Origin of the sequence: Gracilibacillus sp. D59 (assembly GCF_052246695.1) — a bacterium.
Lineage (GTDB): Bacteria > Bacillota > Bacilli > Bacillales > Amphibacillaceae > Gracilibacillus.
Genome location: NZ_JBQQCK010000004.1, coordinates 288,358 through 333,600 on the forward strand (window position 1 = coordinate 288,358; position 45,243 = coordinate 333,600).

38 protein-coding genes, 9 tRNA genes, 2 rRNA genes and 1 pseudogene (1 of these 50 only partly in view) are annotated in these 45,243 nt (G+C 36.3%); 6 read left to right on the top strand and 44 right to left on the bottom strand.

Annotation, left to right across the window (positions count from 1 at the left end; all coding sequences use genetic code 11):
• The 10 genes from ACTWP4_RS09735 to ACTWP4_RS09780 all read right to left on the bottom strand — a co-directional run.
• A protein-coding gene (locus ACTWP4_RS09735) for a FecCD family ABC transporter permease (protein ID WP_443128572.1) crosses the window boundary here: on the bottom strand, window positions 1-77 show its 5' end (the start). 961 nt of this gene lie to the left of the window's left edge; 77 of the gene's 1,038 nt are visible here — the first part of the coding sequence; its start codon is at window positions 75-77; its stop codon lies off the left edge, out of view.
• The gene (locus ACTWP4_RS09740) at window positions 74-1,129 is read right to left on the bottom strand and encodes a FecCD family ABC transporter permease (RefSeq protein WP_443128573.1); all 1,056 of its coding nucleotides are present in this window, start codon (window positions 1,127-1,129) and stop codon (window positions 74-76) included. Before ACTWP4_RS09740 ends, ACTWP4_RS09735 begins: the two co-directional genes overlap by 4 nt.
• A gap of 44 nt (window positions 1,130-1,173) precedes the next feature.
• Window positions 1,174-1,983, bottom strand: coding sequence for an ABC transporter ATP-binding protein (locus ACTWP4_RS09745; protein WP_443128574.1), 810 nt, complete (start codon window positions 1,981-1,983; stop codon window positions 1,174-1,176).
• A gap of 36 nt (window positions 1,984-2,019) precedes the next feature.
• Entirely contained in the window at window positions 2,020-2,982 is a 963-nt protein-coding gene (locus tag ACTWP4_RS09750) for an iron-hydroxamate ABC transporter substrate-binding protein (RefSeq protein ID WP_443128575.1), read from the bottom strand.
• Between the two features lie 599 nt (window positions 2,983-3,581).
• Window positions 3,582-4,664 carry an N-acetylmuramoyl-L-alanine amidase gene (locus tag ACTWP4_RS09755; RefSeq protein ID WP_443128576.1) on the bottom strand — a complete coding sequence of 361 codons (1,083 nt, stop codon included), beginning with the start codon at window positions 4,662-4,664 and terminating at the stop codon, window positions 3,582-3,584.
• Between the two features lie 254 nt (window positions 4,665-4,918).
• Window positions 4,919-5,887: an LCP family glycopolymer transferase gene (locus tag ACTWP4_RS09760; RefSeq protein ID WP_443128577.1), complete on the bottom strand. Its 969-nt coding sequence runs from the start codon at window positions 5,885-5,887 to the stop codon at window positions 4,919-4,921.
• Window positions 5,888-5,929: 42 nt separating this feature from the next.
• Entirely contained in the window at window positions 5,930-7,294 is a 1,365-nt protein-coding gene (locus ACTWP4_RS09765) for a glycosyltransferase family 2 protein (RefSeq protein ID WP_443128578.1), read from the bottom strand.
• A gap of 1,268 nt (window positions 7,295-8,562) precedes the next feature.
• Window positions 8,563-8,985, bottom strand: coding sequence for a hypothetical protein (locus ACTWP4_RS09770; RefSeq protein WP_443128579.1), 423 nt, complete (start codon window positions 8,983-8,985; stop codon window positions 8,563-8,565).
• A 41-nt stretch (window positions 8,986-9,026) separates the two neighbouring features.
• Entirely contained in the window at window positions 9,027-9,524 is a 498-nt protein-coding gene (locus ACTWP4_RS09775) for a hypothetical protein (protein ID WP_443128580.1), read from the bottom strand.
• A 48-nt stretch (window positions 9,525-9,572) separates the two neighbouring features.
• Window positions 9,573-10,049 carry a DUF2975 domain-containing protein gene (locus ACTWP4_RS09780; protein ID WP_443128581.1) on the bottom strand — a complete coding sequence of 159 codons (477 nt, stop codon included), beginning with the start codon at window positions 10,047-10,049 and terminating at the stop codon, window positions 9,573-9,575.
• 146 nt (window positions 10,050-10,195) lie between these two features.
• Between ACTWP4_RS09780 and ACTWP4_RS09785 the strand changes: the two genes are divergently transcribed.
• Complete coding sequence (locus ACTWP4_RS09785; protein ID WP_443128582.1) at window positions 10,196-10,756, top strand: DUF1697 domain-containing protein; 561 nt, start codon at window positions 10,196-10,198, stop codon at window positions 10,754-10,756.
• Between the two features lie 211 nt (window positions 10,757-10,967).
• Here the strand turns inward: ACTWP4_RS09785 and ACTWP4_RS09790 are convergent, their stop codons facing one another.
• Window positions 10,968-11,771 carry a peptidoglycan-binding protein gene (locus tag ACTWP4_RS09790; RefSeq protein ID WP_443128583.1) on the bottom strand — a complete coding sequence of 268 codons (804 nt, stop codon included), beginning with the start codon at window positions 11,769-11,771 and terminating at the stop codon, window positions 10,968-10,970.
• A gap of 461 nt (window positions 11,772-12,232) precedes the next feature.
• On the opposite strand from ACTWP4_RS09790, the gene ACTWP4_RS09795 reads away from it, so the two are divergent.
• Window positions 12,233-12,931 (top strand): GTP pyrophosphokinase, encoded by a 699-nt coding sequence (locus ACTWP4_RS09795; RefSeq protein WP_443128613.1) that lies wholly within the window; start codon window positions 12,233-12,235, stop codon window positions 12,929-12,931.
• 226 nt (window positions 12,932-13,157) lie between these two features.
• On the opposite strand, the gene ACTWP4_RS09800 is transcribed toward ACTWP4_RS09795, so the two are convergent.
• The 6 genes from ACTWP4_RS09800 to ACTWP4_RS09825 form a co-directional block, all read right to left on the bottom strand.
• Window positions 13,158-14,417 (bottom strand): erythromycin esterase family protein, encoded by a 1,260-nt coding sequence (locus ACTWP4_RS09800; RefSeq protein ID WP_443128584.1) that lies wholly within the window; start codon window positions 14,415-14,417, stop codon window positions 13,158-13,160.
• Between the two features lie 20 nt (window positions 14,418-14,437).
• Window positions 14,438-15,166 (bottom strand): ABC transporter permease, encoded by a 729-nt coding sequence (locus ACTWP4_RS09805; protein ID WP_443128585.1) that lies wholly within the window; start codon window positions 15,164-15,166, stop codon window positions 14,438-14,440.
• Between the two features lies 1 nt (window position 15,167).
• Complete coding sequence (locus tag ACTWP4_RS09810) at window positions 15,168-15,875, bottom strand: ABC transporter permease (RefSeq protein WP_443128586.1); 708 nt, start codon at window positions 15,873-15,875, stop codon at window positions 15,168-15,170.
• Window positions 15,872-16,783, bottom strand: coding sequence for an ABC transporter ATP-binding protein (locus ACTWP4_RS09815; RefSeq protein ID WP_443128587.1), 912 nt, complete (start codon window positions 16,781-16,783; stop codon window positions 15,872-15,874). The genes ACTWP4_RS09810 and ACTWP4_RS09815 overlap by 4 nt, the downstream gene beginning before the upstream one ends.
• Window positions 16,784-16,972: 189 nt before the next feature.
• Window positions 16,973-18,331, bottom strand: a complete 1,359-nt coding sequence (locus tag ACTWP4_RS09820; RefSeq protein ID WP_443128588.1) for a sensor histidine kinase — start codon at window positions 18,329-18,331, stop codon at window positions 16,973-16,975.
• The gene (locus ACTWP4_RS09825; RefSeq protein ID WP_443128589.1) at window positions 18,328-18,996 is read right to left on the bottom strand and encodes a response regulator transcription factor; all 669 of its coding nucleotides are present in this window, start codon (window positions 18,994-18,996) and stop codon (window positions 18,328-18,330) included. Before ACTWP4_RS09825 ends, ACTWP4_RS09820 begins: the two co-directional genes overlap by 4 nt.
• 195 nt (window positions 18,997-19,191) lie before the next feature.
• Here ACTWP4_RS09825 and ACTWP4_RS09830 point away from each other — a divergent pair, with 195 nt between their 5' ends.
• Window positions 19,192-19,635, top strand: a complete 444-nt coding sequence (locus ACTWP4_RS09830; RefSeq protein ID WP_443128590.1) for a hypothetical protein — start codon at window positions 19,192-19,194, stop codon at window positions 19,633-19,635.
• A gap of 110 nt (window positions 19,636-19,745) precedes the next feature.
• Here the strand turns inward: ACTWP4_RS09830 and ACTWP4_RS09835 are convergent, their stop codons facing one another.
• Window positions 19,746-20,162 carry a VOC family protein gene (locus ACTWP4_RS09835; RefSeq protein ID WP_443128591.1) on the bottom strand — a complete coding sequence of 139 codons (417 nt, stop codon included), beginning with the start codon at window positions 20,160-20,162 and terminating at the stop codon, window positions 19,746-19,748.
• A 60-nt stretch (window positions 20,163-20,222) separates the two neighbouring features.
• Entirely contained in the window at window positions 20,223-20,627 is a 405-nt protein-coding gene (locus ACTWP4_RS09840) for a DUF6157 family protein (RefSeq protein WP_443128592.1), read from the bottom strand.
• Between the two features lie 329 nt (window positions 20,628-20,956).
• Here ACTWP4_RS09840 and ACTWP4_RS09845 point away from each other — a divergent pair, with 329 nt between their 5' ends.
• Complete coding sequence (locus ACTWP4_RS09845; protein WP_443128593.1) at window positions 20,957-22,033, top strand: glycoside hydrolase family 11 protein; 1,077 nt, start codon at window positions 20,957-20,959, stop codon at window positions 22,031-22,033.
• Between the two features lie 159 nt (window positions 22,034-22,192).
• Here ACTWP4_RS09845 and ACTWP4_RS09850 read toward each other — a convergent pair whose 3' ends face one another.
• The 8 genes from ACTWP4_RS09850 to ACTWP4_RS09885 form a co-directional block, all read right to left on the bottom strand.
• Window positions 22,193-22,426 carry a helix-turn-helix domain-containing protein gene (locus ACTWP4_RS09850; RefSeq protein ID WP_443128594.1) on the bottom strand — a complete coding sequence of 78 codons (234 nt, stop codon included), beginning with the start codon at window positions 22,424-22,426 and terminating at the stop codon, window positions 22,193-22,195.
• Between the two features lie 9 nt (window positions 22,427-22,435).
• Entirely contained in the window at window positions 22,436-22,918 is a 483-nt protein-coding gene (locus ACTWP4_RS09855; RefSeq protein ID WP_443128595.1) for a DUF2975 domain-containing protein, read from the bottom strand.
• A 618-nt stretch (window positions 22,919-23,536) separates the two neighbouring features.
• A complete protein-coding gene (locus tag ACTWP4_RS09860) occupies window positions 23,537-27,418 on the bottom strand; it encodes a glycosyl hydrolase 115 family protein (RefSeq protein ID WP_443128596.1) in 3,882 nt (1,293 codons plus the stop codon).
• A gap of 454 nt (window positions 27,419-27,872) precedes the next feature.
• Window positions 27,873-28,439, bottom strand: coding sequence for an SDR family NAD(P)-dependent oxidoreductase (locus ACTWP4_RS09865; RefSeq protein ID WP_443128597.1), 567 nt, complete (start codon window positions 28,437-28,439; stop codon window positions 27,873-27,875).
• A 51-nt stretch (window positions 28,440-28,490) separates the two neighbouring features.
• A complete protein-coding gene (locus ACTWP4_RS09870) occupies window positions 28,491-29,771 on the bottom strand; it encodes a TRAP transporter large permease (protein WP_443128598.1) in 1,281 nt (426 codons plus the stop codon).
• 27 nt (window positions 29,772-29,798) lie between these two features.
• Window positions 29,799-30,266 (bottom strand): TRAP transporter small permease, encoded by a 468-nt coding sequence (locus tag ACTWP4_RS09875; protein ID WP_443128599.1) that lies wholly within the window; start codon window positions 30,264-30,266, stop codon window positions 29,799-29,801.
• 18 nt (window positions 30,267-30,284) lie between these two features.
• Window positions 30,285-31,310, bottom strand: coding sequence for a C4-dicarboxylate TRAP transporter substrate-binding protein (locus tag ACTWP4_RS09880; protein WP_443128600.1), 1,026 nt, complete (start codon window positions 31,308-31,310; stop codon window positions 30,285-30,287).
• A gap of 791 nt (window positions 31,311-32,101) precedes the next feature.
• Window positions 32,102-32,791 (bottom strand): GntR family transcriptional regulator, encoded by a 690-nt coding sequence (locus tag ACTWP4_RS09885; RefSeq protein WP_443128601.1) that lies wholly within the window; start codon window positions 32,789-32,791, stop codon window positions 32,102-32,104.
• A gap of 1,139 nt (window positions 32,792-33,930) precedes the next feature.
• Here ACTWP4_RS09885 and ACTWP4_RS09890 point away from each other — a divergent pair.
• A pseudogene (locus ACTWP4_RS09890) lies at window positions 33,931-34,065 on the top strand (integrase); the annotation flags it as partial.
• Window positions 34,066-34,391: 326 nt separating this feature from the next.
• A complete protein-coding gene (locus ACTWP4_RS09895; RefSeq protein WP_443128602.1) occupies window positions 34,392-34,964 on the top strand; it encodes a LysM peptidoglycan-binding domain-containing protein in 573 nt (190 codons plus the stop codon).
• Between the two features lie 1,233 nt (window positions 34,965-36,197).
• Here the strand turns inward: ACTWP4_RS09895 and glmS are convergent.
• From glmS to ACTWP4_RS09980, 17 genes are all read right to left on the bottom strand, one after another.
• On the bottom strand, window positions 36,198-38,000 hold the full coding sequence (gene glmS, locus ACTWP4_RS09900) for a glutamine--fructose-6-phosphate transaminase (isomerizing) (protein WP_443128603.1): 1,803 nt from the start codon (window positions 37,998-38,000) through the stop codon (window positions 36,198-36,200).
• Between the two features lie 446 nt (window positions 38,001-38,446).
• Window positions 38,447-39,802 (bottom strand): phosphoglucosamine mutase, encoded by a 1,356-nt coding sequence (gene glmM, locus ACTWP4_RS09905; RefSeq protein ID WP_443128604.1) that lies wholly within the window; start codon window positions 39,800-39,802, stop codon window positions 38,447-38,449.
• Window positions 39,803-39,846: 44 nt separating this feature from the next.
• Window positions 39,847-41,106 (bottom strand): CdaR family protein, encoded by a 1,260-nt coding sequence (locus ACTWP4_RS09910; protein WP_443128605.1) that lies wholly within the window; start codon window positions 41,104-41,106, stop codon window positions 39,847-39,849.
• Window positions 41,099-41,920 carry a diadenylate cyclase CdaA gene (cdaA, locus tag ACTWP4_RS09915; RefSeq protein WP_443128606.1) on the bottom strand — a complete coding sequence of 274 codons (822 nt, stop codon included), beginning with the start codon at window positions 41,918-41,920 and terminating at the stop codon, window positions 41,099-41,101. The genes ACTWP4_RS09910 and cdaA overlap by 8 nt, the downstream gene beginning before the upstream one ends.
• A gap of 541 nt (window positions 41,921-42,461) precedes the next feature.
• The gene (locus tag ACTWP4_RS09920) at window positions 42,462-43,073 is read right to left on the bottom strand and encodes an anti-sigma factor family protein (RefSeq protein ID WP_443128607.1); all 612 of its coding nucleotides are present in this window, start codon (window positions 43,071-43,073) and stop codon (window positions 42,462-42,464) included.
• 14 nt (window positions 43,074-43,087) lie between these two features.
• Window positions 43,088-43,651 carry an RNA polymerase sigma factor SigW gene (gene sigW, locus ACTWP4_RS09925; protein ID WP_443128614.1) on the bottom strand — a complete coding sequence of 188 codons (564 nt, stop codon included), beginning with the start codon at window positions 43,649-43,651 and terminating at the stop codon, window positions 43,088-43,090.
• A gap of 386 nt (window positions 43,652-44,037) precedes the next feature.
• A tRNA-Ala gene (locus ACTWP4_RS09930) sits at window positions 44,038-44,113 on the bottom strand.
• A gap of 7 nt (window positions 44,114-44,120) precedes the next feature.
• Window positions 44,121-44,196, bottom strand: a tRNA-Lys gene (locus tag ACTWP4_RS09935).
• 36 nt (window positions 44,197-44,232) lie between these two features.
• Window positions 44,233-44,307, bottom strand: a tRNA-Gln gene (locus ACTWP4_RS09940).
• 58 nt (window positions 44,308-44,365) lie between these two features.
• Window positions 44,366-44,451 (bottom strand) — tRNA-Tyr (locus ACTWP4_RS09945).
• Window positions 44,452-44,475: 24 nt separating this feature from the next.
• Window positions 44,476-44,551: transfer RNA gene (locus ACTWP4_RS09950), tRNA-Thr, on the bottom strand.
• A gap of 6 nt (window positions 44,552-44,557) precedes the next feature.
• Window positions 44,558-44,633: transfer RNA gene (locus tag ACTWP4_RS09955), tRNA-Val, on the bottom strand.
• A 3-nt stretch (window positions 44,634-44,636) separates the two neighbouring features.
• A tRNA-Glu gene (locus ACTWP4_RS09960) sits at window positions 44,637-44,711 on the bottom strand.
• A gap of 28 nt (window positions 44,712-44,739) precedes the next feature.
• Window positions 44,740-44,812 (bottom strand) — tRNA-Thr (locus tag ACTWP4_RS09965).
• A 3-nt stretch (window positions 44,813-44,815) separates the two neighbouring features.
• A tRNA-Asn gene (locus ACTWP4_RS09970) sits at window positions 44,816-44,890 on the bottom strand.
• 40 nt (window positions 44,891-44,930) lie between these two features.
• Window positions 44,931-45,047 (bottom strand): 5S ribosomal RNA (gene rrf / locus ACTWP4_RS09975).
• 71 nt (window positions 45,048-45,118) lie between these two features.
• A 23S ribosomal RNA gene (locus tag ACTWP4_RS09980) occupies window positions 45,119-45,243 on the bottom strand; the annotation flags it as partial.

A 45,243-nucleotide genomic window follows, 5' to 3' on the forward strand; every position in this document is an offset into this window, starting at 1 on the left:
AAGACGATTAATCCACTTAATTTCACCTGTCTTTCCTTTTTCAACTGACTGTTTGTTTTCCATTGTTTACTTGTCATACTTGGCCTCCCCCTTTTCTCGCTAAATACAAGAAGAAGGGTACACCTAACAGCGCGATTAACGCTCCGATTGGTGTTTCATAAGGAGGATTAATAATACGTGCTGCTAAATCAGCTAGAACAACTAGTAATGCTCCAAGCATTGCAGAAGCCGGTATAATCCACCGGTAATCATGCCCTACTAATCGACGAGCTAGGTGTGGCACAATCAAGCCGACAAAACTAACGGCCCCGACCACCGAAACAGCCGCTCCTGCTAAAATAAGGATGATAATGGCACTTAATAATTTCACTCGACCCATTTTCTCACCAAGTCCGATTGCTACCTCTTCACCTAGACTCAATATCGTAATCGACCGTGACAAGGCGATCGCACCTAGAATAGCTATACATAACCAAGGTGTCACTATTTTCAATTGTCCCCAGGTCGTACCTGAAACACCACCGGCATACCAGAAGGCTAAATCCTGCCCAATTTCATAATAAAGAGCAATCCCTTCACTTAACGCACCTAATAAAGCACTAACGGCTGCTCCTGCCAGCACTAAACGTATCGGTGTTAAGCCATTTTCTGATAAAGAGCCAACACCATATACAATCCCTGCTCCCAAGGCCGCACCTATAAAGGAGAATAAGATGACATATGTATAGGATAAGCCGGGGAAAAAGGCGAAACATAATGCCAACATAAAAGCTGCTCCTGCATTTAGTCCAAGCAAACCGGAGTCAGCTAAAGGATTTCGTGTCATCCCTTGCATTAGTGCACCTGATACCGCAAAGCAACAGCCCACAATAGCTGCTCCAATCACACGAGGTATTCTTAGTTCCCAGATTATTTGATGGTCTACTAAGTCAGGATTGAAATGAAATATTGTCCCCCATACTGTTTTTAAATCGATATCTGCTGCTCCAAGAGATATAGACAGCGCTAAGGAAAACAAGAGTAGCAAAGTGCCACCAGCTAGTATCAATATTCCTATGGTCGGGCGCGCCGATTCTTTCACTTTCCTTAATTGTTCTTTTTCATCCATTTGTTCCTTCGACCATTCCATTTATAGATAGTTCCTTTCTTTACTACAAAGAGAAATTAATGTTGCTACGTAACTTTACACCCAGCACTATGCTCACATAACTGATAAGATAAGCAGACTGGATTTGCACTGTGCGGGCATGAAATTAATTCCGCATCAATCTGAAAAACTCTTCTTAAATAATTACAGGTCATGACTTCGTTTGGTTTTCCTTTTGTTACGATCGCTCCATCTCGCATAGCAATCATATAATCAGAAAAACGGGATGCATGATTTAAATCGTGCAGAACCATTATAATGGTACGCCCTTCCTCTTTATTTAGGCGTTGCAGTAATAATAAAATATCTAATTGATGAGCCAAATCTAAATAAGTGGTCGGTTCATCAAGCACAAGAATGTCTGTCCCTTGGGCCAACGCCATTGCTATCCACACTCTTTGTCTTTGACCTCCCGATAGTGCATTAGCAGGTTGATCTCGCAAATCATTCAAACCGGTTACATCAAGTGCCCAATGAATATATTCATAGTCTTGCTTCGATAATCTACCCATCCGCTTACGATGAGGAAAACGGCCATAAGACACTAATTCAAATACGGTTAATCCGCTAGGTGCTTGTGCGGTTTGAGGTAGAACAGCCATGCGTTTGGCAACCTCTTTTGTATCCAATGAATGGATCGCTTTTCCCTCTAGGAAAACGGCTCCCTCTTTAGCTTGCAAGACACGCACAATTGTTTTTAACAGGGTAGATTTCCCACATCCATTCGGTCCGACAATAGTGGTGATTTTATGTTTTGGTATAGAGACACTTAAGTCTTTAATAATGAGGTCATTTGAGTAACCTACACTTATGTTGTTAACATCTAAAGCATCCATTTTAAATCTCCTCCCTTTACACATCGTCCGTCTTTATCACTTTTCGCTAGATTGAAAGAAATCCACAAGTAAATCTAATTGATAGTCAAGCGCTATCACATCTTGAAAGTAAAAAGATTCAAGGTCATATTCATAAACCTTTCCTTCCTTAACAGCAGGTAATTCTGTCCACAATTTGCTAGATTGGATTTCAGCTTTTCTGTCTGATCCCTTTTCTCGCACACCCATCAAAATATAATCCGCTTCTCCTAAATATTCTGGTATGGTTTCTAAAGAGATACTTGCCCAACCCTCAGCTTCTGTCACTTCTTCTACCTTCTGCGGTGCTTCTAAACCTAGTTGGTTATATAAAATTTCCCCACCGCGACCGTATGTTTTTCCAAATACATATAAATCTTTATCTGTCACTTCAATGATCGCTACCTTCGCATCTTGATCCAATGTCTCTGATAGCTTTTCTTTCTGATCCTTTACTTTCTCTTGAAATTGCTCTAATCGTTGCTGGGCTTCTTGTTCCTTATTCAATATTTTACCGAATTCAAGTAGACGTTCTTCATAATCGAGGGATCCATATGGAATCAAAACTGTTGGAGCGATTTTGGACAATTGTTCGTATGAATCTTCTGCATATGTAACAATCAGATCAGGATTTAGAGTTGTTATCTTTTCTAAAGATATTGCCGTATCTGCTCCCACACTCTCTACACCTTCTAACTGATCCTGATAATAAGGCGCATCAAAAACCATTGTTTCCGATACTCCAACAGGTTGGACCCCCGTAGCCAATACATCGCCAACATAGTCTCTGACCGCCACTACAACCCTTGATGGCTCTACTGGTAATTCAACTGTTCCCTTTTCACTTTCGTAAGATCTAACACTTCCATTCTCTGCTTCGGCTTGCGAGGAATTTGCAGCATTCGTACTACATGCACCTAAAAGGGTAATAAGCATTAACAGGAAAAAGCTTACAAGACCGAAATTATTTCGTTTATTCACAGTTTTTCCTCCAAACTCATATTAATTAATACTGATAATCATTATCAATTAATGAGTATATACTAATCTCTTTCTAAATACAACCCTTTATTGGCATTAAATGTCTTAGCAATTACTTGGTACTGAAAAATAAATATTTGTAGCAGGAGAAGTGAGAAGTACTTTATGGTGAATATTATATTCTTCAAGAAAAACCAGAAAAGCCCGCTCGTTCTGCTTATCCTAAATTGATAGATATAGCTATAGAGAGTAATAGATTTGTTCTTCCTTGTTGTTTTTGTAGATTATTCTACAAATCTTTAGTCTTCCTTATTAGTTTTGTCGTTTATCGTGGTTTATTCTACAAATCTTTGCTCTTCCTTATGGGATTTGTCGTTTATCCTAGTTTATTCTACAAATCTTTTCTCTTCCTTATGGGTTTTGTCGATTATCCTGGTTTATTCTACAAATCTTTGCTCTTCCTTATTGGATTTGTCGTTTATTCTAGGTTATTCAATCCCCATTTTGCTTTATTACAGAAATGTTTTCTTGTCTTATAAAGAAAAAATGGGTTGAATACCTATTCAACCCATTTCTCCTGATTTTATTAAACTGTAAACTTATTCGAAATAATTGATTAATCCATTTGTAATTCCGGTTGCCACTTTGTTTTGGTAGCTTTCTGCTTGTATGATAGACATGTCATAAGGATTTGATAGAAAACCTAACTCTAGTAAAACAGAAGGAGCTAATGTATTTACTAGCACTTTATAATTAGCTTGTTTTACTCCTCGATCATTAAGATTAACTTGAGATAATATGGATGAATGTATTGATTGACCTAATTTTTTGTCACCTATACCAGCAATATATGTAGTAACCCCATTTGCTGACATATTTAAGTTAGCATTATAATGCAGACTAATAAAAGCATCGGTATAATAGCTATTACTGATTCTGGCACGATCATTTAAATACACATAATAATCTCCCGATCTAGTAACAATGACATTAGCTCCGGCATCACGTAAATGTTCAATAACTTTCGCAGAAGTGGGTAATATAATATCTTTTTCTTGTATTCCATTGAGACCAATTGCTCCAGGATCTTTACCACCATGCCCCGGGTCGACCACAATATTATATCCTTCTAAGCTGTTTAAGTTAGAGGGAACAGAATTAGTTTGAGAGGTTTGCGAGACTTGAGAAGTTAGGTCAGTTAACCAAGATGCTATCCAGCCTGTCTCCGCTCCATTTAATTTTACTTGATACCAGTCACCAGACTCATCTGTCACTTCAAAACTATCTCCAGATACAGCAGAACTAACCGTTTCATAATTAGTACCTGGACCAGAACGAACAAAAATGCTGTCAGATGTAATGGTAACCATTTTATGATTACTACTCATTTCTGTATTAGAAGAATCTTTTTGAATTAAATGATGTTTGGCTACCCATACTTCTTCTCCACCGTAGTAAGTTTGAACCCATCCGTATTTTTCCTGAAAAATCACTAACTCGTCCCCTTTCCCGAGTTGCGCAACTATTTCACTATCAGAAGAAGCCTCACTTCGAACATTAAGAATCGATGAACTAACTTCATAGGTCCCTAGATTACTAGCTTGTACCGGTTGTAAGAAAGTGAATGAAAGAAACAATAATAAAAAAATAATTATAAGTCGAGAAATTGATCTGTGATTCATGGAAATCCTCCTTTTTCCCTGCAGGATAATTGCTATAAAATTCCTCTTCTTCATATGAATAGATTACCCAAAATCATAAGTATCTAAGCTTTCATGTTAAAAATCAATCATATTTACCTATTAATTTCAAAAAGGACAGGATTATATTACTGAATTTCAGAATAATTATAGAAAAGGGGAAATAAGAGCACCTATAGCTAGTACTCTTATTTCCCTTTACATCTTAATCTAAGATCTCTTAAACGTTCGTATTGCTATTCTTCTAACTGTTTATTTAATTTCTTAGAAAGTTCCTGAACCTTTTCTTCATCCGGCATATAGTAATATGTCTCATTAATTTCTCCATCTTTTCCAGGTATCTCGTGTTCTACTATATTGTTTAATGCGTTACGATAGTTATTCTGTATATCCCACATAGATTCCAGATCCATGTTGGTTCGGAAATTATCTTCTATTGCAGTTAGTATTTCTCTAAAATTAGAAATAGATGAAGTTAAACCTGTCATTGATGTTCCTTTCTCAAGGATTGCCTTAATGACCAACCGTTGCCTCTCCTGACGGCCAAAGTCCCCTCGTGGATCACCTTTTCTCATACGTACATATTCTTTTGCTTGTTCTCCATTTAAGTGAATAGGACCTTTTTTAAAATTATTTCCATGATACTTAAATGCAAAACTGTTGTTTACTTCAACGCCATCAACTGCGTCTACAATATCTTCAAGCCCTCCCAAATCCACTTTCACAAAATAATCCACTCTCGCATCAAGGAAATTTTCCACCGATTGGACAGTCATATTAGTACCACCAAAAGCATAAGAATGGGTGATTTTATCTTTTGCGCCTTCTAAAGCAGCAGAATCTGGAATCTTGTCATTTCTAATATTTCCAACCATTTCTGTGTAAGTATCACGCGGAATACTCACCATGTGAGTTGTTTCTGTCTTTGGATTTAAAGTAACATAAATGAGTGTGTCTGAACGTTGATTGGAGTCACCGTTTGACCCAGGTTTATCCACTCCAATTAATAAAAGACTTATAGGTTCACCTGCCTCTAAATCAAGTTTTTCCAGACGTATTTGACTTTTCTTATCATCAATCTCTTCCTGAATAGTCGTAATGGTTGATGTAAATGTATGCCATGCATAACCGCCTGTAGTAATGAGGAGCACACCGAAAGCAGTTATGATTATTAGAATTATCTTTTTAAATTTGTCTTTGTTCATATTGTCCTCACCTATATCCTTAAATGATCATGCGTTTATAAGCTATGAAGCCATATCTGTTTCGTAATTTCTTCCAGTTCGTTTAACCTTTTTCCAGTCTCTATTAAAGAAATAAGCGATACTTCCATACAAAATAAAATACATGATAATGAACCGATGAATAAAAACATCATAAAGAATCGTGCTGAATAGTCGTAAACCTTGCTTTTTCTGAAAAGTAAAGCCATAACGTCTTACCTGTAATATCGCCAAAATGTCATATACTAAATTAAATACAATAATATATACTAAATAAAGCAATACAAAACTAGCTAATGACAGAGAAAAATTAACGATTGCATTATACATGAAGACCCCTACTGTTACATAGGCAGCTAGAATTGCAACAATAAGTGATTCCACAACGTAGAAAAAGGAAACAGATCTTGTCAATACGGTTTTTAATAGAAAAGGTATAAAATGAACTAGACAATCAACATACCCCTTTTGCCAGCGTATTCGCTGCTTAAATAAATCTCTCCATGTTTCAGGTAATTCCGTATAACTTATAGCATCAGTAATTAGTGCAATTTTTTTGTTTTTCATGTTATTTTTCTTTTTCGAGATATATCGCTGAATTTTGAGAGTTATATCAATATCTTCCCCTACAGACGACCTGTATCCGCCAACCTTGACCAGTAAATCTTTTTTGAAAATACCGAAAGCACCCGATATGATTGCCAATCCTTGAAAACGTGCCAGTGATATCTTCGTCACATAAAAAGCTTTAAGAAAATCAAGCATCTGCACACCAAGGAGGAAATTAGTTTTAGCTAGCGTAAGCTTGTTCAATGGATTTGACGTCTTTGTTTGCAAGACATGTACCATACCACCTGCAGCAACGACATCCTCATCATCAAATTTATTATTGATAGAATGGAGTGCTGATTCTGTTAATATGGTATCCGCATCCAATGTTACGACTAATTCATTTGACGAATATTCGATGCCAGCATTCAATGCATCTGCTTTGCCGCCATTCACTTTATTCACCACAAAGATATTAGGACATAATTTAGACTGATAGACACTTTTAATTTCCTGATGTGGCAAACGATTAAGTGGTGTCTTCCAGCACTGTTCCAGCTCTAAATCTTCATGTAAAAGTGTATATGTATCATCTGACGATCCATCATTAACATAAATCACCTCAAAGTTTTGATAGTCGAGTGATTTCATGCTATTTACCGACGTTTTGATAATTCCTGCTTCATTGTAACAAGGAATTAATATACTTAATCCTTTCTCTGACTTGGGGTTTCTTCTATCATTCTCTCCCTGTACACGAAACCAAGGTAAACAATGGAGTAGATGAAGTATTGGAAAAAATATACAAATGTAGAACAGAATAAAAAGAAATGTTTCCAAGAACAGAATCCCCTTTCTTTAGAGTGACATGTTGCAACATACTACAACATATTTTGCCAACAATAGCCTCCCTTTTACAATAGTTATTACAAAAAACTAAACCTATTACCTACTAATTGTTAAATAAATCACTTACCTGACAGCAATTCTAGAATAATGGGTTATTTTTCCTGACTCGGTATGTTTAATTTAAAATTATTAAGAGTTTAGAAAGATAGTAATAGAAAGAAATTACGCTAATATTGGTTTTTTATTCCTTTTGCTATTATGACTATTTTTCGTTTCGCACATCCCCACAATTTGAGTTTTTTCAAGTTTGAAGGAACCTTACAATACAAACAATTTAAGGAAAAAAGAGCAAAAGGACAAAAGCTTAATGTATCTTATTAGGGGAATTTTCTGATTTAATGTGTGGTTTTTAAAAAAATGTGGTATAATATAAATAGAATTGACATAGCATATTAAAAACCGTAGACGGTGCAACGTCTACGGTTACAATAGACCGATCCCCGATAAGAGGGGCGGCACTCAAGAGAATAATAATCCCTCAGAGCCTGGCAAAGCATATGAGGGGTTATTTTTTATTGTTTTTATCGGACATGATAAACGCAACTAACATCCCAAAAGAGATCATTAGTGTTAATACGTTCTCGATATCCATAGGCGTCACCTCCTTTCTTGACTAAGCATTCAAGAAAGGGAAATCGGTACGCCACCCCTCATATGAAGTCGATCTATCGATAAGCCTATTATAACATGTATGTATTTTAAATAGAGTATTTCGACATAGTTTTTAATTTGTTATCAAGAAATTATTCTATCTGTTAAAGCTGCCTTTTCGAAAAATAACTATTAGTTGCTTTAAAAATTTGTGAAAGGTATACCAAATAGGAAGGCAATGTTTTCAACCTTCCTATTTGGTATAATTCAGGCCCATCTAAATCCTGTTTCCTTTTAATTAATTTTAAGTGTTTTTTATATTCAATGTGTTCATAATTTTTCACAAAATCATAAAAGGGTCATAATCATCATTTACTGCCGCTGTATCTAACACTTCATAATAACGAAAGCGTTTGTCCTGTTCGACGGTTAGCCAAGACACGAAGCTAATATTTCAGTGTTTATTCAGCAATTCACGTCACATTCTCGAATACTCGGTTTCTTTAATTTAGATATAGGCGGAAATCCTCAAATAATATTCCTAATACAGCCTACTATGTATCAGTCTAAATCATAGTCATTGATAAAACCATCATAAAAACTTGATTTTAACCTGCTGTATTTATAATTTTCCTTAATTTTTGTGTTCCCTCTGAACTGACAGAGAAAGTCAGTTTTTCATGACCAATATACAAAAGTTTACTTTCATCATCTTCTTCTCCCAGAATGAGATGAAGCCCCTGCGTACTACCATCTTCATATCGAACTAATATATCATAATCTGGGTTTTCCGCGTTGACTCCGTTAACCTCTCTTTTTGTTGATCTCATAACTTCTTCAAAAATGGATATTACTTTTCTCTTATGTAAAATGGCAAAGTAATTTTCATTTAATCCTCCATACCCCTCAGAATTTGAAATTGAAATTTCGGTTATATTATCCAATGGGGACATTTTTTCTTTTGGTGATTGACAACCAATTATCGTAAAACTACAAAAAATAAACGATATTATCAAACATATTTTTTTCATTTTTACTTCCCCTCCATCCAGCTAAAAGACACACATTTGCTTTAATTGTTCTCTAGTACAATGATTCCGTTGACTTGATCTCCACTCATTCCGAATTCAATATTAATCTTATGTACTTTATCGATATAACCAATTATATTTGCTCCAGTTTCTTCTCTTTCATAATAATTCTTTCCGTATGCTTGAAGCACGTCCTGTTTACTATCGCCTTTTCCAATCCCCTTACTTGTAGTAAACTCACTACTTAATATAGAATATCTTTTAACTTCTCCATTTGCTAAGCGGAACCCCACATGATATTCTGTCTTATCTTTTCCGTATATGTAATAGCGGGACTTTGGCCTTTGAATCGTTTCTATAAAGTTTGGCTTGCCGAATACTTCAATGACCTTATTTTCGTCTGAATTTATGGACACAGATTTAATAGCTTCTTCAGCTAAATCAACACTTGGTGTTTGATCATAGAATTCCGTCATTTCTTTAGAGGTTAGGTCACAACCTACTAAAAAAATTAGAAAGAATAAAAATAAAAATCTCAACTTATACAACCTGATCTACCTCTCCCTCTATGCTAACCTCATTTTCATCTAGACTGTTAAATCATTTTCTGTTTTGATCTCCAAAATACTTTGAAGTAGTACTTTGAGTACATCTGTAAACAGTGCAAAAACAAAGGATGCAGTCATAATGATAACCCCCATTATCAATATACCTGGGTGTAAAGCATCTTGGGAGAAAAGAAACATCATACCTAACACATATAGTATTCCAATGGAAATTGCACAGTATTTTATATACTTTATTGCTCTTACAGAAAAATCTGAGAAGGCAATTTTATTTTCAATATAAATTAAGAGCCTAAATGACTGATATAGAGCAAAGTAAAAACGTATCGCCGAAACGTACAAACCAATTAAAACAGGATATTGCAAATAAGCAAACTCTGTAAATCTTTGAGCAGTTTCATTTGCTAACCGAGGTAAAATAAAAAATAGTAGGAATAAAACGCTTATTCCGATAAGAAATACAGTTATCTTCAAAAAAAGAAAAGCTCTCCGGTTCACAAGAACACCTCACTTGGTTTACTTTTTATTTAGTTTAATACATATTTTATCGTTTATCAATAAAAAATTATCAAAAATCATAACATCGATATACCTTCCAATCCGTTAATTAAAATTGTATAATTTGGAATATAGGAGATGGTTACATGACGATTTATATTGCACTGTTGCGAGGTATTAACGTAGGCGGAAAGAATAAGATCAAAATGGCCGAATTGAGGAACGCTCTTGAAACAATGGGCCTTAACAAAGTGCAAACTTACATTCAAAGTGGAAATGTCTTGTTTGAATCGAATCAAAGTGAAGAACTATTGAAGGAACAAATAGAGAAAAAGATTGAAGAGGAATTCGGCTTTTCGGTCAGTGTTATTTTGAGAACATCTACAGAGTTGAATCAGATTACTGGAAATTGCCCGTTCACAGAGAAACCCGTGTCGGATGCAGAAGCTTCATCAGAAGTCGAAAGTCTATACGTGGCTTTATTGCCAAAAATTCCTTCTCAAAAAGACATTGAACGTTTAAATGGTTACAAAACCGAGCATGAAAACTTCCAAGTTAAAGGTCGAGACATCTATCTTTTATTCCATCGTAGTATTCGAAGTTCCAAGTTAGCAAATAACCTTCAGAAATTAGGAGTCCCTGTAACAGTACGTAACTGGAAAACATTAAATAAGCTAACCACAATGGTAAACAAAGGAGACTCCTAGTTTTAAACACTCATTCTTTGTTTATAGACTCTCGGGAGGTCGCCCAATAATGCGTTTAAAGTCTATTACCGCAAAGGAATATGCAAAATACGTATTCCTTTTATTTTGATTTTTTAAAGCTTCTAAAAACGCCGCTTAACCTAGCTAAGGATTCCATTTATAAAAAAAGCTGACCCAGTACAAAAAAATGGAGTGGGTCAGCTGTTGCAAACTATTCAATTATTTCTACACGTACGTTTTTACGTCCCCATTGGAGGGCATCGTTACGGTTAGGAATGAAAACATCGATTGAATTTCCATTGATACCACCGCCTATATCCGCTGCAATGGCGACTCCATAACCTTCTACTTTAACAATAGATCCTAGAGGAATGACACTAGGGTCAACAGCGATCACCTTCGCATCAGGATATTTCGTTAAATCAAGCCCCATCTTTGTCACGCCTGAACAACCATCACAATCTGCCGTATAAGCTGTGCTTTCCACAGTTAATGTCTTTCCAGCAGCTGAACCACGCTTACTTAAACTGTCCAACGCTGATCTTGTATTCGGCCCTGCAATTCCGTCGACTGCTAGACCTTGTTGTTTTTGAAAACTCTTGACTGCACTCACTGTGCCAGAACCATAAATACCATCTATACTTGAATTGTAGTGACCTGTCTCCTTCAACTGGTATTGAATATGAATAACTTGTTTCCCTATGTTGCCATACCGTAACACTTGGACTGCATGATTCGTTTGCGGACCAGCAATCCCATCAACTTTCAAATTGCGTTTACGCTGAAAATCCCTGACTGCTTCTTCCGTAATGTCACCATAGTATCCTGTCGACGTATGGTACGGAAACACTCCTTTTGTCATCAAGTAATCTTGTAATTCGGAAACATCTGATCCTGATAATCCATTAGCTAGTGTACGATCCCCCATCGCAGCTTCTGTAAATGTAGGAGCTATAATCATCATTAAGACTCCTACTACAAAAACTAGAAACATGTTTCTCATTCTTTTTAACATAAAATAATCCTCCCCGTTTTTTCTTTACATAAAAGAATTCGAGAGAAACTATTATTTCTTGTATGTAAAATGAACAATCACAACATTCGACCCTCTATCAGCCATTATTTTGAAATAATGCATTCTATATGGTCTGCGTGAAAATAGAGGTTATTTTATAATACATGCTTCAAATTCAGTAGCTATTGATTCATTAGTTGTGGGGAATGTTACCAGTAAGGACCCCTCAACTGGGGATTAAGGACAATTTATAACTGTGATTTTAATACCGCCCCCCAACTATCCACACCACAGTTTTTTCACACTTTTTCCTCATTCTTTTCTTTGACTTGAACTGAATACTTGATGATAATAGAAATAGATTTAGTTAAACTATTAATAATACTTTAAATAGATATGTTGGTGAATCAGAAGGGAGATTTCACAACTTGGAACACACTTCAATAGAGCTAAAAAATGTCATGCATTGGAAAACTGAAATGGTACGATTTATGATGGCCTATAAGTTCGCAGTAGAAGAGGTAAGTACAAAGATTAGTATATTACAACAAGAATTTCAACAAATTCATGATTACAACCCAATTGAACATGTGAAATCACGTGTCAAATCACCTGAAAGTATCTTCAAAAAAGTTCAAAAAAAAGATTTACCTTTAAACCTTCCGGTAATCCGAGAGAAGATCCGTGACATTGCCGGAATTCGGATAAATTGTTCATTTGTAACAGATATATACAGAGTTGCTGATATGCTGACTGAACAGAAAGATATTACATTAATTGAAAAAAAGGATTATATAAAGAATCCGAAGCCAAATGGCTACAAAAGTCTTCACCTTATCGTACAGATACCCATTTTTATGTCAGACCGGGTAGAAAACGTTTATGCTGAAATCCAAATTAGAACGATCGCAATGGACTTCTGGGCAAGCTTAGAGCACAAAATCTACTATAAGTATAATAAATCGATCCCAAAAGAATTGCGAGATGATTTAACAGATGCTGCTGAAACTGCAAATGAATTAGATGAACGAATGGAGAGAATCCACAAGGAAGTAAATCAACTCAAAGAAGCCGATCACCTTCATGGTAATGAGGAAAAACCAGTTATCTTTCCTCCCGAATTTTTATCATTGTTAGCTGAAAATGAGGATAAATCATAATACGATTTTAGAGACTGGGACAAAAGTGTTTTATAATTAGTAAAAACCAAACGATTAATCGAATAGTGTTCGATATCGTTTGGTTTTTTCATTCATGCATAAGAGGTGAATAATGTGTATGAACTGATTTTTTATCAAGTGGTAATATTGACATGTCTTTACTGCTAAAAAACCACTCCGGCTGCCCACTTCAACTCCTACGGGATGATTGAATCTGCATATTTTATCATTCTTTGACTTCGGTTGGTGTTGCCTCTTTTACGATAATAATGCCATCATATGCTTCGTTTGGAGTCATTTTAATCGTATAGAACATACTAGCAAATTTATACCAAAAGTTAAATTGGTCGCCAATATTAGCCATTCGTTGCTCAGTTGATAATATGGTCTGTAATTCTTCTGACTGACTTGCTTGTTCAAAATCGACAAAGAACATATTCTGATTTACTTCGCTAAATGCATCTACTAATTCATTGTGATTAGTAACTTTAAATACTTCACGTTCCTTTGCATTCCCTTTTTTTGACTGAAATTCGCTGGTGATAAAGTCTGTTCCAATTGCGTAATATTGTGAACCATACTGTTTGTCCAGATAGCTTCCCATCGACCGGTAGCCAGCTGATGAAGCAGATGTTTTCTCTATATGACCATTATGTCCAGATATAAGCACTTTATCATGTCCTCGAGCATCTTCAAAATTGACAATCCATTCAAGGTTTTCTGCTAGATACTGATCACGAAGGTCAAGATATTGGTCTTCGTTTAAAAAGAGTTCCGTTCGTTGCTTTATCACTTGTGCATATTGTAAAGCAAATGCATACTCTTCATCAGAGGATAAGTTGACATATTGTGTCTCATTCTTTTGTAAATTCACTATAATTTGGTCGATATGTTCGCTTATCTCTATCAGTTCTTGCTCTGATAATTCACGCATCTTATCATTAGACGCTTGTTCCAGTAGCTTTCTATATTTCTCTCCCAGCCCCGCATCTACTATCTCATAATAATCTAGCAAGCCTTCCTTACTATAATCATACCTCTGCATATCATTTCCGTAGAAAAATATCTTCTCATCTTCACTCGCGGATGCATTATAGTCATGCATCCATTGAACAAATTCAACCATCTGATCTGTTTTATAAATATCATAATCAAGTGCATGGACTGCTTCTTTGGCGGTGCCACTACTTTCTAATATGAATTGATTAATTTGCTGGCCACCACCAAAATCCGCTTCAAGTACAAAGATACGAACATTATTATTTTGCATCAACGCTTCCAATACATCTTGCTTCATTTCTTGAAATTCAACATTACCATGTGTTGCCTCGCCTAACCCGATTATTTGCACATCATCTGGTACTTCTATATGTTTCACAGACTCAATGTATTGTGATGCTTGTTCTAATGGCTCACCCTTACTGCAAGCTGATAAGAAAATGAGAATAAAAGCAAGCAGTAGATATTTTTTATTACATAATCGCATTATTTAACCTCACTTAATTATTAAATTGGTTTTCTCTGAAAATAAATGTAGCCACACAGAAAAAAGACAAGAAAACTTCCGCCCACTACTGTTAATAATTGATCCCACGGAATGAAGAAGACATCGTCTGTACTTCCACCAACATACATCATTGAAAATGGTTGTGCCCATGGGTAATACGGTCCGAAACGCTCTGAATTCACCACTAATATAGTCGGTAATGTAAAAATAACATTCACAGCAAAAGGAGCGGCAAAACTTCTAAATAAGATGGATAGCCATAACTGTAAAGCTACTAACGGCATTGTCGCTACCCAGCCGCCTATGATACTCTTCCACACGATTGTAAATGGAAATGGATCTGTATAACCTTCAATCATCCCAGCTATATAAATCGCCCCTAAGTAGAGTAGTTGAATAAATAAGATTAATAGAAGAAGCAGTACATATTTTGTGAGAAACACTTTCCCTCTCGTTACCGGTAAGGCTAATAATTGTTTCCAACCACCCTCTTGGTGCTCATATCGACATATAACACTTGCTAATACTCCTGTTATCAAAGGCAAAAACAATATAGCATAAGTGAAATTCATTAAAAATAAGGGGGTGTACCACTGATTCATTTGCTCGCCAACATCTATATTCCCTGTTAATCCACTAAACAGGCCAACGAGTGGTCCAACAAAAAGAATAGCAATAATTTTTGATTTACGTAGCTTAAACCATTCTGATTGTAAAATTGCTAACATATTATTTGACATCCCTTCTGGTAAAATCAAACATTCCAACAATATATAGCAAACTCCCAAAACTTAGTCCTAACCATACATTGATTATCGGTGCATCCCATTCGTTCATTAATGATGGCCATTTCCAAATCATCCAATCTGGTAAAACGAAAGCGGAATAGGCAAATATAACACCTAACACTCCAAGAGTAATGGGAATTCCCTGATTTTTACTTACTGTAGCAACCCATAACTGTAAAGCTAGAACTGGTAATGCTGCAAGCAATGGATAGAAGCTATATTTAAGTACTTCTAGCATTGGAATTTCTTGATCAAAGTTTAGAAACATTCCATATGCAAGTGTAAATATCATCAGTAAACAAGATGATAGCAAGAACATAATAGAAAGAACGGTAAATTTAGACAGATATACAGACATTTTTGAAATTGGCAATGCTACTAACTGTTTCCATGCATTTGTTTCATTTTCAATACTTGCCATGAATGAAGTTAGTATCGCGATTCCTAAAACAATAGCAAGTGGCGTAAAAGTACTAATATTCTTCAGGTAATATCCCCAATAATCGTTACTTTGTTGTAATAAATAATCTTTTCTGACACCATAGTTAACCATTTGTAATGAAACCACACCAACCGGTCCTAAAATCGTTAAGAACCACATACCTTTTCGCTTCATTTTCAATAGATCTACTTGTAGCAACTGCATCATCCAGCAAGCTCCTCCTTCGTCATTTGTAGGAAGATATCTTCTAAGGACTTTTTGTCATCTTCAACACGATATATGGAAATATCCTCTTGAACGAGTAATCGAATAGCGTCAGCTACATTTTGATCGGTACGGTCTGATAAAAGAATATTTCCTTCCTCTAACTCTGCCTTTATTCCATTAGCAAGTAAGACGCGCCATGCCTGTTCATGTTGGCTTACTCGCAATTTAATATGTTGCTGTGCAAACATACGCATTTCTTCAATAGAATCTTGAAAAATCATTTTCCCTTTTGTAATAATTCCCACGGTTGTGGCAATTTGATCGATTTCTGATAGTAGATGACTGGAAATTAATATAGTCATGCCATATTCCTCTGGTAAACTTCTAATTAATTCACGGATTTCGATAATACCGGAAGGATCTAATCCATTCGTTGGTTCATCTAAAATTAACAGTTCTGGTTTGTTTAAAAGAGCTGCAGCAATTCCTAATCGTTGCTTCATCCCTAATGAAAAGCCTTTTACTTTCTTATTTGCCGAATCTTGCAAACGGACAATTTTTAACACTTCTTCTATCCTAGTTTTAGGAACTCCAACTATTTTTCTAATAGCTTCCAGGTTTTCTTTTGCAGTCAAATGCGGATAATAGGAAGGATTCTCTACTAATGATCCTACTTTTTTTAGGATGTTGATTCGTTCCCTCTTCAAGTCTTTTCCGAATATTTCTACTTTACCTGAAGTAGGCTTCATCAACCCAAGTAGCATTCGAATAGTTGTTGATTTACCCGCTCCGTTCGATCCTAGAAAACCATATATTTCTCCTTTAGGAATTTGAATATCAACGCCATTTACCGCAAGCTCTTTACCAAAGTTTTTGGAAAGATTAGTTGTTTGAACAATATATTCCATTCTGATCACCTCACAAACTAGCTTAACTAATGAAGGTTAAAGGAAGGTATAGTGGAAGTTTAAATTTTGTTTAAAAATCTATGGTGTGAGGTGTATAGTAAGTATCGTGGAGTTTTTTGCAAAGTGGGGTACTTTCCTTCTCATTAAAATAAGGTGATCTCCGCTAGGATGGAGATCACCTTATAACACTTACCTGTTTTTCTTAATTCTAATTGTCGTTCCGTTGTTACTAGATTGAATTTCCCAATCTAACTGTATTCCTTTGACCATCATATCGACGATCGATAAACCAATACCTGCACCTGCTGTATTAGATGTTTCTTTCATTCCGTTACCTTGATCTTGTATCACGATCGCATCATAGCTCTCGGTCGATTCCGTTCGCAACTCAACATAACGACCTTGATGTGCATGACGTAATACATTTTGTAATAGATTATCCAGTATACGTCCTAGCCAAATTGGATCAACATGCCACATTTTATCATGCAAAGGGGCTAGCTCAACATTTATTTCAAATCCCTCTTTTTCAAATACTGGATACCAGGTAGCGATACTCTCTCGGACAAAACGAACGATATCCACTTCTTGTAAATCTAATTTGTATTTACTCGCCATTAGCAACGTGTAAGACATCAGATTCTCCACCAATTTATCGATATCTTCAACGGATGATTCCAAGGCATATATTGCTTGTTTGGCTTCATCTGACACCTCCTCCTTCGCAATTTTAAATGTCTGTGCATTCATTTTTGTAAGTGGGGTTCGCAGATCATGTGATAAATTAGCAATTAATTCTCTTCTTAATTGTTCCTCCTCTTGTTCACGCTTCTTACTTTCTCTTAATTCGAACACCATTTGGTTAAAAGTCTTTTCTAATTGCCCAATTTCATCCTGTTTTTTCACATGGACTTGAATTGGTAATTCATCAACATCCCTGATTTCCATTGCTTCTTGTAACTGTAATAAGCGTTTGCGAATCCCGCGGAAAAATAGAAAAGAAACAAAGATAAAAAATAGTACAAGAAAAAGGGTGCCAAAAAATAACCAACTAGAATATTGATCAAATGCGGTTTGAAAAGGTGGTTGAAAAACTTCCCTGTTAATTTCAAATACAACAAAGCCATTCGTATCTTTTTCCCCTACAAAAGCAATCACGGTAAACGGATTTTCGCCATATCTTTCTTTAATAAATTTTGCTGTAAAAGCGGATGTCCATTCAGTGGGAAGATTATCTCTTTCTTCCGTCGTTTTACGCAGTGTTCCACTCTGGTCGACCCAGAACATTGAAGCATCAGGATACTGATCTTTCCATTTTGCAAAATGTTCTGAAATGTCTCCTTCTGTTTTTAGCATATTAGCATCTTTGTGCCAATTTTCTTCTATTTGTTCATAATCCATTTCATCTGACGTATAGGCACTTTCGATATTATCTGCCACTTCTGTTATTAGTATAACAATAAACATATAAGCAATTTGAACAATGGAAAGTGCTAGCACAATAATAAGCATATATTTGGCCAATAACGACCGAAAGAACTTTTTCATGTTCTCACCCGATATCCAATACCTCGAATAGTTTCGATAATCGTCGGTTTTGCAGGATTTATTTCAATCTTCTCGCGCAAATGCCGAATATGAACCATCAATGTTTTATCCCCTTCCATATAGGGCTCTCCCCAAACTCCTTCATAGAGTTGTTCTTTTGTTAAAATTTGATTAACATGGCGGAGAAAATATTGAAATAAGTAATATTGTTTTCCAGTTAATTGAATTTCTTCATTTGTATGCTTATGAATAAGTCTTATCTCTTTTGGATAAATCTCTAAATGTTGAATATGTAATACTTCGTCATTTTTTTGAAACCTTCGAAGCATTACCTCTATTCGGGCTACTAACTCTTCTGGATGGAATGGTTTCGTTATATAATCGTCAGCAAAGCTCAGTCCTTCCAGCTTATCCTCAACCGCTGTTCTAGCAGAGAGCATAATAACAGGTAAATCTGCACTCTCCCGCTTTATACGCTTTCCAATGGAGAATCCATCTAAACCCGGTAACATAATATCTAGTATTGCAATATCCACCATCGATACATATTGATTCAATTTATCACCAGAAGTAAGCCATATTACTTCATATCCTTTTTCTTGTAAAACCTCTGAAACCCAGCTGCCTATTTCTGACTCGTCTTCTATGTACAGGACCCGATACATGATTCTCCTCCTCTACCTGAGAAAATAGCTTCATATATTTTAACATATTTTAGAAATAGATAAATAAGAAAAGCCAGAGCGCCCGTTTAGAAACGTAGCGACTTCAGAATCAACTGAGATAAAGGAATCACTGTGAGCTTAACAATTGAGATTAGATAGATAAAGTGAGGCTAGTGATCAGTGGGGGTATAACAGATGTTTAACGCCGTGATAAAGCTATTGAAAGTAATAGATTTGTTCATCCTTATTGGATTTGGCGATTATCTTAGTTTATTCTACAAATCTTTGCTCCCACTTGATGGATTTGTCGTTTATCTTGGTTTATTCTACAAATCTTTACTCTTCCTTGTTGGATTTGTCGTTTATCTTGGTTTATTCTACAAATCTTTGCTCTTCCTTGTTGGATTTGTCGTTTATCTTGGTTTATTCTACAAATCTTTGTTCTTCCTTGTTGGATTTGTCGTTTATCCTGGTTTATTCTACAAATCTTTGCTCTTCCTTGTTGGATTTGTCGTTTATCTTGGTTTATTCTACAAATCTTTGCTCTTCCTTGATGGTTTTGTCGTTTATCTCTTAGTTTATTCTACAAATCTTTGCTCACTCTTGATAAATTTATCGGTCACCTTCATTTTTACATAGAAGCTAAGTCTCCTGATTTCTGGGCATTCGGAGCTAGACACCTGTTCCCTTTATACTATCTTGTCCTATTAAAAAAACGCCATTTCAATGAAATGACGCTCATGTGAAACCTAGTCTAATTCCCAATGTGGATTCCAAACTACTTCCCACAGATGGCCATCCGGGTCTTGGAAATGTCCTGAATAGCCACCCCAAAAAGTATCATGTGCTGGGTCTGAAATGACTGCACCTGCTTGTTTGGCCTGTTCCATAACCAAATCTACTTCTTCCTTACTACCTACGTTGTGTCCAATTGTACATTCAGTAGGGTTCGGTGAAGTTTGACGAACGTTCGCCTCATGAGCAATATCTTGTCGACCCCATAGTGCCAACTTCACATTCTGTAAATCAAAAAACGCAACAGCACCATGTTCAAACTCTTCACCAACAATTCCTTCTGTTGGTAGACCTAGACCTTCTTGATAAAATCTCACAGATCTTTGTAAATCTTGTACTCCTAATGTAATTACAGTAATTCTCGGTTTCATGATTTAATTATTCCTCCTTTATCTCAACTGATTTACTAGTTTTATCTATATAGGACCTTACTATTTTTTCCTCTTCGAACGCATACCTTTTAATAGAGTGATATTATTTGCTTGGAGAAATTTATTGTATGTTTCACTACTAACGTCATATAAGGCAATTTTTCCTTTATCATCATAGTGAATTCCCCAACCAAATTTCTTAACCAACGGAGAAGCTCTGAAACATGCTTTGGGTTTTTGAAAAAATTGCTCTCTTAATTCTTCTAAGTTATTAGATTCTATTTCGTTTTTAATCAAATAAGTTTTAAATTGCACATCTTCTTGTGTATATTTGTAAGGATTTTTACTGATTAAGTCATACTCAATTGAAGCAATAGTAGGTTTGTGATTTCTTGGCTGAGGCACAATAGCTGAGGTTACTGTCGAATCTTCTGAAATCGAAATGAAAGTGTTTTTGTAAACCATCCATTTCTCCTTTCCTAATGCATTTTCCTAATAATAGCAGACTATTAGATATACTGCATTCAAAATCACTTTGTTATTTAGGTCCAGTTCCTTCCTTTGAATGCTATCTTATATATATCCTACTATTAAAACTTTAATTTCTTAAATATCATATATAGTTTTGATGGTTAAATTAATTTGAAAATTTTGGTATTATCAAACCACAACAAGAAACCGCTTACAAAAATCCAAAGGAGGAGGTGTACTAAAGTAAGACGCAGAATGTTATAGGTTGTACAGCATCATTGTAGGGACTAGTAACAATTTAACCAAAAAAGGAGGAATTACAAATGAAACAAAAAAGTATGAGGTTATTTTTTGCAGTGTTATGCTGTTTTGCGCTCACATTTCCAGTAGTAACTGTAAATGCTGCGATCACCAACAATGAAACTGGCACCCATGACGGCTACGACTATGAATTTTGGAAGGACAGCGGTGGATCTGGAAGTATGACACTCAATAGTGGTGGTACGTTCAGTGCTGAATGGAATAATATCAATAATATATTATTCCGTAAAGGTAAGAAATTCGATCAGACACAGACACACCAACAGATTGGTAACATTTCCATAAATTATGGGGCAAACTATCAGCCCAACGGTAATTCGTATTTAACGGTCTATGGATGGACGGTAGACCCGCTTGTAGAATATTATATTGTCGATAGCTGGGGCAGCTGGCGTCCACCAGGTGGAACAGCAAAAGGCACCATCACTGTTGATGGTGGTACCTATGACATTTATGAAACTACTCGAACCAATCAACCATCTATAATAGGTACAGCAACGTTTCAACAGTATTGGAGTGTCCGGAGATCAAAACGCACGAGCGGAACGATATCTGTTAGCGAACACTTTAAAGCATGGGAAAACCTAGGGATGGAAATGGGTAAAATGCATGAAGTCGCACTTACGGTAGAAGGCTATCAAAGTAGTGGAAGTGCTGATGTGTATAGTAATACACTAACTATCGGAGGAAGCTCTGGCGGTGATGATGGCGATGGAAGCACTACGAGAGTAGAGGCTGAAAATATGACCAAAAGTGGTCAATATACCGGAAATATTAGCTCACCGTTCGATGGAGTTGCTTTATACGCCAACAATGATTCGGTCAAATACACACAATATTTTGCAAACGATACACATAGTTTTTCACTTCGTGGCGCATCTAATAACTCCAACATGGCCAGAGTAGATCTAAAAATCGGTGGACAGACGAAAGGTACCTTCTATTTCGGTGGGAGCTATCCTGCAGTCTATACGATAGACAACGTCAGCCATGGAACCGGAAATCAAGAGGTTGAGCTCGTTGTAACATCCGATAACGGAGAATGGGATGCTCTCATTGATTATTTAGAGATCCATTAAAAACTGTTAAGCGGCTCATTTGTATTATGGTCATTTCTTCATTCAAAATCCCAGTGGGAGCTTTTCCACTGGGATTCTTGTGATTAACAGATTAAATTTGAAGAAAGCAAAAGAGCAACCCAACAAGACCATAGATATCCATTCCAGTATTAAATTCTATTAATCCTTATCAATATCCCCGCTTGCTTCATCAGGTAGATACTCAATTATATCTCCTGGCTGACAATCCAAGGCTTTACATATTGCTTCCAACGTTGAAAATCGAATCGCTTTTGCTTTTCCATTTTTCAAAATAGAAAGGTTCGCCATTGTGATACCTACTTTTTCCGATAGCTCCGTCACGCTCATTTTCCGCTTTGCTAACATCACATCAATATTGATTATAATAGCCATATTTTCACCTCACACCGTTAGGTCATTTTCAGATTTGATATCAATTGCATTTTTTAAAAGTTTTTGAAGTACAGAAGCAAAGACTGCAATAACAAAGGATGCAAAAATGCAGACCATTCCAATCAAGATAACACCTGGCGCATCGTCCTTCTCTCCAAAAATAAAAATGAACGGCATGAACACCGTATAAATAATGCTGATGGTAAATGCACAGTGCTTGATATTTTTTAAAGCATTAACCGATAATTCAGAGAAAGCTGTGTTTTTATCAATATAGCTTAAAAGTTTTAGTGCTTGATATAGTGCCATAAAAAACGGGATTGCCGATACATACATACCGGTTAAAATAGAATAGATCACCACCTTAGCAAACGTAGGACCGTCCGCTACATCTATAGCGACCATTGGTAACACCACAACACACAAAGCAAGCACTGCCAATCCAATCATCACAACAACAATTTTTAAAAACGTAGTAGAACCTTTCTTCATATAAAACACCTCTCCTTTAAATTGGTATTTGTTTTTTGATTTTAATTTCCACCTTACAGTGAGATCATTTTCAATCCATTTATAGAACATAAAAATGTCATTGCAGAGTCATTATTGATTTTAATTAAACTTTTATCGTTTGTCAATAAATATTTGTTGTTAGGTTTTTTAAAGAAAATAAATTTAAAATAAAAAAGGCACAATATTATTCCATTGCACCTGTTTTAGAAATTTATATTCTTTTTATTATTTATTAGTGTCATTTTAAAGTCTTACTAATCTTCCGTAACGACTGTAAAATAGCTCTAAGTTTAGTTCCGATGGCTGCACTAAATGGCATGACATTTCCAAAAGGGGATAATCTCTCCACCTGATACCTTAATTCCAAATCATTGAAAGTAAACGAGATTAGAGACATTATAAGAACTTTCCATTGTAATCATCTTAATGGCCATGATAAAGATTGATTTCTTAGTTAATCAGATTCACTACATCTCTTTGAGACTTCGTTCAGCCGGTTGTAATATTCATCTATCCTATATTCCATTAGATTTCTCAATGCATTCTGTCGCATGAGAAAAGGGACAAACATGAATGTTTGCCCTTTTTCTGTCTTTTTTAAGCTTTTCTTCTTTTCAACACGAATAGAATTGCACCTAATATAAGTAGCACGCCACCAAACAGTAACCAATTAAATATACCAGTTGCTGTATCAGGGAGCTCTTTGTCTTTATCATTTGGTGTTTCACCGTCTTCTGGTGTTTCACCGTCTCCTGGTGTTTCACCGTCTCCTGGTGTTTCACCGTCTCCTGGTGTTTCACCGTCTCCTGGTGTTTCACCGTCTCCTGGTGTTTCACCGTCTCCTGGTGTTTCACCGTCTCCTGGTGTTTTACCGTCTCCTGGTGTTTCACCGTCTCCTGGTGTTTCACCGCCTCCTGCTGGTGGGTTTTGACGTAAAACGTCTAACTCCACACTAGTAGGATCTTGATCACCTGTTGTTAAATAGACTTTGTCAATTACAGTTCCATCTTCCCTTGGCCAGAAATTCAAATCATGTAAGCCAGCAGTATCGATAGTTAGACCTCCCAAATTCATCCAAGTCATTTCATTGGAGACTGTAAGAGCTGTATTCGAAAATTGATACTGATCATCATATCCTACATGAATAGAATCACTTGTACGGCTAGTTGCCTTACCTAAAATCCAAACATTATAGCTTCCCGTATTACTGAAATCAATCTTATAGGCAAGTTTTGGACTAGTTTCATTTAGGACTTCTACGTCTACCCATGCGCCACCACTATCAGGTGTGATCTTCATAGCATCATAGGATTGACCTATTACTTTTGACCAAGTATGACTTGGGGTTGCAGTTACACTGGCATTTTCTGTACCTTCAAGGGCTATTTCAGCCTCAATCATAACTTGCTCATCTTTTTCAATAAAAGCGCCACTTCCCCAATCTGGTCTTTTTGGTTCCATATTCCCTTCAGGGAACAGATCAAATTCTGAGTGATTTTCATCTGGTTGGAGATTTAGATCACTTTCAGTTGTTACAGTTTGACCTTTATAATAGCTCTCTTCAGGTCCAAAATAGGAATACGGAAGTGGTTCTTTGGACAATACAAGCTTTTGTAATACCAAGCCCGCATCTAATCCATAGAAACGTAAGGTATGTGTTCCTTTTGTCAATGTATGCGTCGTAGTCGATTCTTGTATATTGTTCATTACAGCGTTATTCCACGCATTATTACTATTATCTCCTGCAATAAAATCAGCTGGCAATGCATCTCCTATAACTGGTGTACCTTCGTCAAAGGATACCCCATACTTTAATCTACTATCAACAGCTAGATTATTAGTCGGTGCTATATAAGATGTTAAAGTATATTCACCGTCTTCCTCAACTTTCACCTTGTATTCTAAGTACGGTGCCTCTTCTACATCCGTAAAGGATACCGTTGTAGGAAACATTTTTACAGAAGACAAAGTACGTCCATAATTTTCAATCGTTTCCCATGTTACTCCAGATTTTGAAGTACGGCTTGATGTATGTTCTGCTTCAATAGAGACTACATCGTGTGTCTCAACAAATGTCATATCCTCTAGTTCACTAGTATCTTTCACTTCAGCTGAAACATTCACTTCTACCGTTTCACCTGCTCCAGAAATAGTGATAACACCATCTGATGCTTCTGATACTTCATCCCAATTAACAGATACATAAATGGTCTTTCCAACTTGGACAGTTCCTTTCTTTTCATCTAATTGGATCCAGTCAGCATTTGTGTCTATGTTGTAATCAAACTCTTGCTTGCCACCATTACTAATAGTAATTGCATATGTTTCTTTTCCTATATTTGTAAACGCAGGTAGTTCTGCTGTACCTGAAATATACCCTCTATTTGTTCCCTCTACATCTACAATCATAGAAGAACCCTCTTTAGGAGTTATATAGCTTACTTCTGGGTATGTCCACCCTTCTGAATTCCATGCAGTATATCCGATGTGTGGCGAACTCATCATTCCTTGCCATTTCCCATCAGACATGGAGTTATTATAATAAGATTGCATTTGTTCATCTGCCTCAATAGCTTTCTTTGTCAGTTCTGCATAATAATTCGCAAGAACGCTCTGGTTGTAGAAGCCAAAGTACTTATTATTTAACCCTGCAAAGATTTGCATCTTCTTCACATTTGCTGATGCAACCGCTGGATAATACACTAGCTGGTAGTAAGCATCTTTGTAAGATTCTGGCATTAAATCATAATATTTTTTTGCATTATTTTCTAAGGCAAGTGCTTCAGCCAATACTCTATTTGCTTCATTATAATTTGAGTTACTGTATGTGGACGCATACGTAATTTCAGGTTTGCGATCTCCGTTCATTTTTGTATAGTCTGATAATACATCCGCAATCCCATCAATCGTTTCCTCATCTGCAACATGTCCAAATTGTTGTTCAACCCACTGCTTGGTATATTCAACTGTTTTGTTTTTTCCATTCGTACCCCATTTTTCAAAGTCATACGCTAAGTCCATAAAATACGAAATTGGTAATTCCATCGGCTTTAAATCACCAACATTAACAACCCATACATCTTTCACACCATAATCATATGCCATAGACATTTGTTCCCAGACTTTTTCAATTGGAACTGTATTCACCCACTCATAAGATCGAGGTCCCCCATGATAATCGAAGTGGTAGTACATACCCCAACCAGCTTCTCGATCTCTGTTTTCTTGTGGCGGAAGTGTGCGAACGTTTCCAAAATTATCTTCAGTTAACATGATAGTTACATCATCAAGCACATCCCAATGTTTTAACCCCTCTACTGTATCAGAACCATGCCAATACTCTTCTACCTCTTTATATAAAGTCAGTACCTGCGGTTCATCCTGTATACCATATTTTTCTAATAGACCTTTTTGAGTTGTAATAACATCCTTTAATAAATTGATGTTAGGTTCCATGCCCCCCTCAAGCGCAGAGTCAGCCTCTCCTCGCATACCTAGAGTAGTCAAATTCTCAAAGTCTTTATTTCGCTTTACGCCGTCTTCCCAGAATTTAGTGATCGCCTCTCCATTTTCCGTAAAATCCCATGCGTTACTATCTCCATAATTTTGGTACACATCCTGCCATTCTACCCCCGCCCGATACAGTGGCTCATGGTGAGAAGTACCCATAACAATTCCATATTCGTCAGCTAGTTTAGCATTGGCAATTGGTTCACTTTCACCATCTTCACTAAATGTTGCACTCCACATAGCCGGCCATAAATAGTTACCTTTCAATCTCAAGATTAGTTGATATACAGTTTCATAGAAATTTTCATTAAAGCCGCCATATTCTTTTGTTACCCATGACCCTAAGGATGGCCACTCATCATTCAAAAAAATACCTCTGTATTTTACTGATGGCTCCTTAGAGGTGAAGTTTAACTCATTTTCTTCAATTACTAATTCGGATTTAGTTTCTGGTTTTACATCTCCCCAGAAAACCCAAGGGCTTACACCAATTAGTTCAGAGATGTGATAAATACCAAAGATTGTTCCTCTCTTATCACTCCCCACTACAACAATACCCTTTTCTACTCCTTCAACCGGGTTTTCCACAACCTGGATTTTGAATGATTCCCATTTACCTTCAATGCCCGATACATCTATCTTACCTTCCGCAATAAGAGAATCAATTAAACTATTATTTCCAATAGATCCAGCGATAACTGCTGTTCCATTTAATTGTTCTACATCCGTTGCAACTGTGGGTGTTACCCCTGTAACCAAGTTAACGTCGTTAGCAAATGATTGCGCAACGCGACTGAGACCATCATAATCCTCTCCATTTTGATCTACATATACCGTAGCGGCTTTTCCATCTTTTACAATTGCTACACCGCTGTTAGTCGCTGCATTAACATGTTCTAAATTGGTACTCCCCAAGATCATAGATGAAATTAAGGAGAATATTAGAACCAAACTAACCATTTTTTTCATTTGTAGTCCCCTCCTATATTTGTTTACTTTACTTCTATTGAGTCAATTTTAGCTATAAATTAGGACAAACTCTGTACTATATGGAATTACTATGTAAGGCTTTTCCACCATTATTTTGCAATACATAGATTCATCCACGTTATTACAATAAAATTTAAATGGATTAAGGCTACATAGAATACTCATCCTAAGAAAAGCGAACTAAACTCATAAATAAGAAACTTGTAACTCTCACCTCCTTTAAAATTGTCATTTCAAACCTTAAAATCTATTTACTCATACTCTTACCAAAAAACTGTTTATTCGTTTTTATATTCGGTATATTTCGTCCTTTTCTAGCATACATATTAATAGGACATTTCAAAAAGCAAAGAAATGTCTTTTTATATGGTGTTAATCCATTAATAGACCACCATTAACCTCAATTATTTCCCCTGTGACATGACTGGCATAATCAGATGCAAGATCCATTAATACGAATATTGTAATCTCCCAATTCTTTTGCCAATCCTTTAGTGAACGTACTTACTCCACCTTTTGCAGCAGCGTAAGCAACTGCTCCTTTCCCACCACCATTTCGGGCAGCAAGGGAGGTCATATTAATAATTTGAGCCTTATCCTGTTTCTTTAGCAAAGGTAAGGCGGATTGCGTTACATGGAAAATAGAGCTTAAATTAATTGCTATAATCTTATCCCAATCCTTTTGTTCCAATTCTTCTATTTTGCAACGTTTCACCATAGTTCCCGCATTATTAATTAATATATCTAAGTGATCAAAATGGTACTTAATTTCAGATACCATATGATTCACCTGTTCCCTTTGAGTGACATCACCAGTTACAAGAAGCGCCTCCCCCCCTTTTTCCTTAATAGTATTTAACGTCTTCTCTGCTTCTTCTAAATTAGAATTACCATGAATAATTACTTTTGCTCCGTATTCTGCAAATACTATGGCAATAGCTCTTCCAATACCTGTACTGCTTCCAGTCACCCAAACTACCTTATCTTCAAATGAGAACATGCAATCTCCCCCTTTCTTACTTAAAACTATTTTTCAGTTAGGATAATGAAATTACATAAATAATTCTGGTATAAACAACACAATTGACGGTACAAATGTTAATAGTAGTACTAGAATAGCTACACCCATCATGAATGGAAACGCTTCCTTCACATAATCTTCAACCGAGACATCCGTTAGAGAACAAACTGTGTACATTGTCACTCCAACAGGTGGAGTCATTCCACCAAAGGTAACAATTGTCATCATTAATATGCCAAAGTGCACTGGATCTACCCCTATTTGTGTAACAATGGGCAAGAAAATTGGTGTCAGTAATAGCACTAACACTGTAGATTCGATAAACATCCCAGATATAACAAGGAATAACAAAATTAATAATAATAACAGCGTTGAACTACTAGTTAGACCTAATAATAAATCAGCTGCATTTTGAGGAAGCCTGTTATACGTAATTAGAAAACCTAAGATGGATGATGCTGATATAATTAAAAGTATAGAAGCATTATCAATAACTGACTGTTCAATTGATTGTCTAAATTTTTTCCAATCTAATTCTTTATATATGAAGAAACCAACCACTAAAGCATAAACTACTGCAAATGAACCTGCTTCGGAAGCAGTAAAAACACCAAAACGGATTCCAACTACTAATATGACTGGAAATATCAATGCCCATATACTTTCTTTTAATGAGATCATCACTTCTTTAAAAGAGGCTCTTTTACTTACTGTGTCAGAGTCATACCCTCTTCTTTTAGCAATAACATATGCGGTAATCATTAAAAAGAGCATCATTAGAATACCTGGGACAATTCCTGCTAGAAATAGCTTTCCTATTGAAACCCCTCCCACGAAACCATAAAGAATTAGACCAATACTTGGTGGAATCGTTGCTGTTATTAAAGAGCTTAAAGCAATCACCCCTACAGAGTAACCACCAGAGTAACCTCTTTTGATCATTTGTGGTCCTAGAATTCTACTTTGCATTGCGGCATCAGCGTTGGCAGAACCTGATATCCCACCCATTATTGTACTTAACACAATGGATACATGCGCCAGGCTCCCCATTAAATGGCCGGTAAGTGCGTTCGCAAATCTAATTAACCTTTTTGTAATACCAGATGAATTCATTAAGTTACCTGCAAGAATAAAAAAAGGTACTGCCAATAACGGAAATGATTGTGTTCCAGCAACCATTCTTTGTGCAGTTATTTCAACTGGTAGATTTGGATCAATTAGAAAATATGCTAAACTCGCAACACCGATTGCAAATGCTACTGGCATATTCAGAAAAAGTAAAACAAAAAAGATAACAGCTACAAGTAACACGTTTTGACCCCTTTTCGTTTTTGAAATTTAGCCTTTTAGAGTGAGGAGCAATTCCTTTATCTTAAGTAAAATAGTTATGACCATTAGTAAACACCCAATAGGTGCAGCAACTGTTATTAAAGAATAACTTAAAGACAGATTACCAATTGATCTTGCTGAATTTTCAATACTAAGTAGAATACCGAAAATACCAACATAAACCAAAAAAACAATTATGGTGAACATAGTAAAAATTTGCACAATATTTCTTACTTTTTCTGGCATTCTTTTTGTGAAAAAGTCAACACCTATATGTTTATTATTACGTAACGCCCTGTTTGCCCCTAGAAATATAACCCATACAAATAAAAATTGTGCAAATTCTACTGACCATACGATGGGGTATCCAACCCATCGCATGACAGCAGCTATAAATACAAACACTACTACACCAAACATTAATATATTTGTAATAAAATTTTCTATTTTGACATAATAGCGAGCTATTTTATCCATCAATTTACATCACTCTCTTTACTCCTGGATGATTGTTTGGATCTCTTCACGTAATTCTTGATAGCCATCAAACTTATCGTAAACTGCTTCAGTACTTTTCTTAAATGGCTCAACGTCTACTTCATGAACTTCTACACCTTCATCTATCATTTTCTGCTCAAAATCTGCTAGCATATCTTCTGTATTATGAGACGCCTTTTCCCCTGCTTTTAAAGCTTCTTCAAGAATAATTTCTTGATATCCTTTTGGTAGGTCTTTCATCCATTGATCACTTGTTACAAGGCCAGTGATTAATTGAAAGTGTCTAGTTTTAGAAATATCACTAATAACTTCGTATAGTTTAGCTCCATAGGTAGCTGGGTGCTGTGCTTCTGCACCGTCTATAACCCCTTGTTGGATAGCCGGATAAACTTCTGACCATGCCATTCCAGCAGGAGTTGCTCCCATTGACTTCATCGTTTCCAACCAGATAGGAGCATCTGGAGTTCTAAGCTTAACACCCTTAAGGTCTTCCGGTGTCATTACAGGTTTATTCGCTAAAATATGACGCTCTCCTTGATACCAATTAAATGATAATATTTTTAAGTTATGCTCTTCTGCCAATTTATCAGACCACTCTTTAAATAAGTCTGATTTTGCAACTTTATTTGCCTCATCAAAGTTGTTCACAATATAAGGAGCTGCTAGAATTCCTATTTCGGGTACCATATCTGCCAAGCGCCCAGAATCTACGAGTACAGCAACATTTGTACCTACCTTTGCTTGTTCGAGAAGGTCGTTATCTTCACCTAAGGAACCGCTTCCAAAAATCTCGAACTCTACTTTTCCATCTGTTCTTTCACTAACTTGTTCCTTAAAGTCAACTAACCCTTGATAAATAGGATCTGAATCGGTAAGAGCAGTTCCAATTTTCAGTTTGTATACTTTATCATCATTTCCATTAGACTCTCCTTCTCCACCTGTTGACTCTTGACTACAAGCACTTACGACCAACATAGAAACAACACACAAAATAATTAAAATGAAACTTTGTTTCTTTCTCAATTTAACCCCACCCCTTAATTTTTTATATAAATGTAGAAAAACTACATTTACAACAATAATGTGTTTCAATCAATTTAAAATCAGTTTGACTCTTGAATTAATTAGTCTATCTTTACCAAATGACATATTTAGATGTTCATCGGTTACTCAACCATAGGTATTCATACTGTTTGTTTAACTTCAATAACTTACAAATGTTAAAAAATAAAACCAAATGTGAATAGAAAATAAGGTATCATCCTTGTTTTTAAATGCGCACTAACTGCTTTATATTGTGCATACTTTCTAAATTCGCTTGTCATGATGAAATAGAATTTGTGTAGTTTCTGTTGGATAAAACACTGTTGTTAGTGATTGAAGTGTATTTCTAGTTGGATAAGATAATCTTTGGAGAATCTTTACAGCCGCTTGTTTTCTTGATGTAATCCTATATATTTTAATTTATAATAATTATTGAAACGTACATCTACATAATAAAGCGCTTTCATCACATTCATGAACATATACTATTAGCTATAATCACTCTTAATTATCGCTTTCAGATATTCTAATTTATTATGATCAGTAGCAAAGCTGTACAGAGGTGTTTAAATCTCAATCTGAGTAATGAAGTATTTTGTGTAATTTTGTTCTACACGACACTGTTGTTGGTGGCTGAAGTTTATTCAAGTTGGAGAAGATACCTTGGAGTAATTTCACAGGCAACCCTTTCGGCCGCTCATTCTTGCTGTATTCATTAAATTCTTACTTTTAGTAGTCTAGAAACAATCTAGACTACATTTTTATCAAGTTCAAAAACCATTAAAATAGTGACTGTAATCATTTTTAAGTTTTTCTTGCTCAAATGCTAATTTTTTCAGATGTTTTTCCATTATCTGTTCAGCAAAGTCAGGCTGCTTGTTCTTAATAGCTTCTATAATTTGTGAATGTTGAAATAGATTTGACGCCCAATTGTGATGAGCAGCCAAGCTTAACATCCTTACTCGATTTAAGTGTGCATTCATGGTTTGAATAATGTTCCAGATTTTCTCTTTTCCACTACCTAATGTAATAATGTGATGGAATTCTTCATCTAATTCAAAAAGTTTTGTGTGATTTTGTTCTGCGAAACACTGTTGCTGTTGACTAAAGTTGAGTTCTAGTTGGAGAAGATATTCTTCGGGGAAATTTTCGCAGGCAACCCTTACGGCCGCTCGTTCTAGATGTTCTCTAATAAATCTTGATTGTTCAACTTGGTTCAAATCTATTAGAGAAATAAAAGTACCTCTTTGAGGGTACACCTCAAGAAGTTCTTCCTGTGATAATCTTGCAAAGGCTTCTCTTACAGGAGTTCTACTTACATTTAGCATTCCAGATATTTCTTTCTCTGAGATATTTTTTCCAGGTTCCAATTCTAGAGAAATTATACTCTTTCTTAAAAACTCATAAATACGATCTCTTGTAGAGTAGTTTACATTCTTTTTTAGATCGATATTTAACATTCAATTCAGCTCCTCAAGCTTGCATACTAGTATGTTATCATATAACCATACTAGTATGCAATTATTTTTTAAAAATTCTTATTTTTCCAACAACACTAGCCAAATATATATCAATATTGAGTCTAACCTGAATTAGTAAGATACAATTAAGAATTGAAATTATGATTAATGCTGTGGTTCTACTTGGGATTATTGTCCAATTAATTAATAGTCTAAATAAATTCAGTCTTGCATAGATTTCTTATTCTTGATTTAATAAAATGGTATCAATCCAAGATGTCTGCTAGCCTCTGTGTTGATCAGGTGACACACTCATAAACTTTTTGTTTATGATGAGGAGGAGGTTTTAGTCATACATCTAAGCGTTAGACGTTCTTCTTATTCTTACTATTTGATGAATTTCATTACAACATTAAATATATAACTTCATTACTTAGAAGCCTGAGATATTTCCTTATTTTGGAAGTTCACTTTTTTTGATACCGGCGTAGCCACTGGATCATATATACTTGAACTAATAGCAACTCTCTTCGGATATCAACCATTCTACGTGATTACAGGAGTTTTATTGATTGCGGTACTATTCATTTATAGAATTGTTATAAAAAAACGAAAAGAATCAGAGTTAAAGAAATATGAGACTGTAGAAGTTGGATAGATATTGGGCGTTCCTCCTATCTAACCTCTTTTTATTTAAAGAAAGATAAAGATATATTTTTCCTTGACCACGGTATTTCTAAACTTTTCCCACAACATCTTTTAGAATTCATCCTTATAATTTGGGTATTATTAAGAGTCTACTTCGCTTGAGATAAAAAGAACTTAGTCTAATAAAAAAATGCTATATTTGAGTGATTTTTTGAGGGATTTAGACTGCTCAACACGGAAGTGCCTGCGAGAGCGGATAGTGAAATGAAAAGAACAGAAAAGCTATTGAGTTGATTCACCCGGATTCTATATCAAAAAGGACGAAGATGGGGATTTAATGAATTGGTTGAATTCAACGTGTGAATAGATAGGTTGATGGATTATTAAGAGGAGTGATTTTTAATTAGACACACGCAACACCTATTCAGTTTGGCTATACTCCCCATTATCCCTGACTCCACATATGGTGCTTATAGAGAGCTCTCCATAAGCGCCATAGTTATAATAACGGCGCTCCTCTTGATGTTATACAGAGTTTACTTGAGCATGAATAGAGTGAAACTACTCTTATCTATGCTCAGTTGAGTGGGAAACTGCGAAAAGAATTTTATAGAAAATACTTTTAGTTTGATATAGGTTTTAAAACTATTATATAAGATACCTTATACATCTTTTATATAGGGTACCTGTCAAACCAATTCTTTAACAAAACCTGTAATCCGTTGTTGCGCAGTATATTTGTACTACGCAGCAAAATGAATCTGTTACTTTTATCCGTAAGGGTTGCGTAACCACCATTATTTTTCTGTATATACTTAGTGTCGTTGTTACAAACATGAGTCTCCAATATAAAAAAGTTGATGATAATTAATTCATGATTCAAAAAATCATACCCATTTTAAACCTTACCACATACCATAAAATAAGGTTTCTACAATGGGAGGCAGTATTTATGTATAGACAACGAGCGAGAATACCAGGAAACTGTCCACAGGGGTTTTTGGGTCGGTATACCGTAATTCCAGGTGACACGTTTTATACCATTGCGCAGATGTTTAGAGTAAGAATAGAAGCACTTGCAGTCAACAATCCCCATATTCCAAATCCTAATGTATTATTCCCCGGTGACATTCTCTGTGTTCCGGGTTTAATCCCTTACCCGTGCTGTACGTCTTTACAGCCCAGAAGGAGGGCGCCATTCGGTACAGGCGGCGTAGCTTATGTGAATTTTGGTCCAAGGGGAGGTCAGGCTGTAAGCATTATGGCAACCTTACCGCAACCTCAAGTTTTCGGTGATTTTGACAAGTATACAGGTGAAATTATTATTCTCGGGACTGGAAGCTTTAGAAACCAGTTATTTGCTACCCCCGAAGACCCACCTACTTGGTCATCTCGAATAGAACTTCCTACCGCTGCAACCGTTACGCCAAACTCGCGTGTGTTAGTACGCCCTATTAATTCGTTGGCCGGCACTTCAGGTGCTCCTGTCTTAGAAGGTATAATTCTTCTTGGAAGTTGTCAATAAAATCAATAGAAACAAAAGGAGCTGTCCTTCGTCATGTGTGACTGAGAGGCAGCTCCTTGCATTTGTTTTCAAAATGCACCAGGTCTACGAAAAAACTGGTCCGCCAGCTTTAGGATTAAACTCACAGAGAGAATTGAAATAAGTACAGAAGCACTAACGTATCGCTAATACGCTCATTTTCATAAGATATAAATTTCTTGATCTCTGCCCCAGTAAGAATATTACTTTCTTTTCACATAAAATCCCAAGCCTTCCGGTGAGGGGACATAAAATCTTCTAAATCCGTTAAACGCAACACACTCGACGTGGTTTGAGTGGTGATCGCAGACATAAGGATGTAGTAGTGTTTACCTTGTACAGAATCAATCCCCGCCCTTCCACTATAGCATCCCTTTCTGTCATATCTAAAAATATAAATTAGAGTCTTAAAATCACAAGAAATTATAAGTAAAGGAGATGTTGTAAACATTAACATCTCTTTTTTACTAACCTGCGACATTAAACCCATTGTTTCAAAAAGTCCCCTAATGATGAAGTTCTTTGCTGCACAGTATAGGTCTACTGTGCAGAATTGTTGTACTGCACAATATTAAAGTCACCCAAAATATTCTCGCTATTGTAAAAAAAATTAATTTCTTTTTCTAGTACAATTAAGATGCTTCCAAAATAAAGCATAAGCTTGTCAAAACGGGAATGTTATGGACTAAGACACACTTTGAATTAACCCAAAAGCTCCATATTCTAGATAAGGTTTAAGGGGTTAGGGCTTCTTTTACTGCTTTTTCTCATGCATTTCCGCTTCCTTTTCTCACTCTTTTTCACCCTTTAAAACCTGTTAGTTCTTGCTTTATCCTGCTTTTCTTCACTCTTTAACTCCTGCTTTACTCGCTCTTTTCCCCCTTCTTTTTCAGGCATAAAAAAGACCGAAGGTATGATGAAATTCTTCGGCAAAACCTTCGGTTTGGGAAATATTTTATTCTTTAAGGAACGCTATTTTTATTTAAGCGTCGATATTTGTTGATTGGGACAGTTAAGTAATATATTTTTTAAAAGTATTATTACTTAAAAATAAACATAAAAAGCATCGGCCCTTCGGCCGATGCTTGAATACGTTGTGACTTACCATCTTTTTTGTCATTTTCCATTTATCTTTGTAAAACTTCCCATCTTTCTTTGCAACTTCCCGTCTTTCTTTGTTCTTAACAACCCATCAAAAGGCATATTCTGTATGGTTTACTCAACCGTCACAGATTTCGCTAAGTTTCTTGGCTTATCAACATCACAATCACGGTGAAGTGCTGCATAGTAGGCTAGCAGTTGCATCGGAACAACACTTACTAATGGTGTTAATAGTTCATGAACTTGTGGTAAGACGAATTGGTCACTATCATTTTCTAGACCTTTCATACTTACAACACATGTGTTAGCTCCACGAGCTGCTACTTCCTGTACGTTACCGCGAATTGATAGGTTCACATTTTCTTGAGTTGAGATAGCTATAACCGGTGTTCCATCTTCTATTAGAGCAATCGTACCATGCTTTAACTCTCCACCAGCGAAGCCTTCCGCTTGAATATAAGAAATTTCTTTTAATTTCAATGCCGCTTCCTGAACAACGAAATAGTCCACGCCACGACCAATAAAGAAGGCATTTCTTGTTGTTTCAAACATGGCTTTTGCAATACGCTCAAATTCTTCTTTTTGATCTGTTAAAGTTTCCATCGCACTTGATACAATACCTAATTCCTGAAGTGGATCAAACGATAAATCAATACCTTTTGCTCTGGCACTATCTACTGCTAAAATCGCTAATACAGCAATTTGGGCTGTATATGCTTTTGTTGATGCTACTGCAATTTCTGGACCTGCATGTAAATGCAAAGTATAGTCTGCTTCACGAGAAAGGGTTGAACCAGGCACATTAGTAATCGTTAATGCCGGGTGCCCTAAAGCTTTTGTTTGTACTAATACCGAACGGCTATCAGCTGTTTCCCCGCTTTGTGAAATGAAAATAAATAATGGATTTTCAGATAACATAGGCATATTATAAGAGAACTCACTTGCAATATGCACTTCAACAGGGATATTAGCCAACTTCTCAATAAATTGTTTACCGACTAATCCAGCATGATAACTTGTTCCCGCTGCAATAATATAGATACGATCCGCTTTCTTCATCGCTTTACGGATATCTTTATCTAATTTTATTGTATCGTTTTTATCTTGATACTCTTGAATGATTTTACGGATAACAAATGGCTGTTCATCAATTTCTTTTAACATAAAGTGTGGATAGGTTCCTTTTTCTGTATCAGAAGCATCGATTTCAGCTACATAAGCTTCACGCTCTACAACTGTTCCATCTAACTTCTGGATTTCCACACGGTCACGTTGAACTAATACTACCTCTTTGTCTTCAATTTCTACATAACGATTCGTTTCTTTTAATGTTGCCATCGCATCACTTGCTACGACATTAAAACCATTACCTAAACCGATCAGTAACGGACTTTTATTTTTGGCAACATAAATAAGATCAGGATTTTGATTGTCAATTAAAGCAAGGGCATAAGATCCTTTAAGAACAGATAAAGCTTTACGGAAGCCACTTAATACATCATTCGTCTCCTTAGCGAGTTGTTCAATTAACTGCACGACGATCTCTGTATCTGTTTCACTTTTTAATGTAACGCCTACTAAATATTCATCTCGAATCTCATTGTAATTCTCGATTACACCGTTATGAACTAATGTAAAACGGCCTGATCCACTTTGGTGAGGGTGTGCATTGTCTTCACTTGGCTCACCGTGTGTTGCCCAACGAGTGTGTCCGATCCCCATTGTCGCCGTCACATCTTGATCTACCTTGTCACGTAACGCTGCAATTCTCCCTTTTACTTTTGTCACATTTACGCCGTTATCATTTAATAAAGCAATACCTGCAGAATCATATCCGCGATACTCCAATTTCTCTAATCCTGTTAATAAAATTTCCTTTGAATCATTTGCTCCAATAAATCCTACAATACCGCACATAGCGTTGTTTCCTCCTTATAATAAGGGGCAAACAAACGACCATTGAATTGATTGTTACAAGGGGCGTCTATCTGCCCCTTTCTCGTGTTTGTTTCGTTCATCTTGTTTTTATTCTTGTACAAAAAGTTGCCTTCTTGTTTTCGAATAAAAACATATCGGTTGAGATGTACAACCGGGAGGTATCCGCCGATCACCCTCGATAATCCTCCACCTCGTCAGCTATGAATTATTTCGTTCATCATAGCCCTGGCGCTTTAAAGATATATTTCCTACTATGCTCCTTTCTATTCTTGAGTCAGTCGTTATCAAAAACGACTCTTTTATTTTACTTGAAAAGATCTTTTAAAGCAATAATTATTGTTAAAAGATCTACTACATTTCTATGCGCTGTTTATAATATTAGTGATAAAAAATGAAGTTATGGGGGTTCCCCATAACTTCACTAATTATTCTTGATCTTCCATTCCCATTACTTTCTGGATTACTTCTACAACTTCATCTACATAATTGTTACAGTCTTCTAATGTTGGTGCTTCCACCATAACCCTTACTAATGGTTCTGTTCCGGATGGACGTACTAAAACACGACCCTGATCACCCATATCTGCTTCAACTTTATCAATGGCGTCCAGTACGGTTTGATTTGTCATCACTTCATTTTTCTTGACTACACGAACATTCTTAAGTACTTGCGGGAATTTCTCCATTTCGCCTGCTAATTCTGATAACGGCTTATCTGTCTCTCTCATTACATTTACGAGTTGTAATGCAGATAACATCCCATCACCGGTAGTCGTATAATCTAAGAAAATGATGTGACCAGATTGTTCTCCACCAAGGTTATAACCACCCTTGCGCATTTCCTCCATTACGTAACGGTCCCCAACGGCTGTTTTATTGCTTTTCATTCCGTTTGCTTCTAACGCTTTGTAAAAACCAATATTACTCATTACCGTAGACACAACCGTGGCATGACGCAAGATCCCTTGTTGATTTAAATAGTTTCCGATAATAAACATAATTTGATCGCCATCTACAATATTTCCTTTTTCGTCGACAGCAATTAATCGGTCTCCATCACCATCAAAGGCTAGACCTATATCAGCACCTTTTTCTACCACTAGCGCTTGTAGTTTCTCTGGATGAGTAGATCCGACACCATCATTAATATTTAATCCATTAGGTGATGAACCAATTGTTGAAATGTCTGCCTCTAAATCTGCAAAAAGGTGTGATGCAAGCCCTGATGTTGCTCCATGTGAACAATCTAATGCAATATGTAGGCCATCGAATTCATTATCAATCGTTTCTTTTAAATATTGGATATATTTCTGTCCACCCTCTAGGTAATCATTTACCTGACCAACATCTGCTCCAACTGGTCGTGGTAGATCATCTGTTTCCATATCCAATAAAGCCTCAATTTCTGCTTCTTGTTCATCCGATAACTTGAAACCATCAGATCCAAAGAATTTAATCCCATTATCTTCAACTGGATTGTGAGAAGCAGAGATCATTACACCTGCTTGGGCATTCATTACTTTTGCTAAATAAGCGACACCTGGGGTTGAAATAACACCTAGTCGCATTACTTCAGCTCCAATCGAAAGAAGGCCAGCAACTAATGCTCCTTCCAACATATTCCCTGAAATTCGTGTATCACGACCTATTAATACCTTAGGTTTGTTAGCTTCTTTGGTTAATACATATCCACCATATCGTCCAAGTTTGAATGCTAATTCAGGTGTTAGATCTTTATTGGCTACACCACGAACGCCATCCGTTCCAAAATATTTTCCCATTTTCAAAATCTCTCCTTTATCCAAATCATTCCGGTTATTATGTATTATTCTTCTTGTTCGATGTTTACTGTCACTTGCTCATATTCCAATTCAAATGCTACTCCTTCTGGTAGACCTTCAGGAGTGATGAGTTCTACTGGAAGCTGATGCTCACCAGGAGCACGATCTCCAATATCAATTGTTAATTGGAGATCAGCTTCTGCTACTTTTTCTAAATCAGACGGAAAGCCTCTCATGGTGATATTCATACTATTTGTATCTGGCTCGATAAATGTAACAGACTGCTCGTCTACTTCATTGCCATAATCAATTGTGACATCTTCAATTGTTTCTTCTTCAATTGTTTCTACATTTACATTAACTTTGACTGTCTCACTATTTACTTTTCGAACATCTTTAGGTATTTCTAAGGGCACATCTATCGTGCCGCTTTCAGTGATTTGACTTAAATCAATAGGTTCTGTAGCAATTTCTTCTAATTGATCTAAATAACTTTCATCAGCAAATACTTGCACTTCTTTTGTTTCTAATTCCATCGAAGTGACACGAACATCCTCTGGTGCTTCATTCTCCGTTTTGATGGATATCGGGACAGTCTTATTAGGATTTTTCATTTCTACAGACACATCAACTGTTGGTGGATCGATTCTTACATTTAACTCATTTCCTTGACTATCGTACACCTTTACAGGAACATTTTCGAGTGTCTGTGATTCACTGAAACCACTGACATCTACAAAGCCTTTTACTATCTCGATTTTATCTACAATGCTTTTTGAACTAGTAACCACTACTTGTTCAGGATCAGCATAGACATTAGCAACTTCATATCCTTCTTCGACTTTGTCTCTATTCACCGTATCTATCGTAACATTAAATTCCTGACTCGCTCTTTCCTCAATCGTTACTTCCACTTCTTGTGGTTCAATGTAAACATTGAGTCTGTCTGCAATACCCGAGTATTCAAGAGGTACCGTATGTGTACCAGTGCCTAAATCTTCAAGAGATACATATACATCAAAATTGCGCTGTAATACAGTTGAGGTTACCGAACTAACCGATCCTTGCAAGGTAACTGAAACGGTTTCCGGTACTCCACTCACAACATATTTGTCTTGATCAATTTGTGTTTGAACAGGTACATCATCCATCGTCTGTGTTTCGTTATTAGTACCAAATGACAATTCAAATCCATCGTCATTATCATACACATTCTCATCAAATGCAACGACAACAAAAAGCAAGACGGAAAGTATCAAAGCAACCACTCTTATAACCCACGGTTTTTCCAACCACTTATTCATTTTTTTTACCCCTCCAATTCCATGCCTTCGTCGTTGAGGTTTTAAATTTCTTCACTAATTCGGTTTCTAAGATTTCTGCTAATTGTTCCGTCGTTAAATTGCGGTGCAACTCACCATTTTTGGTACACGATATATTACCAGTTTCCTCTGATACAATTATCGTAATGGCATCTGTTACCTCACTAATACCTAGTGCTGCTCTGTGACGTGTTCCCAATTCTTTCGATATAAAAGGACTTTCGGACAATGGTAAATAACATGCCGCCGCCACGATTTCATCTCGACTGATGATAACAGCTCCATCATGCAAAGGCGTATTTGGAATAAATATATTCGTTAACAATTGATTGGTTAAATTCCCATTAATCGGAATACCAGTTGATACATAATCACCCATTGCTGTATCGCGTTCAATCGTAATCAAAGCTCCGATTCTTCTTTTGGCCATGTATTTACAAGAAGCTATAATTGCTTCAATTGATTGGTTAAGTTCTTCCTCCTCGGAAGTCGTATTTCGAGAAAAAAAGCTTCCTCTTCCTAACTGTTCTAGTGCTCTTCTTAATTCCGGTTGGAATAAAATAATGATCCCTAAAGGTCCCCACATAATGACTTGCCAAATAATCATACGTACAGTGCTTAAATCGAATAACACACTAGCAAGATATATAATAATGACAACAAAGATACCTTTCAATAATTGGATCGCTTTTGTACCACGAATCAACATTAGTAATTTATATAAAACATACCAAACGATGGCAATATCTACGATGATTTTGACAATATCTAGTACGTTAAAGTCACCATTAAGCATGCAAACACAACCTTATGTCCATCTGAATCCTCTTCCTTATCTCATTTTGTAATTATGTTTTATTATAACATATGTTTCATATAACCCTTAATTAAATGATGTATTTTCTATATGCATGCATTTAACGAAATAAAAAACAGTCAAAAACCGTCCAATCCTTATTCGCATTAGATATTAAACTACGAACTTGTGGAAATTTTCATAGGGCGACTTTCTTCCATTCTTATTAATGATGAGTGCTTGATCTTAGCTACGGAAAAATACTCCCTTTCCAAGGGAACTTTATAGGATACTCTTCAAAAGCTTGCTTGAACAGATGTTGACTTATGCCCTTTGGGTAAAAGCGCAGTATTTTGCCTAAGCGATGACATAACACTCTCTACAGAAAGAACGGAAGAAATACGCAGAGAAAACCTCTTAAAAATGTAATGATTGGACCGAAGAGGAATCATAACTAGTATGCTCAGAGCTAGACACCATAGTAAATACTGTTTTTACCTAAAAACAGTGACTCTTAAAATAAGAATCACTGTCCTTGTTGTTAATTTAAACTAAAAACACTTTCTACTAGGCCTTTTAGTTTATACCACATCCAATTAAATACTTGATCTACCTCTTTAATATCTCCTGCTATTTTACCAGCAGAAGCTGATAAATTATCTCCGTTAATTAGGATTACATCACCTTGGACTTCTCCCTCAACTTTCACATTTGCATTTTTTACCTCAAGATCATCTTCAATAACAACATCTTCCGGGACGATAACAGTGTCATTTTCTACTACTAAATTTTGACCCTTAGGATAGCTTAATTGCTGTTGTTCTTGATTCCATGCAGATAAAATACCACTGAACATAAAGATAAAGAAGATAGCAGCTGCTGTTATCATTGGATGTAACTTCATCCATCTTTTCACCGTCGTACGCTTCTTCTCTTTAGGCAAACCAGCCATTACATTACTTGTGAAGTCCTTTGAAGGTTTTAGTTCTATATTTGCTGTCACTAATGCTACCGTTCTTTTTAATTCTTGAAAATGTTTTTGACAAGCTTCACATGATTGTAAATGGGAGCGCAACAGCTGTTCATCGTTTTTCGTTATATCACCATCTAAATACTGATGCATTAATTCTACAATTTCTTTATTACATTTCATTTCTCTCACACCCCTTAAACATGGCGAAGCCTTTTTCTAAGAGCTTCTCTTCCTCTGTGGATTCTCGTTTTGACAGTCCCCACTGGTATTTCTAATATTTCGCTTATTTCCTTAAGAGATAGCTCATCTAAAAATCGTAAAGCAATGATACTCCGATATTTTGCAGGGAGTTGCATTATTTCATTTTGAATATAACTTTGCATTTCTAAACTTTCTACTTCTTCTTCTGGAAGAGCTTGTTCAGCGGGTAATTGTGCGTGTAAATTTAGCCCTTCTGTTCCTTTTATTTCAGCATCAAGATAATAATCTGGCTTTTTCTTACGTATTCTATCTATTGTTAAGTTCGTTGCAATTCGATAAAGCCAAGTAGAGAATTTCCGATTTTCATCAAATGATTGGATATTAAGATATGCTCGAATAAAAGCTTCTTGTGCTATATCTTCAGCCTCTTGTTTATTTCCAATCATACGATAAGAGATGGCAAAGACTTTGTTTTGATAATAGGCAACAATGTCTTCGAATGCTGATTGGTCTCCCTTTTTAACTAATTTTATATTTTGTTTTATTTTTTCCTCAATCATCTAATTACCTCCGCTACATTTGCGGTTACTTTAATTACGAGTTAACCCAAAGAAAAGTTTCATTTATTTTAATTTTTTTCATAATTTTTCGTTTTCCTAACAAATGATATTATATCAAGAAAATACATATTTTTGTTGGTAAATGACAATTTTTCTCATAAAATGTAGTTTGACTACCATAAATCTAGGACTTTTAGAGATGAGGATTATCATTTATATAATAAAACATATATAACAGGACCTTTATCACGCTTCTACCAGATACTTACTTGCCTCAACTGTAAAATGTATGAAAATGATTATATATAAATGCGAAGACATTAAAAAAAGCCGTTTCCATCATTTTCGGAAAACCGCTTCGTAATAACTATATACTTTTAAGATGGTGGAGCCTAGCGGGATCGAACCGCTGACCTCCTGCGTGCAAAGCAGGCGCTCTCCCAGCTGAGCTAAGGCCCCGTAAAACTGGTGAGCCATGGAGGATTCGAACCTCCGACCCTCTGATTAAAAGTCAGATGCTCTACCAACTGAGCTAATGGCTCTAATAAGTTCGTAATTATTTTTTTGCACATAAAAAATGGCTGGGCTAGCTGGATTCGAACCAGCGCATGACGGTACCAAAAACCGTTGCCTTACCGCTTGGCTATAGCCCAACAAAATGAAATGAAGTGTACAAAAAATAGTATATACACTTTAAAAATTATTATACAATGGTGGAGGGAGTAGGACTCGAACCTACGAACCCGATGGGAGCGGATTTACAGTCCGCCGCGTTTGGCCAACTTCGCTATCCCTCCATGCATAAATATTATGAAATTACCTGGTGCCGGCCAGAGGACTTGAACCCCCAACCTACTGATTACAAGTCAGTTGCTCTACCAATTGAGCTAGACCGGCTCAAAATGGTGGAGGATGCAGGGCTCGAACCTGCGACCCCTTGCTTGTAAGGCAAGTGCTCTCCCAGCTGAGCTAATCCTCCAAATGGTGACCCGTACGGGATTCGAACCCGTGTTACCGCCGTGAAAGGGCGGTGTCTTAACCACTTGACCAACGGGCCAATACTTTAATTCTCACAAAAATAGCAGAGCTTCCAGCCGGACTTGAACCGGCGACCCCTTCCTTACCATGGAAGTGCTCTACCGACTGAGCTATGGAAGCAAATGGCTCCACAGGTAGGATTCGAACCTACGACCGATCGGTTAACAGCCGATTGCTCTACCACTGAGCTACTGTGGAATGTTTTGCAACTGATGCTTCTCAAAGCTGTTTTAATTCAGCCTGGCAACGTCCTACTCTTGCAGGGGCGCGAGCCCCAACTACCATGGGCGCTGGAGAGCTTAACTACTGTGTTCGGCATGGGAACAGGTGTGACCTCTCCGCTATCGCCACCAGACTTTGTATGTTATGAAAGGGATATACCCTAAAAACTAGATAAGAGTGATAGTACAAGATCAAACAAATGATATAGTTAAGTCCTCGATCGATTAGTATTCGTCAGCTACACATGTCACCATGCTTCCACCTCGAACCTATCTACCTCATCGTCTCTGAGGGATCTTACTCTATCGAATAGATGGGAAGTCTCATCT

Excerpts from the sequence above, each read along its gene's own strand:
- ACTWP4_RS09740 (WP_443128573.1), bottom strand. The coding sequence starts at position 1,129 with ATGGAATGGTCGAAGGAACAAATGGATGAAAAAGAACAATTAAGGAAA.
- ACTWP4_RS09745 (WP_443128574.1), bottom strand. The coding sequence starts at position 1,983 with ATGGATGCTTTAGATGTTAACAACATAAGTGTAGGTTACTCAAATGAC.
- ACTWP4_RS09755 (WP_443128576.1), bottom strand. The coding sequence starts at position 4,664 with ATGAATCACAGATCAATTTCTCGACTTATAATTATTTTTTTATTATTG.
- ACTWP4_RS09760 (WP_443128577.1), bottom strand. The coding sequence starts at position 5,887 with ATGAACAAAGACAAATTTAAAAAGATAATTCTAATAATCATAACTGCT.
- ACTWP4_RS09770 (WP_443128579.1), bottom strand. The coding sequence starts at position 8,985 with ATGAAAAAAATATGTTTGATAATATCGTTTATTTTTTGTAGTTTTACG.
- ACTWP4_RS09785 (WP_443128582.1), top strand. The coding sequence starts at position 10,196 with ATGACGATTTATATTGCACTGTTGCGAGGTATTAACGTAGGCGGAAAG.
- ACTWP4_RS09790 (WP_443128583.1), bottom strand. The coding sequence starts at position 11,771 with ATGTTAAAAAGAATGAGAAACATGTTTCTAGTTTTTGTAGTAGGAGTC.
- ACTWP4_RS09795 (WP_443128613.1), top strand. The coding sequence starts at position 12,233 with ATGCATTGGAAAACTGAAATGGTACGATTTATGATGGCCTATAAGTTC.
- ACTWP4_RS09800 (WP_443128584.1), bottom strand. The coding sequence starts at position 14,417 with ATGCGATTATGTAATAAAAAATATCTACTGCTTGCTTTTATTCTCATT.
- ACTWP4_RS09805 (WP_443128585.1), bottom strand. The coding sequence starts at position 15,166 with ATGTTAGCAATTTTACAATCAGAATGGTTTAAGCTACGTAAATCAAAA.
- ACTWP4_RS09810 (WP_443128586.1), bottom strand. The coding sequence starts at position 15,875 with ATGATGCAGTTGCTACAAGTAGATCTATTGAAAATGAAGCGAAAAGGT.
- ACTWP4_RS09815 (WP_443128587.1), bottom strand. The coding sequence starts at position 16,783 with ATGGAATATATTGTTCAAACAACTAATCTTTCCAAAAACTTTGGTAAA.
- ACTWP4_RS09820 (WP_443128588.1), bottom strand. The coding sequence starts at position 18,331 with ATGAAAAAGTTCTTTCGGTCGTTATTGGCCAAATATATGCTTATTATT.
- ACTWP4_RS09825 (WP_443128589.1), bottom strand. The coding sequence starts at position 18,996 with ATGTATCGGGTCCTGTACATAGAAGACGAGTCAGAAATAGGCAGCTGG.
- ACTWP4_RS09830 (WP_443128590.1), top strand. The coding sequence starts at position 19,192 with ATGTTTAACGCCGTGATAAAGCTATTGAAAGTAATAGATTTGTTCATC.
- ACTWP4_RS09835 (WP_443128591.1), bottom strand. The coding sequence starts at position 20,162 with ATGAAACCGAGAATTACTGTAATTACATTAGGAGTACAAGATTTACAA.
- ACTWP4_RS09840 (WP_443128592.1), bottom strand. The coding sequence starts at position 20,627 with ATGGTTTACAAAAACACTTTCATTTCGATTTCAGAAGATTCGACAGTA.
- ACTWP4_RS09845 (WP_443128593.1), top strand. The coding sequence starts at position 20,957 with ATGAAACAAAAAAGTATGAGGTTATTTTTTGCAGTGTTATGCTGTTTT.
- ACTWP4_RS09850 (WP_443128594.1), bottom strand. The coding sequence starts at position 22,426 with ATGGCTATTATAATCAATATTGATGTGATGTTAGCAAAGCGGAAAATG.
- ACTWP4_RS09855 (WP_443128595.1), bottom strand. The coding sequence starts at position 22,918 with ATGAAGAAAGGTTCTACTACGTTTTTAAAAATTGTTGTTGTGATGATT.
- ACTWP4_RS09860 (WP_443128596.1), bottom strand. The coding sequence starts at position 27,418 with ATGAAAAAAATGGTTAGTTTGGTTCTAATATTCTCCTTAATTTCATCT.
- ACTWP4_RS09865 (WP_443128597.1), bottom strand. The coding sequence starts at position 28,439 with ATGTTCTCATTTGAAGATAAGGTAGTTTGGGTGACTGGAAGCAGTACA.
- ACTWP4_RS09875 (WP_443128599.1), bottom strand. The coding sequence starts at position 30,266 with ATGGATAAAATAGCTCGCTATTATGTCAAAATAGAAAATTTTATTACA.
- ACTWP4_RS09885 (WP_443128601.1), bottom strand. The coding sequence starts at position 32,791 with ATGTTAAATATCGATCTAAAAAAGAATGTAAACTACTCTACAAGAGAT.
- ACTWP4_RS09895 (WP_443128602.1), top strand. The coding sequence starts at position 34,392 with ATGTATAGACAACGAGCGAGAATACCAGGAAACTGTCCACAGGGGTTT.
- glmS (WP_443128603.1), bottom strand. The coding sequence starts at position 38,000 with ATGTGCGGTATTGTAGGATTTATTGGAGCAAATGATTCAAAGGAAATT.
- glmM (WP_443128604.1), bottom strand. The coding sequence starts at position 39,802 with ATGGGAAAATATTTTGGAACGGATGGCGTTCGTGGTGTAGCCAATAAA.
- ACTWP4_RS09910 (WP_443128605.1), bottom strand. The coding sequence starts at position 41,106 with ATGAATAAGTGGTTGGAAAAACCGTGGGTTATAAGAGTGGTTGCTTTG.
- cdaA (WP_443128606.1), bottom strand. The coding sequence starts at position 41,920 with ATGCTTAATGGTGACTTTAACGTACTAGATATTGTCAAAATCATCGTA.
- ACTWP4_RS09920 (WP_443128607.1), bottom strand. The coding sequence starts at position 43,073 with ATGAAATGTAATAAAGAAATTGTAGAATTAATGCATCAGTATTTAGAT.